Raw genomic sequence first — 57671 nt, 5'->3', positions numbered from 1 at the left:
CACATTGTCGCCGCCGCTCTATGTTCCACATGGAATTCCAGTAACTGGTTGAAATTGACTTTGGTTAATAGATCTCCATTCATTACGATAATTGGTGCATCCGGTCTACCAGGCAATAAACTTAATGCGCCTGCAGTTCCTAATCTTTTATTCTCATGAAGATAGTTTAATTCAACTCCCCATTGTGATCCGTTCCCAAAATACTCCTTGATCATTTCAGCTTTATAATTAACGGATAGAAAAAATTTATAAAAGTTCTGTTCAACGAAGTTTTCAATAATCGTCTCTAGTAAGGGTTTGCTTCCGACCTTCAAAAGCGGTTTGGGGCAGTCATCCGTTAAAGGTTGAAGACGGCTCCCTAATCCGCCAGCCATCAGAATAACCCAATTCTCTTTTTGCTCCCGGCGAAGAAGTTCATTTAAAACTTTGATCCCGATAATACGCCTATCCTTATCTATGATTGGAACCTGATTTAACCGTTTGGCCCTCATAAAAGCCAACATCTTCTCTGGACTTTCATCAGGGAAAACATATTTCGGTTGATCGTTCATGATGTGTTTAACCGATTCATTAAGGGGTATGCCCTTTAAGATTCCTCTACGGATATCTCCGTCAGTCACCGTCCCGAGCAATCTCTCATTTTCATCGACGACAAGCGCAATTTGAATAGCTCCAGCATCGATGATTTGGATCGCTTGTATGATCGGGGTATCTTGCTTAATTAAAACGTTCCTCCAGTTCATCGACTACACCTCCCTTGCCGGAACACCGTAAACGGTTACCTTCTCCGATACATTCCTTAGGACTAGGGCACCTGCGCCAATTACGCTTTCCCGTCCAATATCTATACCTTGGATAACAGTTGCGCCAGCTCCAACATGCACCTCATCGCCAATTTTCACCCCGCCACATAAAGTGCTGCCAGGCGACATGTGGACATGGGCACCAATGATACAATCATGGTCCACTGATCCCTTGGTATTAACAATCGAATTTTCTCCAATCATACTTCCGGTTTGAATAACTGCTCCCGCCATAATTTGCACACCTTCAGACAAGACGGCAGAAGGTGAGACTACAGCAGAAGGATGGACGACGTTCATAAAGGTGTATCCGCGTTTCTTGAATTCACTAAACAAATGTTTTCTTCGAGAAACTGTCCCTATTGAACCCAGTCCATTTACCAGCATGATTCCGTTTGTGCTATAACCGTTAATAATACTGTCCGGTCCAAGATAGCGAACCCCTAATATTTTTTCTTCGGAAGGCATCGTTAAATCTGTATAGCCAAGGATTTCTACGGATTGTTGAAGCAAAGTGTCAATTAACACCTTCGCGTGTCCGCCGCCGCCTAAAACAATAACTGGCATATTCTTCATTGGATCACTTCATCCGGAAGGTAGTCTCTATCTGCAATTTTCCCGATATAATCCCAATAATGAATAGGAGAAATTCCTGTTCCAGGCCGCTTGATGTCTATGTTCTGATCGGTAAAAAGCTCGCCTTTTTGGATCTTCCTCGATGCAACAATACTTTTCCTTGCGATCGGTTTATTTTTCAACTCTGAAATAGCAGGCATTTTACTCGGAACGCCTAATGCCTGTTCTACTTCTCTAATCCCCTTCACCATAGCTTTTAGTTCGTTTGGCTCTAAAGAAGCCTTATGATCAGGTCCAGGTAAATTTCGATCAAGGGTAAAATGCTTTTCAACGATGACAGCCCCACGCGCTACGGCGGCAATTGGAATTGATATGCCAACCGTGTGGTCAGAAAACCCAACAGGCAAACCAAAGGTGCTGCGGAGCGTATCCATTGCTCGCATGTTTACATCCGTAAACGGTGCAGGATACTCCGTGGTACAGTGAAGTAATGTGACGTTTGCTTGTAAGAGCTTTTGCCCTTCGGCAGAACAATAAGCCGCTTCAAAGGCATTACCAGAGGGTTGTTGACCTGTTTGCAAATAACCGAATGCAATAACACCCAATGCAAGTTCTATCTCACCAAGTGTACTCATACCAGTAGAAAGTATAATTGGTTTTCCAGTCGATGCCGCTTTTAGTAAAAGAGGAGCATTCGTGATTTCGCCGGATGGTACTTTTAGGCTCGGCAGATCAAAACATCTTGCCAATAAGTCAACACTGTCGGTATCAAAGGGAGTTGATAAAAATTGGATTCCTTTCTGAGTGCAATATTCAATCAACACCTGATGGGCCTCTTCATCCAGCTCCAGTTTTTTTATCATCTCGTATTGTGATTCCGAAGAATTCGTTGTTTTGGTCTGATATTCCGCTTTTGGTGCAGATTTGCTAACAAGCTTTTCTGCTTTAAATGTCTGAAATTTCACGGCATCAGCTCCGGCTTCAAATGCAACATCGACTAATTGTTTAGCCATCTTGAGCGAACCATTATGATTTACGCCAGCTTCAGCAATAATAAAGGTTCTCATCATTACCACATCTCCTTTAATAGCATAAAAGCTTCCGCAGCATGACTCCCCGCAGCTGCTCCTCTTAAATGAGCCAGTGCCGTAATAGCCTTTTTGCTTCGTGGAAACGGGTGTTCACTAATTTCACTTCTAAAAATTTCCATGATGTTTATTTTTTGATCTAAAAAATTGGTTATGTCGACGAATACGTTAGGACGAAATCCGTTGGTATCCGGATTAAGACCGAAATCCGTCTCCGAAAGAGTCTCATAGGCCAATACTCGTTTAATGAAGGGGTAACGAAACCACTTTGTACAGGAGACTACCGCATCGAAAACAAATTTATGATCGGTATGAACGTCGCCACGGTATGGTATATAAACTATCTCTGGCTGTTCGGTTTGGAAAACTCGACCTATTTCAGCAACAATCTCGTTTATTGGGATAGCATCCAAGTGTGTCGTAGGAAGCCCAAGATTGTGTACAGATGTAAATCCATATAGATTACTTACTTTTTCTATTTCATTAATACGAGATTGCATACGATCTTGGGAAAAACCTAGTTTCTCGGTTATGCTTGTAATGATAAGCCAGTGAATGTCATCGCCCAATTCTTTATGTTTTAGTAATGTCCCTCCACATCCCAAGGTCTCATCATCGGGATGCGGAGCAACCACCATAACTTTGCTCATAGGTAATCGCCTTCTCTAGGGATTTTTTTAAATTCATGTTCAACTATCTTTAAAACTCCGCTTCCGCATTTTACATAGAGTATTTCATTATCGATCTTCAATATTTTTCCAGGTTCAATATTAATCAAGTTATCATTTGATACTTCCAATACTTCGGTTCTCCATATTTTGATCTCTTCGCCCTGTAAGAGACAATGAGCTCCTACGTAAGGTTTCGTCAACGCTCGAACTAGATTATGAATTGCTTCCGCCGTCATTCTCCAATCTATTTCCCCATCGATTTTAGTCCTTTTTCGCCAGTGATTTGCTTTGGTTTCCTGCCTTGTTCTGGAATACGTTTTTTCGAGTAATTGATATGTGAATTCAGAAATTTGCCCGGTAGCTACATCGATCAATTTCGAATAAAGTGTCGATGCATCATCAGATGGTTGAATTGACACTAACTTCTGATTCAAGATATCGCCAGTATCGGCCTCTTTATCCATGAAAAAGAACGTCGATCCTGTTCGAGGAAGTCCCAAAGCCAATGCCCAAATAATAGGGTGACGCCCTCTGTTTTTGGGCAACTCTGACGGATGATATCCAATTACACCCATTTTAGGAATGCTTAAAATCTCATCTCGCAATAAATACGACCATCCAAAACAGTAAATGACTTCCGGTTGTAATTTTTGAAGCCACTCAGAAATTTCCGATTGATTGTTTTTTTGGGCGATAAAGCAAGGAATATTGTGATCCACAGCCAGTGGTTCTAAACTACGAAAATCGGAATTTATTTGTGATTCTTGTCGTGTAACAACCCCAACAATCTCTATTCTTGAATCCTTTTTACTCATGGATAATAAGTGTTCAAAGGTTACAAAACTAAACTCAACACATCCCATAAATGCAATTTTCATATCTAGTTCACCACATCAAAAAACTTCTTGTATAATATCCCTTCGAGCTTTGCATTTTTTAATTCATCCTTAATACGAATTGCGACATTCCCTTCTCCATATGGAGAATTAATAACTTTAACCAAATCCGTGAATTCCGATGACATCGCTTTACTTATTGCCTTTTTAATATCGTCAGTTGTCTCGTTACAATCCAGTACGGATAACGGTTTAAGACGCCCACGTTGGCGGTCCCCAATATTGACAGTTGGTTTTCTTAAATAGGGAACTTCTATAATTCCGCTAGAAGAGTTTCCAATTACAAGATCGACAAGCGAAATTGCACTTAGATACCTGACCGTACCCAATGATGTATAGGCCTTCATCCGTTCCTTGTTCCCAGCCACGTATTCATCTATCATCTTGCAAATGATACGACTGCTTGTATCTGAGTTAGGTTTGGTAAAAATCACATGTAAATCCTTAAATTCATCAAGTGCTTGGAAAAGATTGTACATGGCTACTTCGGGACTCTTTTTGCTTAGAGTTACTGGATGGTAAGTTATCAACGCATTTTTTTGACCCAATGTAAAGCCCGTAGTACACTCAAAATCTTCTTTACTTAGGAGTTTCAGGTTATTGATATTGTCTAATGCTAATGCACCATAATTAAATACCTTTTCAGGGTTCTCTCCCAATTGAATTACACGTTGACGGTATGGTTCTGCCGCAACAAAATGAAAATGAGCCATTTTTGAAACGGCATGTCGTATTGCCTCATCGATCAAACCTTCTGTTGATTCACCTCCGTGCAAATGAGCAATTGGAATTCTGGCAATTAAGGCTGCTTGAGCAGCTGCAAGAATTTCATATCTATCCCCTAAAAGAACAAGGATATCCGGTTTTAATCTATCCAGTGCATCTGCAAATCCAATCGTTGCCAAGCCTACTGACTTAGTAATTCCAACAGCGGTGTCGCTAGATAGTAGCATCTCCACCTTCTCATTTATACGGAAGCCATCCTGCTCGATATTTTTATACGTAAGACCAAACTCCGGCGAAAGATGCATTCCAGTCGCAATAATTTGGAGTTGAAGTTCCGGGTCCTCCTGAATCTCCTTCATTAACCAATAAAGCAAACCATACTCTGCACGGGTACCGGTAACAACGCATATTTTACGCTTCATTATTAATCACACCCAACACTACACTGCTTGGAATATTAATCGCGCGGCTTTCCAGGTTTTCTGCTACCGTTAGATCCATTTTTGGACATCTCGCGTGTATTGGCAGTTTATGAAGGACAGTCCAAAAAGGCCGTGTCATAATCCCCATCTCATTTGTCAACTCTAACAAATCATCCCGTCTATCTGCATACTGCTCATCCAGCAACAACACATTTAACCAATAGTTGCTCTTAGCGAATTCCGTCTCAGTAAAGAAGCTTACCCCTTCCATTTCAGAAAAAGCTTTATTGTATTGATCAGCCAAATTGCGCTTTTTTTCAACAAAATCAGGGAGTTGTTCCAACTGCGCACAGCCTAAAGCGGCATTCAAATTGGGCAAGCGATAATTGTAACCGACCCTATCGTGGTTAAATGCCCAACGATGCGGAACCTTGGCTGTTGTGGTAATGTGTTTTGCCAGTTTGGCTAACGAAGAATCGTTAGTTAAGATAGCACCACCGCCTCCGGTTGTTACTACCTTATTTCCATTAAAACTAAGAGCCGACAGCTTACCCCAATGCCCCGTGTGCCTTCCATTGTAGAATGAGCCCAGCGATTCCGCTGCATCCTCTATCAATTCCAGCTTAAACCTGTTACAAACTTCCATCAATGGATCAAGATCAACGGGATGACCAAATGTATGCATAGGAACAACAGCTTTTAATCGCTTCCCTGTAATTTTGTTGAAACAAGTACTATCCCGGATTTCGGTTATCTCTTCTAGGTAGTCCCCCAACTTATACGGATCAAGTCCAAGCGTTCTTGTTTCAATATCTACGAAGTGCGGAGTAGCCCCGCAATAGTGAATAGCGTTGGCAGTAGCTATAAAGGTCAAACTCGGGACTACCACCTCATCCCCTGCTTCAACTCCCGCAAGCTGAAGACACATATGCAATGCCGCTGTTCCATTTACTACAGCTACGGCGTAACGAACACCAGTGTATTCCTGCAGCATTTCTTCAAAGCGATTGACGTATTTTCCTACCGAGGACACCCAACCCGTATCCAGACATTCTTTCACATAGGCCCATTCATTGCCGGAAAAACGGGGTTCATGAAGGGCGATATACTCCTGGTCTTTGGGCAATACCGATTGCAAGGTCTCGACAATACGCTTTAAATCAATTGATTTGCTCATATATTGTACACATCGCTTTTGTATTTACGTAGATTTTCCGGGTTGCTAAACCACTCAACCGTTTCCTGCAAACCTCTTTTTAGACCCTCGCGTCCCGAAAAGACCGGCTCCCAATTAAGCAGGGTTTTCGCTTTGGTATTGTCAGCCCAAAGCCGTTCCACCTCGCTTTTTTCCGGGCGAAGCCGCTGGACATCCGTTTCGATTTCAATCTCTTTCCCCATCACATCTGCGATCAATTGAACGGTTTCACCAACCGATATCTCATAGTTGCTCCCGATGTTGATCACCTCACCTAGAGAAGCATCGGACTCTGCCACGGCAATGAACCCATTGACGGTGTCTTTGACATAATTAAAATCCCTCGTAGGGTGTAGTGCTCCCAACCTGATTTTACGTTGACCGCTGGCAATCTGGGTGATGACAGTAGGGATTATCGCCCTTGCCGACTGACGCGGTCCATACGTATTGAATGGGCGGATGATAGCAACCGGCGTATGAAACGACTGGTAAAACGACATGGCCATCTGATCTGCACCTATTTTACTTGCTGAATAAGGGGATTGTCCTTGTAAGGGGTGCTCCTCCGTAATCGGGACGTACTTGGCTGTTCCATACACTTCACTGGTTGAGGTGTGAATAACTTTCTCGATCCCTAATTCTCGGGCCGCCTGAACCACGTGCAGGGTACCCATTACATTGGTCTCCACATACGTAGCAGGGGAATGATACGAGTAAGGAATGGCAATTAATGCCGCCAAGTGAAAGATGACATCACAGTCCTTAGCTGCTTCCTTTATCCCAAACGGATCGCGAACATCCCCAGAAAAAATCTCGATGCCGCTTCGAATATCACTGGGGGATTCATCCAACCAGCCCCAACTATTATAGGAATTATAGTAAACAAAGGCTTTCACATTATGCCCTCGTCTGACAAGCTCTTCTGTCAAATGAGACCCTATAAAACCATCTGCTCCGGTGACAAGTATTTTCTTCCCTTTCAGGTTCATATAGCCTCTCTCCGTTAGAAATTTTATGTTGTTGCTTCAACTTCCTGAAGAATCTTTTGATGTACTTCTTGAAGCAATGGTGCGGCTAACTGCATGTTAACTATACAATTATCAACATAGGCTCCAAACTCACTGGCAATCCGTTTTCCCTTATGAAGAGTATCTCGTTCAAAACGTAGCTCTTCAATTTCCTTCGCAACCAACTCAAATTGGACTCGGTTCATTTGCCTAATCACACATTGATAGAATTGGTTATTCTGCATTTTTTTAAATACCCTGTCAAACTTGGTAAAAGAGTTTTCCAGTTGTTTGATATTATAGGTTTTAATCGATTGGTTTATTTCATTAATAATTTTCCGGAATTCGTCAAGTACCTTTGGAAATTCCTCAAGGTAAGTCATCATTTTAGCCGACTGCTGTCTTGTATAGGTAACACTGTAACTTTGAGTAGTTTCCTTACACCAGTCTGATGTATTGAATGACGAAGTTAGTTTCTCCTTTATGATTTGATCAAGAGGGATAAAAGAAGTACCGTTGATTTTGGCCCCGCCCCGTGTCGTATTAATAATCTCTTTGTCCTGATATTGGGCAATCAACGCTTCCATTTGTTTTCTCATACGATTAAATCCTTCGTTTGTGTAAACAACTTCACCGTCGACACTTTCCGTAGTTAACAGGTTCTTCTTTTCATGTTCCGTTAAAGTGGTTGGCCTATGTTCGTATTCAATTCCCTTTGAGTAAACTTGATTATTCTTAAAAGCCAAATTTTGTCCAACGAGAATGATAGGGTTACAGCCAAATTTATGTAACAGTTGCAGTGTGATAACCGCGATAGAAGGCGAATCATTTACGATTTCTATAGAATCTACATTATTGAAATAAACCGGAGAAATCGTATCTTGACTCGTAATCATGTGGAACATCTGTCCGGGATAACGCCGTACCGTCTCGAAACCGACACTTGTGCCGTATATCAAAGGAATTGTTTTTATTTCCTGCTCTACCACTTTCTCAAATACCATTTGATTTAGCACCGTTGGGTCATACGTACATGCTGCATCCGGCTCGATCCCATGGGATAGCAGTGCATTAATAGCTGATCCGACTGAGAAGATATAAGCGAGTCCGTTTTCCTTGATGTATCTCAGATTCTCCACTTCTTCTTCTAGAGAAGGACCTGCAGAGACAATGATTGCCGGCTTATCTTGAAAGTACTTCTTCTTTTCGCGAAGCACATTAGGGGTATTCAGGGTAGTTTCCAGGTTCATAATACTATTGATCGTCCACCGTTGTTCATACGCCACATTAACGTGCAAATGCGACCTTCTTTCGTGGATAGCTTCCCGAAAGCTTGTTAGAAACTCTTTATAATTTTGTTTAAACAACCTCTCGTAAGAAGGTAAGACGATAAATAAGACTTCTTCTCTCACTGAACTGACAAACTTGTTAATCAGTTGTTTCGATTGCAGCGAATTTTGTTCTACGAAAATATTTTTTAACATAGAGATCGAAAATATATCTAATGACCGTTTAGAGAGAAACGTATGTAATATTTCTAAACTTGGCTCATAGATGGAAAATGGGATGTCAGGATATTTTTGTGCAAAGGCTTCAATATGATAGCCTAAACCTATTCCGTAAAAAAAGACGTGTTTACTCGATTCTATTGATGCATACTGGGAAAGCAATCGCTCCGCTTCAAGATAAGGGTCGTATTTACTGTGTATATATATAGGTACATTATGATCCTGAAGCAGTAGCGTTGGTACCCCTTTTTTCGTATCCATGACTTCTACGCTTTTGTGATACGACTGCTCCTCATACTCCTTTAGTGCCGTCCAGACATCCGGATAGTGCTTTTTTAACAGATTAATGTTATCAATTGAGATCATGGCTGATTACCCCATTATGAATCTCTTGCTCTAGCTCTTTTTTCAGCATTTCCAGTCGAGTTAAAACCTCGTAACGCAGAATATCTCCGATTAAAACCATATCTTGTTGTTTTACTGCCTGCTCCAGATCAGCCAATTCCGTCGACCATCTGAAAGTTTCCTGCCATTGTTTACATGATGGCTTATTGTGGCTTACATATTGAATCGTCTGTTCCACCCATTGCAAGCCTTCTATAAGCTGTTCAAATTGTTCCCATGTTTCCTGTTTGGGGCCTTGATAAAATTCATCAGATAATAACGAAATAAGGGGGATAGACCGCTCAAGATATTCATTTGCGGTCATTAGCACCTCGTTTGTAAACACCTCTACAGACTGAGAAATTACCTCAATTTTTTTGATCTCCTCGATGCGATCAGATATATATTCGAAGAAATCGTCAAAAACGATCTGACCGTCAATATCCATTTGAACAATCACCGAATTTGATTCATGCATAAACTGGTTAACATCGTCCATGAGTTGCTCAAGTACTGATTCATTATTTTCATAAACGTAGATACGATCCAATATTTTTAGTTCCAAGACTGTTCCCCCATCCCGCATAACATAGTACCGAAAAAACAACGTACTTACCTTAGTGGTTAAAGTTTGGTTATTATTTGTATCGGCTTTTTCATAAATGCTTTTTACGGAAATGACTGGAATCCGGATTATAAATACGAAAGAGGAACCTTAGAAAAACTAAGGTTCCCCACTTGTTTATTTCAATTAACGGAGCAACTGCAGAACACCTTGCGGCAGTTGGTTCGCTTGAGCTAACATTGCTTGAGAAGCCTGAACGAGGATGTTGTTCTTGGTGAACTCCATTTGTTCCTTCGCCATATCTACATCACGGATACGGGACTCAGCGGCAGACAGGTTTTCGGAAGTGATGTTCAGGTTGTTGATGGTGTTTTCCAGACGATTTTGGTTAGCACCGAGGTAAGAACGGGCGGCACTCACTTGGTTGATAACACTTTCGATATCTTCCAAAACCTTGGTGGCCCCTGATTGAGTAGAGATATTCCAACCGCTTACGGACTGAGCTACAGACCCCAATCGAATCTTATTAAGGTCCAAAGTTAATTTTTGGTTTGCTTCTTGACCAATTTGAAGATCAACATCACTACCTTTTAAGGTGATAGTTTTTGTGTCACCACTTGTCCCAGCTGAACCGGATGCAAGTGTGATACCACTAATGGTTGCGCCATTCGCTGCTGTCAAACCATTAGTACCGGAACCAACATACCATGAAGTACCACTAAATTTAAGGGTAAGGGTTTTATCAACTGTACCGGTATAAGATCCGCTAAGAGAAACGCCTGTCCCAGCTACATTACCCTTGTATTCATTGCCTAAAAGTTTAATACCGTTAAATTTAGTGTTGTCTTTAATGTTGTTAATTTCTTTTGACAACTCAGTTACTTCTTCCTGCAGACGTTGACGGTCAGCATCACTGTCATAAGTACCGTTCGCAGACTGAGTTGCCAATTCCTTAATCCGAACCAGCATATCGTTCACCGTTTGTAACGCACCCTCAGCCGTTTGAATCATAGAGATACCATCTTGAGAGTTACGAGTTGCTTGGTTCATACCGCGGATTTGTGATCTCATACGCTCGGAGATGGAGAGGCCGGCAGCGTCGTCAGCAGCGCGGTTGATACGGTAGCCGGAAGAGAGTTTCTCTACATTTTTGCTCAGGTTTCCGGAGTTTACACCCATTTGACGGTGCGTGTTCATCGCGGAAATATTGTGGTTGATAATCATGATTTTTCCTCCTTGATTGTGACAGTCACGTCCCTGTGACTGTTTTGAATTTTGGGACTCACAATCCAATCGCGCGCTTGGATTTACGAATCCTTACATTCTATTTATCGGAGAGGCCATCTAAATCTTTTAGGACTATTTACACATTTGCCGATAAAAAAATCTGATGAAATTATTCTTCATCAGACGGTTTCATACCGATCCACTGCTTTAACGTCGACCAGTCTGCTTTTGTTTGCGAAGCGAGCAAGTTTTCCTCCTGAATCGACAAATAGATTTCTTTTCGATACACCTCTACTTCACGGGGCGCTTCAATGCCGATCCGCACTAAATCGCCTTCAATTCCAATCACTTTAATCTCGATATTGTCTCCGACCATGATCGACTCATTCTTTTTACGGGAAAGTACCAGCATCCACTCACCTACTTACTTGCGGCCTGCCGCACGGGAAGGAGCGGTTGGCGTACATCATATTTTTCCTCGTGAAGGATCACTTGCTTGGCCATCCGATTATTCTGGTTTACGATGATCGGCGCTTTGAGATTTACTGTTATTTGCTGATTGGGGCGCGGTGTCACGATATTTAACACGACAACAGGGGTCTCCTGTGAAATATGTAGCGATGCCTTGGCTTGCTCTTGAAGTTCAAATTCGTAATCAGCAAAAAAAGCGAACGGATCAACCACCCAAAAACCTACTTGCGGATCCTCAACTGATTCAAGAGCATAAAAAGGGCTGCCTTTTTCTTCTTGCAGCAGCCGAAAAAATTGCAAATGGGAAAAGCCGGGCAGGCCCTCCTCGAAAAACAGCTTGCCTACCTCTACGTACTGGGGATTCGCCACCTGCGACAACTCCTTTTTAAACCACAATTTATAAGGTTCGATTCACATGAAGCCCTACCACTTCAATATTCACCTTATTCCATTGGCGCACATAGCCTTCTACTTTACCAGGGGTATATTGTAAAATGGGCGGGCGAAGAACCGGATCCATCCTCATACCTCGCCGCTCGATATTAATCTCCACTTTTCCCGGTTGGTAGCTGATATCGACTCCCTCGTCGCTGCCGGAAACAGGGGTATCCGGAGGATTGGACTCCAATCCACGCTCGAATGCAATATCCGCGATTGCGTTACCCCCCTGTTCAATCGCAGCCAGGCGGTCGCCTTCAGAACTGGATTGAGAAATAGCCTCTAACCAGGATTGTACACCACGCTGGGCATTAGCGTCACTAAATTCCATTGACGTACGCAGCCCAATATTATAACGAGCGCGGCTCGAATCGATAGACAGAGTTCCTGGTGGCTGACGAATTTCCAAAACAGTCGGTTCCTGGCGCAAATTCAGCTCCGCTTTCGGCTGTTCCATTTCCTGAACAGGTTTTTGGATGTTCAACCCGATCAGCATGGGAGTCTGTTGAATCTGAATTCTTGGCAGCTGCATTGCACTTCCCCCTTTGCCTATTAACGGAGGAAATCAAGCAGCGTTGGCTGAATAATGCGGGCACCTGATCCCAAAGCAGCTCTGTGGATATTTTCCTGCGTCTTTAAATTCGTGATGACTGCAGCCATATCCGCATCTTCGTTGTCCGACATCGCCTTTGTTATGCTTAATCCAGAGCTTTCCAAACGGTCTGTGACCAGCTCCATACGGTTTACTCTGGCTCCGAGAGTAGCTCTTTGCCTTAACACATTATCCATCTGCTGCGACACTTCTTCGAGGTGTCCGTCTGTCGGTTTACCATTGTGCAGATCATCGATAATATTATCCATTAACTTGAAGATATTGTTCCCGTTTATCGATTTGTTAAAGATTTCTTGACCATTTACATTGATCGGGATATAGATGCCTTGCCCTACCTCGACAGTGAACTCTGAGAAATTGGTGCTTGTATAGTCGCCGGCGTTTTTGTCATACGGGGCTTTTGTAGTATCTGTTCCGGCAAAGATATATCTTCCGTTGACCGTTTGGTTAGCAATCTCCCCCAGCTGATTTTTCAGCTCGATTACTTCGCTTTCCATCGACTGACGATCTGCCGGCGACATCGTATCAGTAGCAGATTGGAGAAGCAGCTCATTGAGCCGATGGAGTACGTTGCCGACCTCGTTCATTGCCGTATCTGCTGTGTCAAGCCACGTTTGAGCTTGACTCGCATTGCGAAGATACTGCTCGTTTTTATTCAACTGAGTCCGGTAAGACATCCCCATGACCGCTACTACGGGGTCTTGGGAGGGAAGCGAAATTTTTTTCCCTGAAGACAACTGTTCATTATACCGGTCCAACTGCCCCATCGAATTATAGTAATTTCGCATCATCGTACTATTCATCATGTTTTGCGTTACGCGGATTGCCACGGTTTATCCCTCCTCCAACTGCGTTTAGAGTCCTACACGACCCATTCCATTAATCACTTTATCCAGTACCTCATCCATCGAGGTCATCACGCGAGCGGAAGCGCTGTATGCATGCTGATATTTGATTAACTCAGACATCTCTTCATCAATGGAAACACCCGAGACTGACTGGCGTTGATTGTCCACCATCGACACGATATCCTCGGAGTTTTTATATTTGCGCAGCCCTTCCTGCCGGTCAATTCCGAGCTGCCCTACCATGTAACGGTAAAAATCATCCAATGTCGAGGTTTCCTTAAAATCGTTTGCTCCCGTACCAGGGGTGATCAACTTCTGTTTGATGGCCGCCAAATCCAATGCGTTCTTGTTATTTCCCTCTACTACCTGGCCGTTTGCCTCCGGCTTCGCAGCCGCTATCGCATCCAAACTGGCCATAATCGCCGGATTAATCGTCAGACGTTTGGCACCTTTCGGATACTCTTTCGTATTCGGATTAGCAGTAAGCTCGTCCTTATCAACGAAAAATGGCAGATCGGAGGATTGTGTAGAGCCATTCTTAATGTCAGTGATGTTAATCCCCTGACGGTGTACCTCATTAATCTCTTTCGCTAAATTAATCGCCAATGTATCCAGTTTTCCCATCAGGTCCGGAATTGCCCCACCTAGGCTCACCGTGCCGTCCGGATTGGTTACCGCCCGCCCGCGCATGTCGATAATGGCAGCCAATCGTCCATTCGCCGGATCAAACGGAGCCCCGCCTAACGTTATATCCAAAAATCCCGTTTGTGGATTTCTTGAGGTAGCTAATTGAGCCGCATTTCGGCCGTTTACAAGCTCTTGCCCTTCCATCAAAACATTTACCATGCCGTTTTCGCCCTGGGTTACGCGGACATCAGTTAATTTCGACAACTTATCGATTAACAAGTCGCGCTGGTCATACAAGTCGTTCGGCTGATAACCATGCGGCACCACATCAGCTATCTGCTTGTTTAACGTCGCGATTTGAGAAGCGAGAGAATTGATGTTATTGACCGTGACGTTCACTTCATTGTCCAAATCGGTCTGCATGGTTTCCAGTTGCGAATAAACGGAGGCAAACGTATCGGCCACAGCGATGGCCCGCTCCCTTAAAACCGCACGAGCCGACGAACTCGTCGGGTCGTCAGCCAAGTCCTGGAACGCCTTCCACATCTCGTCCATGACGCTTTGGAGACCTCTATTAGACGGTTCCTTGAAAACCTCTTCGATCTTCCCTAGCACATCGCTTTGCTTTTCCCAATATCCGTAAAATTTGTTCTGATTGCGAAACTGGATGTCCAAAAAGTCCTCTCGCAATCGCTGCAAATCCGAAATCTGCACCCCCGTCCCAAGCAGTCCCGGAGCCCGATCAGCGTTCATTCCCGGCGCGGGAATTCCCTTGGTCGCCTCCATGTTGGGGCGCTGGCGGGTGTAGCCTTCCGTATTGGCGTTGGAGATGTTGTGCCCCGTGATATTCAATCCGTACTGTTGGGCGAAAATCCCGCGTTTGCTTACTTCTATTCCGTGAAAGGTTGAAGGCATGTTTGATGCACCTCTTTACGCTTTTGTATTGAGAAAAGAACGGCCGGCATACGGATGGTGAGTGTTAGCTGAGGGTTTCCTGTAGACGAAATCCTCTTCCGGAGAATCCGTCAGCAGCTCGAGATTGGCATTGACAAACGAGAGGGATTGCCCCAGCAACTGCTGATTTAGTTCATTTGCCTCCCGCAGTTCGGATACAATCCCAAGTAATTGCTCGCGAATGTTTTTAAGCCGTTTCTTTTCTTCTGCACTGGTAAGTGTCTTCAACAATCCAGCTATGGTACCCTCGGTACCAGGCAGCCCTTTTGCCTTCAAGAGTTCCTGGACAATCTCGATGCGGTTTTGTTCGGCCAGCGTTACCGCCTTGATCAGCTTTTGTTCCTGATGCGTAATCTCGACCAATGCATCGATCTCGCCTGCAAGCAGTACCCGCTTTTTATCGGCGGCCAGGGCAAGGAGAGATCTGTGAAGATTCAGCAGATTCTCCAACACTTCATTCAGCGCGTCCATCCTCATCAGTCAGGCCTCCCGCTTTTCTTCCAAAAGGCCAAAAACTTCTCGGCGATCTTATCGCTGGGCACACGGTATGTCCCTTGTTGCACCTGCTGCTTTAGTTCATCTATTTTTGCCTCGCGAACCGGGTCGGTCTCCTGCTCTTCGCCGTACTTAAGCAGTTCGATAGCCTCGTCGGATATCTTTACTTCATCTCTTCCCATAGGCTTTCTCGACATTTTTTCCGCCTGGCCGGGATTGGTTTTGTTGTAGGCTTGAATCATCCCTGCCGGATTTGTCTTGTCAATGCGCATACATACACCCTCTTTATCAAACACCGATGAATACTCTTATAGTAGTATCATCGGCAATTTCATAGGTTGGCATTAGCATTTTCATTCCCGTTTCCCCTGGGCTCTTCTCCAATAACTAATTGTTTTATCCTGTTTATGCTCTTCCAGACGCTTGTCCAATTCCAGCTGCTGCTCGAACTCCCTTTTCATGCTCTTCGCACACGTTTCACACAGATTTCCGATTTGGATCATCCCGCCGCAGCTTTCACACGGATAGCCCATATTTGGGTTATTCCTGACCGATATACGCCCTTCCTTGATGAACCGGGTGATCTGTTTGACACTGACACCCGTGGCCTCACTTAGCTGATAAATATCTACACCCCGGTTCTCCTTTTTCCGCAGGAATGTTGCACATGTTTCGTATTCTTTTTCAATTTCCTGATAGCATTTCTGGCAGACATCCCGAACTGTTTTGACAAACAACGCCCCGCAGCGTGGACAATTATCCAGATTCCCGATCGACACGTAAATCCCCTCCATTACGTGAAACAATGCATCTTTCTACCTATATTATCGGATGAAAAAAAGAAAAAACACACTAAAAATTAGTGTGTCACTCAATAATTCCCAGATATTGCAGTTCATCAAAATCAACATGCCCAGTTACTTTCAAACCAGCTTCTTTTTGTAATTTTTTAACTGCTACTTCTGTCCAATAATTGTATCTTCCGTTTACTTTCCCGGTATACAAGCCGGCAGCTTTCAGCCTATTCTGCACCATCTTTACCAAAGAACCGGTACTACCCGGTACAAGTATCCTGTATGTGATGCTTTCATGCCCCATAATGGGCCCATCGATTACGACCGTTGCACCTAAAGGCACTCGCTCGAACAGCTTCTCGACATCCCGGTTGCGCATGCGAATGCACCCGCCGCTGACATAGCCCCCGATGTATTCCGGCCTGTTGGTACCGTGGATACCGTAGATCCCCCAAGATACATTCAGCCCCAGCCAGCGCGTACCAAAACCGTCGCCCCAATCCTTTGACTTCTGTATCACACGGAAGGTTCCGATCGGGGTGGGGGTATCAATTTTCCCCGGGCCGATCCGGTATGTAGCAAGGACTCGATCCTGCTGATCCTTGAGGTACAGCTTTCGTTGCCAGAGATTGATGTGTATGTAGACCTTGTCCGCTTCTTTCTCCTTGGCAGAGGCGCAGTACCCTGTATCGCAAAAAAGCAGGCCGCAGATGAGCACAAGCATGATAAAGTGTATTATTCTCATACGGATGCCTCACGATGTTGTTATTTACAACCGTTAGTTTACATATCTTCCCCCTTATTCATGCGAAACAGTCATTTTTTTAAAATGGGTATGCTGTGTTTGAATCGGATCTTTGGAGCATACTACTGAAGTGCTCAGTGCCGAAAAGGGGTAAGTACCTTGAAAAAAACTGTCTTGTTATTCCTTCTCTTCCTGCTGCTTTGTTCTCCGGTACATGCGGCCATGGACGTACAGATTATTGTCACGACGTCTCCCGAATCGCCTTTCTACTCGCATCTGTCTATCCAAGACAAGTACGGGTTGGCCGCATCCATCACACAAAGCCCAGCCATTCCAACTAAACAACTGCCGGAGCTTCCTCGAGCCACCGTCCGGATCGGCGAAAAAACGTATGTGTATGATTCATTTTCACGTATGTACGATACCGGGCAGAATAAACAGGTTCTGTTGCCTGTCAAGGTGCAAACCGAGCTGGAAAAGCGGATATCTCAAGTGGAAAAGGCTCACTTTGGCGAGCCGCTCGATTGGGAAAGCGTCCGAAAGACTTTCAGACGAATGGGTTACGCGGATGTGATAGACATGGAAACAGGGGCGACTTTCCGGGTACAGCGTAGGGCAGGCAGCCGCCATGCAGATGTACAGCCGTTAACAAAACAGGATACTAAAATTATGAAGCAAGTCTATCAGGGAAACTGGAGCTGGAAACGTCGAGCCGTTCTGGTAGCCGTCGACGGAAAGAAATACGCGGCCTCCATGAACGGGATGCCGCACGGGGCTGGGGCCATTGCCGGGAACAACTTTCGGGGGCATTTTTGCATTCATTTCAAGGGCAGCACCCTGCACCGGCGCCGTTCGAACACTCCCGATCCGGGACACAGTCTGATGGTGCTAAAAGCTTCAGGGGCTTTGCGGCAGACGGTTATCCAGGCCGATCCCCAGCAGCTTGTTGACATCTTCTTAACATCACTTCAAGAACAAGACAAGTCTACACTGGACATGACAACGAATGGTTTTCCCCTGCCGTTTTCTGTTAAGGAAATTCATTCGGTAAAAAAGAACAGCCTTGCGAATCAGACAGCCGGCCTGTTTACGGCAGTTGTTCCGGTCAACATCTCCTATCAATCAGGAAAAGAGAAGAAAAACGGTGTTTGGGTGTTTTTTCTCAATCGGGCAACACCTTTTGACCGGTGGAAAATAACGAGCTTGAAGATTGACAGCCCTTCTCGCCCCTCTCGTCGGTGAGTTGGGCTTCTTCCTTTATGCTTCTTATTGCCTTTCTAACTTTTCTACCTTGCTTTCTACGTCCAACAGCCTTTTATTTATAAGTTCAATTTTGGTCTCGTGTGAGTCCGTTTTTTCTTTTACGTGGCGCAGCATACCCATAACGTCTTCTGTTTGCGCTTTTTCAATCCGCTGCAATGTCTTCTGCATATCGCCAAGACAGAGGTTTATGTTGTAAATGTTAAACTCCACTTTGTCGATTCGATCATGAACCTCAGAAAATCCCTCGCTCATCCGGTTTTCGAGATGATCGATCCGCACTTCCATACCAACGATCCGGCTATTCACGGCTTCAAAACCCGCTTCCATCCGAACTTCTATTCCGTCGATTCGGCGATGAACGGCTTCTATCTGAGTCTCTACTCCGTCAATGCGGTGGTTTACGGCTTCGAAACCCGCTTCCATCCGAGCCTCTACCCCGTCGATCCGGCGGTTTACCGCTTCTATTTGAGATTCTACCCCGTCGATCCGCAGGTTTACCGCTTCTCTTTGAGATTCGACCCCGTCGATCCGCAGGTTTACCGCTTCGATTTGAGAGTCTACCCTGTCGATCCGGCGGTTTACCGCTTCTATTTTAGATTCTACCCCCTCGATCCGCAGGTTTACCGCTTCGATTTGAGAGTCTACCCTGTCGATCCGGCGGTTTACCGCTTCTATTTTAGATTCTACCCCCTCGATCCGCAGGTTTACCGCTTCGATTTGAGAGTCTACCCTGTCGATCCGGCGGTTTACCGCTTCTATTTGAGATTCTACCCTGTCGATCCGGCGGTTTACCGCTTCGATCTGAGTCTCTACCCCGTCGATCCGCAGGTTTACCGCTTCTATTTGAGATTCTACCCTGTCGATCCGGCGGTTTACCGCTTCGATCTGAGTCTCTACCCCGTCGATCCGCAGGTTTACCGCTTCTATTTGAGATTCTACCCTGTCGATCCGGTGGTTTACGGCTTCGATCTGAGTCTCTACCCCGTCGATCCGCAGGTTTACGGTTTCGAAACCCGCTTCCATTCGAGTCTCTACTCCGTCAATCCGCAGGTTTACGGATTCAAAACCCGCTTCCATTCGAGTCTCCACTCCGTCGATCCGCAGGTTTACGGCTTCGAAACCTGCCTCCATCCGAGTCTCCATTGCGTCGAACCGATGATTTACGGTTTCGAAACCTTCACGGATTACTTCTAACAGGTTGTTGCTCATACGCCCCCTCCTTTGTCCACCTCACTGATAAGATTGTATCATGGCTGGAGAACCTTTTGCCTTGTAAAAACAGCAGGATACCCTCTTCACCGGCACAGCGTCAAACTGTAGACCTCCGCATCAGCGAAGCCCGGGATTGCCTTGATAGCTGTCGCACACGAACGGACGGTTGCCCCCGTCGTAAATATGTCATCCAAAAGCAGGATCTTCGCGCAGTCCGCTTTCCTGCCCCGCCAGCCAGATCTGCGCTGATGAAACAGTGAACTTACATCCTCCAGCGGGGCGAAGGCTTCCTGCATGCTGGCAAAGCGGGTATCTCGGCCCGATTGAATACTCAATTTTTCTGTGTACTTAATCCGGCGCAAAAGAGGCAAAACAGGCAGTCCAACCATTCGTCCCAGATCTTTTGCGATTAACTCCACCTGATTGAATCCCCGCTCGGCAAGCCGCTTATCATGCAGCGGAACGTACGTCATCAGCCGAAACGGGATACTGCTGTAGTACCGGTAATAGCAGCTTCCGGCAAGGACGGCGAACAGCTCTGCAAGCCGTTCATCGCCGCGGTACTTATAGGTTGCGACCACCGCTTTTACCTGTTCGTCATAGCGGAGTACACTGCGATTCGCTGTCAGAGGATCCACATCGGTCAGGGATGCTCGGCAGTCCGTACAAAAAATCACAGAATTATCTGATGAAGCCGCTGACATATCCCGTCCGCAGCGATGACAAATCGTCTCCCCCACAAAGGGAAGTCCCGCAAGGCAGCTCACGCAAAGCGGCAGACGGCTAAACAGAAAAAATACCTTAGGGTAATGCCGCGACGAAACATGCTGACCCACGTAACGCCTGATGCCTTCCATGCGTTGGTGAGCAGACAAGAATTGATGACATAGGAGACATTCCCGCATCAGCTTTCTCTCCCGGATTTTGGCTGATTTCTGTCTGCAGCCCACCGCTTGTCGGCCAGGCGATTCATCTGTTCAATCTGTCGTTTGGCCGCGTACAAAGCTTGTGTCCGATGACCGGCCAGAAACAGTACCGTGCCGTCTGGCGCATCTGCTGAACGCCCTACCCGGCCTGCGATTTGTACCAGGGAGGCTTCGTCAAATACCGGAGCATCCGCCCCCAGGATGATGACATCGCTGCGCGGAATAGTCACACCCCGCTCCAAAATCGTCGTGGTCACGATCAACATGTATTCCCGCCGGCGAAATCGCTGTACTTTTTCCTCCCTCCCCTGATCAGCAGCGTGGACGCCGGCCATTTTTTCGGCATAGGCCGGCAGCAGTCGTTGCAGGTAGTCGAGAACCTTATCGACGGATTCTACACGAGGCACGAAGACAAATACCTGCCTGTCCTGAGCCAACATATGATCTACAGCGGTGATCAACTCGGCGATCGGCCTTCTAGCGCTTACCTTTTCCATCACTCGGGGAACCAGTTTGATCTCCGGCACCGGCAGGGCATGTCCGTGATAACGCCGAGCCAACAGGACGTGGGTAGCCGAGTGGGGTGTAAGCACTGCAGCAGAGCCGGTCAATTTCTTGCGAAGTTTCATAGGAGGTGTTGCGCTTAGGTAAAGCAGCTTTCCATTTTTAGCCACCGCCCGGGCAACGGCATCATGCAGCTGCTGGTTATTGTGAAAGGGAAAAGCATCCACCTCGTCCACTACCACCAGTGGAAAACAGCGGTAAAAACGCATGACTTGATGGGTAGTAGCGATGATCAAATCTCCCTCCTCCCACTTTTCTTCACTAGAGCCGTGAACGGAGCGTACAGATACAGAGGGAAAGGCTGCCCGCAGGCGGGGAACCAATTCCAACACCACATCCTTGCGCGGAGTCGCCAGCAAAACCCGGCCTCCCTTCCTGAGCACCCCATCAATTGCCGGAAACAAGAGCTCTGTCTTCCCTGCGCCGCACACCGCCCATATGAGAAACGCCGCTTCCCCTCCAGTCCCTGTGGCAAATTGCTCGGCTCGCCCGGCTGCGTCAGCCTGTGCCGGCGTATATTCTCCCTTCCAGGCGAGCAAGGAGTCGGAGTGTCGAGACCCCTTACCCGAATCCTCAGCTTGTACACAGATAAAAGGCGTGCAGCATTTGCTCCGTCCCATCGACAAACAAGATGAACAGTACACACACGGCTGCCTGCAGCTGTGGCATTCTGTCCGCACCAGATGGCTCCTGCTGCTGCAGCGCCAGCAAATGTAACGCAGGCGGTGCCGCCACCAATGTCTTTGGATGTCCATGCCTACACCAGGACGCCACTCGCTCTTGTTCAGGAGAATTAACCATTGAAGCAGCCATATCATCGGAATCATGAAGCGGCCGCGTTTTTTCAACAGCCACTCCGCTTCTTCCTCGAGCAGGGAACGGCCGCCCAAGATGTTCGCCAACTGCGCTGCTTCTCCAGATACCCGCCGATAATCGGCCTCCAGGGGCAAGTCTTCTCCCCCGACGGGTTCAGCCCGGAATGTATAACGAAAGGCTGTCTGCCCCTCTCTTACATACAGCTTGTTTGCTTCGCGCACATAAGCGGCAGCCAGCCGCTGCATTTCCATCACCGATTTTGCGGTCAGGCGCCGTGTTTTGGCGAACTTGCCGATCTTTTCGCGCAAGGCGAAGACCAGTGCAAGCGAAGGGCTTCTGCCGATCACGTACAGCCGCTGCCCATTGCTCTCCTGCCAGAACAGCTTGTCTATTTGAAAGCAGGGAGTAACGTAGGCCCGCAGCGCATTTTCTTCTTCCTTCACATACAATAAGTACTCCCGCATCTCGTCTCCTCCCATATCCTGGTCTTGCCTTCAGTTTGGAAAAAGACAGAGGCGGGCACAAGAAAATTTTCAGACAAGTAGGATTTAGGCAAAATGCCTAGAAGATACATTTGGATAATATTAGGAGGCGATTTTCATGGAAGGGTTGTTCTCTTTCCTTTTTCTTTGTTTTATTGGCTTGCTTATCTTGTACTTGACGATCCAATGGGCCATTGACCATTCGCAAATGAAAGCAGAGATTAGCGAAATAAAGGAAATTCTTCTAAAGCTGCAGCCTCCACACCCCTCTGAAAATCATCCAGACAGCAGCCTTCTAAGCGATAAAAATACAGGGGAAAGCTGCCCCGGTTGCGGAAGCAAAGTGACCGGACAAGAGTCAGCGTGCCCTTCCTGCGGACTAAGATTAGCCGACGAACAATAAAAAAACCGAAGAAAGGAGAGCTACATGCTCTCCTGCTCGGTTGGTCTGCGAAGATCGATCAATATCGTATTGGTTTTATCCCGTTCACTTTCCTCAACGAGATATTCGTAATTCCGTTCAAAGGTTGTGGCTATTTTCATTGTATCGTCAGTGGAGCCAAAATCGACAAATGAAATCCTGATCGGCTGCCCGTATCGAATCGATGACCAAATCAGCCTGCGAATGACTCCTTCCAAGGAATGATCCGAGTTATACAGCAGAACCTTATAATGAGTAAAGGGCTCACTGGCGCGAACCAAAGACTCAAAGGATATACGCTCTAACAAGGCCACCAATAGAGAGGCGCAGCCATACGCCGCCAACAACCACACCAACATACTTGTGATCACGGTCATCCCCTCCTATTCTCAGGGTATGCCGCAATGCTTGGCCAAGGTACTTTAATCTTTCATTACACTTTTACCCAGCCGTTTTTGATGCAAATGACCACGGCTTGGGTGCGGTCCTGCACGCCCAATTTCTGCAAAATACTGCTCACGTGGTTTTTTACCGTCTTTTCACTGATGTATAAAAACTCCCCGATCGCGCGGTTGCTCTTTCCTTCTGCCATCAGCTGCAGCACTTCGCGCTCACGACGCGTCAGTGACTCTATGACGCGAGCATCCAAGACAGGCGTATTTTCCATCGTCAGCGGACGGCCGACTGCTTCCTCTTGTACGCTCAAACGCCGAAACTCGTCAATTAACTTGCCTGTTACTTTCGGGTGTATGTATGACCCGCCGCGGGCGACAACGCGGACTGCTTCGACCAGATCCTCCGCTTCCATCTCTTTTAACAAATACCCGGATGCACCGGTGCGCAGCGTTCTGAACACGTACCCTTCGTCGTCGTGGATAGACAAAATGATGATACGCGTTTGCGGGTTTGATTCGATGACGTTCTCGGCAGCCGATACGCCGTTTATATTGGGCATATTGATATCCAGCAAAACGACATCCGGTTTATGCTCTTCTACCAGGTATGTGGCCTCTTCGCCGTCGGATCCCTCTCCGACTACCTTAAAGCCGCCCTCCATTTCCAGAATGCGCTTAACCCCTTCTCGAAACAATTTATGGTCATCTACCAGTACAATACTTATCTCTTCTAATTGTTTCTGCATCCCTCTCCTGCCTCCTTTAGCTTTGCTGCATTTTGGCCTTCAGCGGAATTTGAAACATCACCTTTGTTCCTTTTAGCGGTGCCGAAGCAACCTCCATGGTACCATTCAAAAGCTGCACTCTTTCCTTCATTCCCATCAGTCCGAAAGACTGATTGCGGCGCTCGACTACATCAAATCCGACTCCGTCGTCTTTTACGACAAGCGATACGTTATCGTGCTGCAGTTCCAGTTTTACATGGACGACCTTTGCCTTTGCGTGTTTGGCCACGTTGTTGAGGCATTCCTGGACGAGGCGGAACAACGGCGTTTTAAAGGCATCGTCGATGTCCTGTTCCCGCCCGAATATCACGAGCTCGGCGGTGGTACCGGTCCGTTCCTCGAAGGTCTGTACGTACTTTTGCAATGTCGGAATCAATCCCAGATCGTCCAGCGCCATCGGGCGCAAGTCAAAAATGATCCGGCGGACATCTGCCAAGCTGAGTCGCACCATCTCTTTCAACTCTTGAAGTTCCCCTAAAGCCTGTTGGATTTGTTCATTTTTTAACATCTTCTCGGCTATGTCCATCCTCAAGGCTACGTTGGCCATCGATTGGGCCGGGCCATCGTGAATCTCGCGGGCCACCCGCTTTCGTTCTTCCTCCTGCGCCTGAATGATCTGAAGCCCCATTTGTTGATGCTGTTTTGCTGTTTCCAGCGCTTCCCCTACCTTGCTAAAATCGCCGGTTAGGTAACCCAAGACAACGCCAATCTGTGTCATTAACTGTTCAGCTTTGGCGATGGTCGCTTCGAGATTTTGCAGCCGCCGCTCCAATTCATCGCGGCGCTGGCGCAGAGTCGCTTCCCTCTCCCGACCAAGTGACAATTCGACCTGCAGATCATTGGTTTCTTTATAGACCTGGTGAATGTGCTCTTCGGTATAACTGTGAAAATTACGGCTCACCATCGCCAGCATGGCACGGGACTTGCGGTATTTCAGGTCAAGAGTATCGACCAGATCGACGACAGCGTACACTTGTTGGCGTACCTCTGCGATCTCGTTTTGAACGGCGCTCCTCTCTCGCCGGGCGCTTTCCGCAATCTCAAAGATCTGCTCTTGGCTTGACTCAACCGTTTGAATTGTTTTTTTAATGACTCCATCCAGGAGGCTGATGTCTATATCCATTGGTTACCTCATCTTACAATGCTTTCTATACCCAGTTTTCGGGGAAGTTTAAACTGCTCTGTGCACACCTGTCGATCAAAAATACTAGATCATTTTGCCTACGGTATTTTAGACGGTAAAACAGGGGAAAAAGGTTGCAAAAATTGTGCAGAAATTGTATAGTTTTTTGCTTTTCTCTGGTAACAAAAAATAACTCGTATAACTAATGGTAACATAAAATCGCAGAATCAAGGAAAATGGCATAGATGATTACCGTTACTTTTTCGACATAAACCTGAGAAACCCTTTAATACATTGGCATCCATCGCAGGATGGATTTTCCATATGCCAAGGGGATTTTCCCCATATAACAAAAATAACGCCCGGCTTTTGCCAGGCGTTTCCTCTTGTGGATACAGATTATTATATGGCCAGACCAGCAGCATCCTGTTTCAGTGCATCTGCTTTGTCTGTACGCTCCCACGGCACATTCAGGTCGTTGCGGCCAAAATGTCCGTATGCAGCTGTCTGCTTGTAGATAGGACGGCGTAGGTCCAACTGCTTAATGATACCGGCAGGACGTAGATCGAAATGCTTACGGATCAGCTTCACCAGTTCCTCTTCGGAGATTTTCCCTGTTCCAAAAGTATCAACACTGATGGATACGGGCTGTGCTACCCCGATCGCATAGGCGACCTGCACTTCGCATTTTTCCGCGAGACCGGCAGCTACGATGTTTTTCGCGACATAACGAGCTGCGTAGGCGCCAGAACGGTCCACCTTGGTCGGATCCTTCCCGGAAAAAGCGCCGCCGCCGTGACGGGCATACCCGCCGTAGGTATCGACGATGATCTTGCGGCCAGTCAAGCCGGCATCGCCTTGTGGGCCGCCGATGACAAAACGGCCGGTTGGATTGATGAAGTACTTCGTCTCCTGATCGAGCAGGTCAGCAGGCACTACCGGCTTGATTACCTGTTCGGTCAGATCCTTCTTGATTTGCTCCAAGCTTACATCTGGTGCATGCTGAGTAGAGATGACGATCGTGTCGATACGAACCGGTTTATCCCCATCGTACTCAACCGTCACTTGTGTCTTCCCGTCCGGTCGCAGATAAGACAGCGTGCCATTTTTGCGAACCTCTGTCAGACGACGAGCCAGTTGGTGAGCCATGCTGATCGGAAGCGGCATCAATTCCGGTGTTTCGTTGCAGGCAAAACCAAACATCAAGCCCTGGTCACCTGCGCCAATCGCTTCGATCTCCTCATCAGTCATGCTGCCTTCGCGCGCTTCCAGTGCCTGATCGACACCGAGGGCAATATCGGCAGACTGTTCGCCGATCGCCGTAATCACGCCGCACGTATCCGCGTCAAAGCCAAATTTTGCACGATCGTAGCCGATCTCCCGGATTGTATCGCGAACAAGCCTTTGGATATCCACATACGTATTTGTAGTAATCTCCCCAGCTACTAATACAAGACCTGTTGTAACAGAAGTTTCACACGCTACGCGTGCGTTCGGATCCTTTGCCAGAATCGCGTCCAATACAGAGTCGGAAATCTGGTCACAAATCTTGTCCGGATGTCCTTCTGTAACGGATTCCGACGTAAACAGGCGACGACCTTTTTGCAATGCCATGAGCCTTCCTCCTTTTGTCTCCATACAGATATAGTTTTGGTAGCCGAGTCGGGTTTCTATCACGACAAAAAATAAACCTTTTCCCGTATATGGAGGAAAAGGTGCTCTTTGTTTGCGTTCCCTAACCTCTTATCGGCCAGAATGGGTAACCACTCTGCTGGTTAGCACCGCGCATGACGGTTGCCGGGTTTCATCGGGCCAGTCCCTCCACCTACTCTGGATAAGAGTATCCCTTTCGCCTAATAGAATAAACATTTTTCTCATACGTGTCAATCCATAAGTGCCTGGCTGTTATTTTAATTCGTATTTGCCGCGGACGATCACGTAGGTTTTCACTTTAGATCCCGGGACAATCTGCAGCCCTCGCGAATCGGAACGGGCGATCAAAAGCAAGTGATTGCGCTCGACCGGATCCCCCGCCCGCAAATCGGCACCCGCGGTAATATCTGTAAGTCCGTCTCCGTTTACCCCTGCTACCGAAAGAACATCTCCGGTTCGAACGATGAATTCCGTTCCTTCAAAGCCGTACAGGATCTTGCCAGGCGGCAGTTCCACTACTTGTAAACCTGTGGCTGCCGTTCCCCCGCTGTTGGTCTCCCCACCACCGACAGGTGCAGCTCCGCCGAGCGCTTCGCGGATTTTCTGATCGACATAGCTCTTCGTCACGACAGGATCGTCTGCCGAGCCAGGGGCCCCGGCTACATCCGCCCAGGCCTGGCTGGCAAAAATCATCCCGCCGATGAGAATTCCCGCTGTTAAACTGGTACGTACGTTTTTCATTGCTGATCTCCTCCCTAAAGGTGTTTCCGTTTCGAACGCCCCTTCCAAACGGCGTCCCGCTTATCTGTATTTCAAACCTCTTCCTGTCAGAAAAAGCACTGCCTGAAGCATGACCGGGTCATTTGCCTATCGGCTCGCGGTCGACTGTCAATCGGTAGGTATCGTATTTAAATGGATTGGTGCTGGTCAGAAGGATATAGTAAGTACCCTTGGCCAATTTGAGCTGGGTGATATGCCCCCCCTTGGCGGCCTGTTCCGCCACATCCGGGACCGATATGATCGTCTTCAGCTTCTCATCGTACAGCACCATGTGCAGTCCCCAGGTTACCGGGACCTGCGGCGCGTCAATCGTCACCAGTGAATCTTTGGCCACTTCAAATTGGAACCAATCCTGATCGTTTTTCGACGGAAGCGTCCCGGTCATCAAGGTGCCGCTGCCCAGTTTGGTCGCCAACTGCGGCGTGTCGTTCGGTTCGTTGTAATCCCGCCGTTCCGGCAAGTAGGAGAGGTCGAATATGTATTCGCCGTTCACAGCATTGTTCCAATAGTCACTCACGCGAAAATAGTATTTGCCAGGTGAAACCTCCATACTGATCCGCTCCGTCGGGTCGGCGGCGGTACCATTGTCAAACTTTTGATCGGGCCTTCCTTGCTTGACTACGTAGACGACGGGATCGATTCGTTTGGTATCGACAGAAACCGTGATATTTAGCTTCCCTTGTTCGCGTACGTAATAGGAAAACCAATCATAATCCCCCGGTTTGTCAAAATTCCCCACGATTGTGATGTGGTTGCCGGGCGGCAGCGGCCGTGCCGTTTGTTGATCGTCGTTTGGCTCATACTTGTCCGGATTGATCATGAATTTGCTTTCGAATACGTATGAGTAAGTTCCGGCCCCGCTCCCCCGTTCCAATTTAAAGTAGAGCTTGCCGGACTTCACCGGCACGGTCAGGGTCTTGCCTCCGCCTACATAGTAAGTAACGGGTGAATCGCCATTGCGATAAAAAGTTGCTGCAATAGCCGATCCGGAGCTTGGCGTTACTTTTGTCGTAAAAACCAATTTGCCATCATAGGGGATGTCCGTGTAAAACCATCTAATCGGATTATTGGAACTGAGCTCCCCTCGCACCTGGGATTCGATGGGAAACGCAGTCGCGGTGGCCTGGGTGTTGTTCGGCCCGTTAATGTCAGCGGGCAATTTTGTCTTCACGGCACGCCCGACATTTAACAGGCCATACCCGTACTGCTTGTCCCAGCCCTTTGGACCGAGATCGGTGGCAGTGTAATAGAGCAGTTGCCTTACCTCGAGCGGCGTCATCTTCGGGTTCCTGGCAAGCACCAAAGCGGCGGCGGCGGCCACCTGCGGAGCTGCCGCCGAGGTGCCGCTGATCGAACCGTATTTACCGCCGACCCTCGTCGTGTAGATATTGGATCCGGGCGCTACAATATTGATCTCCGGACCGATATTGGACTGCGGCAAAAGGTTGTTTTTTCGGTCCACTGCCCCTACTGCGATCACTGTCGGATAAGCAGCCGGATATCCAACGCGGCTGCCTTCATTGCCAGCGGCGGCTACCAATACCACCCCTTTTGCTTCCGCGTTTTTGACCGCTTGCTCGAGCAATGGAGAATGATACAGGTTGCTCACCGACATCAAGACGACCTTTGCCCCCATCGCAACGGCCTGATCGATCCCTTTGGCCAACAGCTTCACATCAGACCTTCCATTTTTATCCAGAACCTTTATCGGAATCACATGGGCATCCCACATTACGCCAGTGACACCGATCTTGTTGTTTCCCTTGGCCGCCAAGATGCCTATCACCTGTGTGCCGTGGCCGTAATCGTCCTGCATCTGACGCTCCGGTTTCTCCAGATTCACTCCCGGCAACAGGTTGGGAGCCAGATCGGGATGGTTCGTATCTACGCCAGAATCCAGTACGGCTATCTTGATGTCGGTATTTCCCTTGACCGTGCTCCAGGCGTTATTGGCGCCGATCTGGGTCAGATAAGATTGATTACTGTAATACGGATCATTCGGCTCAACAGCGGCCCATGCGACGGTCTGTCCCGAGGCAAGTATGCAGATGCCAATCAACAAAGCTGCCATCCGTTGTTGTACAGCCAAATACTTATTCATAAGTTAACGCGTCCTTCCTTCCCTTTGCCGGGAAAAGAGGTATTCATCGGATGAAATCCACCTCCGGCGGCTCTTGTGTCGAGCGGCCGTCTATGATCAAGGTGCTCCCATCCGCAAAACGAACATAACGCGGCTGCAGACTGTCCAGACGTACCGGGTAAAGCGCCTGACCCAGACCCCCTGCGTCGAGAATCTCGATGAAATTAGCCATCAGACCAGCCTGGACAAAGTAGACCTCCGATAAATCGCGTTCATTGATCATCGCCAAAACCTGGTCCAGGTGATCAATACAATCGTCGGCGGTTATGTATACCGGGTCCTCGCCGCCCAGGTAAAACCCGTCTTCTGCCGCAGCCGCTCCTGCATTCCCTGCCAAGCCGGCCAATATCAGCATGACAGCAAAACATGCAGTCAGCAATCGAATTCGAGGCACCATAACATCCTTCCTTTTCCATATAGCCTCCATCAAGTCTATCATAAATCTATCGCCTATTAATAGGCAAATGGATCTGTTAGAATGAATCTGCCATACTTTCTACTACATATTAGGAGGGACAACCCTTATGCCCCGATCCCATATCCGCAGACTGACAGCCATTGTCATACTCTTTTTGCTCGCATCGCTATTCTGTCAGTCAGCATTTGGCCAAACCCTTGACTCTTCCCGGTCAGTCGCGTCAGCCCTTGATCCTGACCGGGAATTGATCGTCGTCTGGAAAGAACCGCAGAAGGCAAAACGCTCTTCCGCTGCCATCGTTTCAGCCAAGGAAACGGCAATCGCGCCGCACATTAGCCTGCTGCGAACAGGGTCTACCCAGGAAGCGGAGCAAATGATGCAGCAACTGACTGCTCATCCCGATGTTGACTTCGTCGAGCCCAATAAAAAGATCTACATCTCCGAGTCGAATCGCATCGCTATTCCCAACGACCCTTACTACCCCAAGCAGTGGTCGCTGGCTGCGATGCACGTTCCGGAAGCATGGAGTCTGCTGCAGCCTACCCGCAAGAGTGTCGTCGTGGCCGTCATTGACACCGGCATAGATCCATCCCATCCAGATCTGGCCGGCCGGATACTGGAGGGAAAAGACTATGTCAGCCAAAGTAAACTTCCGCTCGACGAAAACGGACATGGCACGCACGTCGCCGGCATCATCGCAGCCCGGACGGACAACGGCATCGGGATTGCCGGACTGGCCGGGAAAACAGACGTCATGATCCTCCCATTAAAAGTGCTGGACAAGGATGGAGTCGGCACAGTGGCCAACGAAATTCAAGCCATTTACGACGCCGTTGAGATGGGAGCGGATGTGATTAATCTCAGCCTGGGGGACGACCAGCCTTCCCGCGCGGAGAGAGAAGCGATTCGCTACGCCAAAGACCATGATGTCATCGTTGTGGCAGCCGCAGGCAACCAAGCCGCAGCCGTCGAGTACCCCGCTGCTTACCCCGAGACGCTTGCCGTGGGGGCGAGCGATGCCAATGACCAGCCGGCCGGCTTTTCCAATTACGGAAACATGCTGGACGTTGTCGCACCCGGTATGCAGATCCTCAGCACCGTTCCCGATCAGGTGACTCCCGGCGGCTACGAGACGATGAGCGGCACCTCGATGGCGACAGCGGCTGTCTCCGCATTGGCGGCCCTGCTAAAGTCACAGGCGCCCGAGCGGTCAAGCGGTGAAATAGAAGAGATCATCAAACAGTCCGCCGTCGACATCGGTCCCCCTGGCCGGGATATCTACAGCGGATACGGACGGATTGACTTTGCCCTTGCCCTGCAAAACCTGCGGGGTGACCATACGCCGACACCTGAACCAAGCGCTTATACGATGACCAGGCTAAAAAGCGACCCCGCCCTCTTCCACCAACTGCTTACGGCCTACAGCAGCCAAGAAATCCTGGTCCGCAGCGCCGATGGCCGCTTGTACACATGGGCAGAGCTCTTGTCCAAGCCTCAGGTGATGGCCGGGCTGCTCACAGACAGCAGCACCGTTATCGAAATCAGCCAATAGGAAAAGCTTTCATTGAAGCCTTTTCGAAGAAGTTGTCGAGTCCGTCTTTAGCAGAAGCTTTTCATAACAAAAACTCCTCTGTCAGCCATTTTCGTTGACAGAGGAGTTTTTATTGCTGCTGATGAACGGTGCGAAACGGCAGAACCGTCGGGGTGCCCAAACCGACTCCCTGCTCTGAACGAACACCGCCAGACACCTTGAGAAAATACATCCGGCCCGACGAGAAATCAGCAACCGGAGCAATGCTTGCTGCCTGCTTGTCGGCGGAAAGCGACACCTTCACATCCACTCTGCCGCCGCGGTCATCTTCGATCCAGATGGTATCCGGCGAGACGCTCTCAGGAAGCATTGGCTGGGTAAAGCCGATCTCAAACGTTTTGTTTAGCGGAACATCTCGCATCGAATCGTACTTTTGCGCATATCCCGCAAGTGACACCTGCGGACGGGACGCTGTCGTAAACTGCGTCAGCGGCACCACATCCATGTACATCAGCCGATACGTTTGCCCTGACACGAGCGGCACATCGGCATCTACATAGAAGCTCGTCCCGCTCCCCCGGGTGATCCGTACACCGCTTACCGGTTTCCCGGCAGGATCCAGGAGCGAGACGTAATCGCGCAGCACGTCTTCCGGGACCGCGGTATCCAGGGCCACCTCTATGGAGACGTACGGACTGATGTCCGCCGCCCCCCAGTCAGGTGTCACGCTGCGGATAAAACCGCTGCCGGCGGCGGCGCTGACGAGAGGTCCCTGGATACCGCCGAAGAGTACAGCGAGCAGCATCAGCAAGAAAATCCGCCCGGCCGCCTTCTTCATGCTACTGGACCAACCCCGCAGGTCCGCCCCCAAAATTACGCGGGTTATCAGGCTTTGCATCAGGGATGAACGCTGTGCATTCCTCCGGGTTTACATCCGTTTTGGTCAGGGAATCAGCCGGCACGTTAAAGCCCCATACCCGGCTGTCATTGGCCGCCACATGGAGGTTTTTCAGTCCGAAGTGGGCACGAGCCACTTCTTCCCCCGACTTGTCGCGGATAATGATCGGCACCTCTGTAAATTCAAGCATTTTGTCCAAACCGTTGCGGAACAAAACGACTACCTTTAAGCCGCCTTCATCCGTAGGCTTGATGCCCAATACTTTCAACTCCACCTCGCCGCTGGCAACCGCAGGCTGCTCCTTCGCGATTTTTTCATAGTGGGTCATCTCTTCGCTGGTCAAGCCCTCCTGCTGCGTCTCCTTGCCGCTTGCCTTACCTACAGGCGGTGCGTCGAATACCAAGGCAAGCTCCACTTGCTCAGGAACCTTCGTGAATTCGTCCCAACGGAACACGAATTCACAGGGGCGGCTGGAGTAATCGCCGATGCTGCCGAACGAAAGCATATCAAAAGTCTTTTGCGCCACGACTTCCCCGTCAGGCGTTACCAGCGAAAGCGGTAGTTGATTCAACAGGATGTCTTCGTCGCTGGCGTTGCGGATAAAGCTGAGCACCAGATAGCCATGAGGCAGCACACTGGTGAAGAACGGGATGATCCCGACCTCGTCGCGGACGATCGGCGGAAGCTCATCGTGGATAAACTGCAGCAGCTCCTCCTCGATGTCCTGCAGTCTGTCTTCCCACGGACCGTGCAGGGATAAAAACAGCTCAGACGGTTCCACCCGGTTGGAAGAGAGCTCCGGGTTCTCGATTCCCGACACGCCCAAGTACGTTTCCTTATGGGCGTGGCCGCGGATGTCGTCCCGCACTTGATCCAGGCTGTCTTTCGAACCAAACCAATTTTCCAATAACCAACTCATACACAAACCTCCTCGTTTGCACAAACAACTTACTTGCTATCCGGATCTGTTACACGCAGCAGCCAGTTTCGATGCAGCTCGGCCCCAGGTTTTTTCACCGTTTCGGCCGGGAAGACGACCATCCACGGACGGCTCGTTCCAGGGCGGACTTCGATGTTATGGGTCAAGATTTTCCCTTGGGCGATCACATTATTTTGGCGGTCAGTGATTTTCACTTCCAGCGTTTTGGGACGGTATGGACGGCGAAGCGCATTGCGGATGAGAACCCCGACGACGAGGCGGCCATCTTTCGTCCACCCGATGTCAAATCCGTCAAACTCTATATGGTCAGGACGCATAGCCGGCAGCCGGTTGACGATATCCAGCAGCTTCATCTTTTGAACTTCTGTCATGCGCTCTTCCATCTGCGGGTCCAAATCCAGGTGCTTCGGCCAGACCGAAATCTGCTGTCCAAGATTCAACTGCACCTTCCAACGCTCAAATGACACCTGATCCATCAGGAATGTCTCTTTCGGGAAAAAGACCTCCCACGGACGGCTTGTTTGCGGCGGGATGGTGCCCACTTCTTTCAGATTGAACCAATGGCGGGCGAATACCTCATCTCCGACCCGGATGGTCAGGCCGATATTGTTAAACTCCAGGGGACGCGTCATCCCGTTGCGGAAGAACAGCGCCACCGTAACGCCTTCTTCGCCCGGAATCAAGCTGAAACCAGCTACCCCCATCGTTCCTTCGACCATCTCCGGCAGCTCAGACTGCAAAAAGCGGAGCGTGTATTTTTTATCTGCATCCAGCTGCTGTTCCCAACTCGGATGCAGCGACAGCTCCGTCCGCACCGTAGGGTTCCCGCTCGGAGATGGCGCCACCTCCGTACCGTCAGGAGTCATAGGCGGAGTGGAGACGTCGTAATCCTCCTGGACATCGCGTTTTATTTCTTCAAGGGATTTCATTTCCTCTTGATCTTTATTCAACCATTTCTTTACAAAGGTAAACATGGTATCCTCCTTTTATTTAGCTGCTCTGCCGTTTATCTATCTGTTCATTATATCATATGGTTTGGTTCATCAAGCCAGCAAAAACATGAAACCTTGGGCTCAGGCTCCAGCACTTTGCGGCGCTGTGACCTTCCAGCGAGACAGATCCGCGTCCTCTTTGACCACGCTCTCCGGCGGGAAGATAAACATCCACGGTTTGCTGGTTTCCGAATGAACCGTAAGTCCGGCCAGTTCAAACAATCCTTCCGCTACTACCTCGCCTGTGGCATCATGCAGACGAAGCGGCAGCTTTTCAAAGGACAGGGACTGTCTGGAGCCATTGCGAATCAACAGCATGGCCCGAAGCGACCCGTCCGGCGATTTGGACAGCTGGACGCTTTGAATATTCACCTCTCCCGGCTTTAGCGGGGGAAGCCGCTTGGCCAGCTCGACCAGCGAATTTTTTTGATCGTCATTGAGCGCTTTAATCCACGATTCTTCCAATTCCAGCTTTTGCGGTAAAACCATTTTCTTCTCGGCCAGCTCGAAGGCAACCTTCCAGTTGGTCAACAGCACGCCCTTTTGCAAAAAGTGATCGCGGTGGAAGACAAAGCTCCACGGTCTGGCGTGAAAAGCGGGAATCTCCCCGAGCTCGGACAGATCAAACTCCTGCCGGGTAAAGAGTTCGTTTTCTCCAAACAGCACCACCAGATTCATCTTGCCCAATTGAATCGGCTGGGGCAGTCCGTTGCGAATAAATGCGGTCACTTCGGCTCCGTCGTCATGGGGTGTCAGGTGAATTCCAACCAACCCGACTTGACCGACTTCGATCGGGGGCAGCTCATTTGCCATAAAAGAAAGGGCGTATCTTTGCTTATCTTCCAAAGCCGTTTGCCAGGATTCGTGAAGCGAGAGGGCAGTAGTCGCCTTCTCCTTGGAATCAGCCTCGAACGGCTGCTGCTGTTCGCTCGCAATCGGCGCTTCCGCGGCAGGCAATACAGACTCTTCTCTCGTCTGGGCATTCTCTTCATTCGCTGCGGAATCTTTGTTTAGCCAGTTTTTCACAAAAGATAACATTCGGTACTCTCCCTGTTCATCCGACATCTCTTCTTCTCTACTTGCATTAAGCATAGCATAACATAACGCGAATGCAAAAAAAGGCTTTTACTCTTTCTTGCATACTTTGGCAAAGGAAAAACACCCTCTATCTTATACGCATAGAAGCCGAGGGTGTTTCACTCATTTTGCCCTGAAATATTTAGCAGCTCCGGCACCGTGACGAACGTGTACCCCTGCTCTTTCAACATCGCGATGATCAGCGGCAGGGCAGCCAGTGTATTGCTGAGATCATTCTGCCTTCCGCCCGCGCAGTGCTGCAGAATGATCGCCCCGGGCTTGACCTGCTGCTTGACCTTTTCCAGAATTTCACTCGTCGGCGTACCTGCCCAGTCTCGGGTGTCCACCGACCAGTTTACGACCTTGTACTGCATGGCCGCCGCTTCTTCCACCACCTCGGCCGTAGTAGAGCCAAACGGCGGACGGAGCAGCGCCGGATGGTAGCCAAGCAGCGAGTACAAGATCTCATCTGTTTTGGCAATCTCCGTCTGCACGTCTTGTCCCGTCATCTTCGCCAGATTGTGATGGCCCCAGGTGTGATTGCCCAAGACATGCCCGCCGCTGGCGATTTCCTTGACAACCTCCGGGTGTTTCTTGGCCTGCCTTCCGACAATGAAAAAAGTGGCGTGAATCCCGTTCTCCCGCAAGATATCGAGAATTTTCCGCGTGTAAAACCCATCCGGTCCGTCGTCAAAGGTCAGGGCTACTTTCTTTTCGGTTCGAGGACCGTTAAAAAACAGCAAGTCGGGAAAATCGGCTTGAAGTCCGGCTGCCTGCGCTCCCCCAGCTCCGGATACCGACATCATCCAGACCAGCATTGCCGCCAGTGCCAGTCGCGTCCAGTTCATCGCCAAGCTCCTTTCAGCAGTATCCCATTCCATCTCTACTATATTAATGTACCCAAAACTCTCCCTTCTCAGCATACCCCCATAACCAAACCAGTCCCACACGCATATGTTGAACCAAGATCGGAGAGAGGAGGTGTTACAATGCCAGTGCAGACGTTTTCGAAGGTCTTTGGAGCGTTATTCTTACTGGTAGGGATTTTAGGCTTCTTCGTCTCAAATGTATCCGGGGTTCTCCAGTTTGATCCGATTCTTGACATCATTTACATCATAACTGGACTATGGGGGTTATACGCTGGCAGGGAGTCCGCTTCTGCGGGGCTGTTTGCAAAAGTAATCGGCGTATTTTACCTCTTGATCGGCATCCTCGGCTTCATCGTCCCAGGCATGTTTGGACTGTTTCACGTTTTGGCTCTGAACAATGTGATCCACCTGATCATCGGCGCCTGGGCAGCTTATCTGGGATACAAAAAATAAGGGAGAGGTTCGCCTCTCCCTTAGCTTTTTCTCTTTTTCACGACACGGTGATCTCCCGCTGCTGAAACACTTCCTTTACCACATTCAAGGCCCCGCAGGCTTTGGGAAAGCCGGCATAGCCGCCGCAGTGCAGCACGATCTCCAGAATCTCCTCCGGCGTCATCCCGACGTTCAGCGCAGCGTGGACGTGAAAAGGCAGCTGCTCTGTGGCTCCTTGCGTGATCAGCGAGGTCAGCGTGATCATCTCCCTCTGCTTCAAGTCGAGGACCGGCCGGGAATACAGATCGCCAAATCCGAAAGCGACGAGCGTGTGGCCAAAGTCGGGAAAAAACGAGCGGATATCCGCAATCGTCTTCGCCCCCTCTTCCCCGACCATTTTGATCAGCGTGTCTATCCCCTGCTGGTAACGCTCCGCATTTGTCATTTTGTCATGACTCATCTTCCATTCACCTCTGCGAAAAATTTATCCCCGCTTCATCGTCGGCGGAATTTCATACGGATCGACCATGACCTCGATCACGGCCACCTGTTCAAGCTGCAGCGCCTCTGCTATCGCTGCCCGCAGCTCCTCTTCCCTCGTACAGCGGAAGGAGGCGGCTCCCATGGATTCCGCGAACTTCGCAGCATGGAGCGGCGTCTGGTACGTCGTTCCGATACCGCGCCCCAAGTGTGCTGCCATGCCTTTATCCACCATGTCCAAGCTAGCGTTGTTCAGGACGACGAATATCACCGGAGCGTTGTGGTTGACAGCCGTCGATACCTCCGTCCCGGTCATGAACATGCAGCCATCCCCGGTAAGACACACGAATCTCTTGTCCGGCGCCCCCAATTTCGCCCCTATCGTATATCCGATCGCTCTTCCCATCGAAGCGAACACTTCTTCAAAGAAAAACGTTCCCGGCTCTTCGATATCGAAGTATTTGATCGCGTAAAAGGAGTGGCTGCCGGCATCGCCAAATACGACTGTGTCTCCCGGCAGTTCTGAGCGGAGCACCTCCATCACCTGCCTGCCGGTCAGATACTCGCCAGCGTCAACGGGTTCCTCCGGCTCCTCCGGTTTGGAAAAATCTATCTTTGCTTCCAAATGACTGGTTTTATTTAGAATCGCCCGCAAATTCTCCCGAATATTCCCCAACACCGGCAAAGTCGGCACCGGAATCGCTTTGCCGATAAAATCCGGATTGTGGTCAAAATGAATGATCTGCTGCGGATACATCGCCGGGGTAAAACCGGCCAATTCCAGATCGCACAGCTGGCTCCCCACGACGACCATCACGTCTACCCCTTGAAGCAGGTAGTCTTCCGTAGCCTGATTGCCGCCCAGACCGAACGGCCCGAGTGAAAGAGGATGTCGGGAAACAAAGCTTCCTTTGCCGCTCGGGGTCGTAATGACAGGAATGTTCCAGCGGCTGGCGAACGCCTCCAGCTCCTGATACGCCGCAAAGCCGTGCACTCCTCCTCCTACGAACAGCGCAGGGCGTTTGGCTGTGCCGAGCAGTTCGATCACCTGGTCGAGATGGGCAGAGATCATAGCGGGGTAGTCGATTGGCAGCGGCAGGTCAAACGGACGGATTTCTTCCATCAAGACATCGAGCGGCACAGACAGGTGCACCGGCCCGCGCACACCGGTGAAAGCCTGTTCGATCGCGTGGTGCAGATACGTTTCCAACAGGTCGCCGCGATCGATGCGGGCACTGAATTTGGTTACCTCTTCAAACATCTTCACCAGGTCGTTGCCAAACTGGGTACTGTCCTGGCCAAGCACTTTGCCGATCTCTTTGATCGGCGGCTGCCCGGTGAGAAACAGTACCGGCAAATAAGTAGCCATCGCTTGTCCCGCCGCCGTAAGCAAATTGATTCCGCCCGGGCCTGCCGTTCCCAGCGCCACCCCCAACGTTTTGCTGCTTTGTGCGTACCCGGCCGCTTCAAATCCCGCACCGCCTTCATGTTTGCTGAGCACGTAGGTGATGCCCTGCCGATCCATTTCCAGGATGAGCGGAGTGACGGGCTTTCCGGGAATCCCGAACACGTGGGTAACCCCCCACTTGACGAGATGATGGACGAATACATTTGCGACTGTTTGCATAAATGCCCCCCCATAGCATTAATATTTATCTTTAATGAGACGCTGCAACTGTTCAAAATTGCCTTCGATGTCTTCTGCAGTTATCGGTTCGCTAAAATAGTACCCCTGTACTTCATTGCACTTGTGAATCTGCAGGAAGCGCAGCTGATCCTTTCGTTCGACCCCCTCAGCGATCACTTCCAAGCCCATATTGTGGGCCATCGCGATGATCGTCTCGACAATGTCGGAGTCGTTGGAGTCGGTCGTAATGTCGCGGACAAAGGATTGGTCGATCTTGAGACGGTCGATGGAGAATTTTTTCAAATAATTCAACGAGCTGTACCCTGTACCGAAGTCATCGATGCTGATCTGCACGCCGAGATCATGCAGCCCTTTTAATGTAGGAATGGTGTGCTCCACATCCATCGTCATCGTCTCGGTAATCTCCAATTCCAGGTAGCGCGGATGAAGTCCGACCTCTTCCAAGACCTCTTTGACCGTATCGACGAGATGCTCCCGGGAAAACTGCTGTGATGACAGATTGACACTCATGCGCATGGGAGGCAGTCCCTTCTCCTGCCACAGTTTATTCTGCTGGCAAGCCGTGCGCAGCACCCATTGATCCAGCTGGATGATTAAACCGGTCTCTTCCGCCAGCGGGATAAATTTATGCGGCGGAACCAGCCCCATCACCGGATGCTGCCAACGGATCAAAGCTTCTACCCCTTTTATCCCACCGGTTTTAATATCCACCTGCGGCTGGTAATAGAGCTTCAGTTCGCCATTCTCCAAGGCTTTTCGCAAGGAGGTTTCCATGACGATTTTCTCGTGCGACTTGGTCCGCATATTGGACGAGTAGACGATATACTGGTTTTTGCCCAGGTGCTTGGCTCTATACATGGCGGTATCGGCATGGACCATCAATGTCTCAATATCCCAGCCGTCATTGGGATAGATGGCGATACCGATACTAGCGGTGATGTGAAATTCGTATCCGTTCATGTTGAAAGGCGTACTGAAAAGATCCAGGATTTTTTCCACCCGCTGCTTGATATGCTGCTCGTCCATGATGTCGGGGAGGAGAAACATAAATTCGTCCCCGCCCATCCGGGCTACGATCTCATCTGACTCCAGGCACCCTTTTAACCTGTCTGCTACCTGCTTCAACAGCAAGTCTCCATTGGAATGGCCCAATGTGTCGTTGACCAGCTTAAAGCGGTCCAAATCCAGGTACATAATCGCCACTTTTCCTCTATGAATTCCCTGTCTCGTCTGCTCCAGGATGGTCGTTACCTGTTTTTTATAGTATCTGCGGTTGGGCAGCTTGGTCAGATCGTCATGGTTGGCCAAGTAGTTGTACCTTTCTTCCGCTTCAAAACGTTCTGTTATATTTCGAAATTGCCCAAATGCTCCAATGAGATGTTTGGATTCGTCATAAATGGGGAAAGCATCAAATAGACAGACGATACGAGTATCCTTGTCTTTTTGCTCAAAACTGATCTGGATGTCTTCATATTTTTTTCCGTGCAAAATGACATCGTTTATGTAGTGGTCCATGGGAGACAAGCACAGAACCGACCTTCCCAACGCCAGTTCTTTCGACAGACCGGTAAAAGATTGAGCCGTCCGGTTAAACCCGGTGATCCTTCCCTCCTTATCGGTGATGATAATCCCATTGGTGGCGTTTTCCATCATGATCTGATTCATAATGTTCAATTGCCGGTTTTGCTTGCGAAGCAGCAGTTCTCTTTCAATCGAGTCGACTGTGATGGACAGCATGGTAACCATCAGGGGATTTTGGTATTCGACAGCGGTCATGATAATGATGCTGCCTAAAAGATCGCCGATGTCCGTATAATGAAACGCCACGGCATAGCAGGCAATCTGATGCAGGCATTCGTGGTAGTGATCGGCGCCGATCACCTGTATTGGCAAGCCGCTGTGTTTGAGCGAAAGACTGACGACATTGGTACCCATCGACTGTTCGGTAAATTGCACGCCCGGCTTGATGCCCAACTGATTGATGGTGTTTTTGATGGTCTCGTCGCCCATCATGTGGAGGATAAACCCTTTTTCATCCGATACGGACAGCAGGAGCGGCGTGCCTTTCAAGGAATCCAGCACCTTCTGGCTGAAAAACTGCACCACAGAAAGAATCTCTTCATACTCCCCCCTTTTGTCTTCCAGCTCCTTTGGGGTCATCTTCATTTTTGGATAAGGAATCTCCTTGGGATCCATCCCCGCCTTTCTACAATATAATTTCGATTCCGCAATGTAGTCCGGTTCTCGCTGAACTGACAGCATGACACCACCCCTCTTTCGTCCTTCATCATAGGGGAAATTAGTTCCAATTAACCTATTATACCTTTTATTGTCATACTTTTTCCACATATTTGGCAACTTGATAGAGCAAGGATGCGGAGAAAACCTCCATTTTGGACTGCTTCTTCAGAATCATGCCGATATCTTTTTCCCCCGGGACAAAAAAGGCCCTTGGCTGCATGCAGTCAAGGGCAAAATCATGAAACGAACGACTATTATTAGTATCGGTTGTATAGGTCTTTGTACTTAGGAGAAAAGTCGTTTTTTCGAGATAAATGCTTTATGTGTGCAACGCTTGCCAGTCTACAGAAACTCTACTCTCTACCCCTCGCCTTTTTTGACTTGATCATTTCGATTCAAGTATATCCCGTTGTGCTGACACCTAATGAAAAACAAATGAAATCCATTCCTTTGGAATACTCGCTTCTACCTTGTAATTTTTTCCATTTATTAGGATAAAATATCATCCATATTCCTTTTTTCTACCAATGGTGATGCAACACTGTCAGGTAAATGCCTTGGAAAAACAAGCAGTTTGCAATCGTCGGACGATTTGTAATTCTAGTAAAGGTTTGTGCTATTACCCTTACAAGCGTAGAGGTAACTCTGGATGCTGCTGTTAAAGATGTGAAAGCTGCTGATTTCCAAGTTGCCCTCGGCGATGAGGCTGTAGCGGTAAAGAGTGTGACACTGAAGGAAGGCACACAATCTACCTATGTGCTGAATATTGATTCCCTTGATGGAAAACTTGGTACTTTAAAAGTGAACGGTGTTGAGTCCGCTCAATTTGACTTCTCCGCAGCAGCTCTTGATGCGGCTATTGCTGCTGTAAAAGCTGCAAATGCTGCTTCTATTATTGATGCTCTTCAAAGACCGGTATTGGGTCTGACTGGTATTGATTCGGAGCTGGCTGGCGACTATGTTACGGAGATTGCTAAAAGCTTTGTTGATACACGCTCCCTGCTCCAAGCAGCGGTTGACCGCGTAAATACTGCAGCAACTGCAGATCTGCAAGCAAAAATTGATGCAGTGAAGAACGCAAAAGGTCAAACCGAACTGCTGGATGCTCTCACTGCATTGGGCATTGACCGTCAGATCAACTCTCTTGCTTATCAATATTTCGTTGCAATTTCCAAGAATCCTTCCAGTACAAAAGCTGGCATTCAAGGCACTATTGACACTGTGAACCTGAATGAAGTAAACAAACTGGTTGTTGACGCTGAAACAAAAGTAACCGACGCGGCAGTTGCAACCGCAAATGCGTTGTTGGGTAATTTTACTGGCGCTGAACTGAACGATGAAGGCGAAGATGTAGCGAAAGATGCCTTTACCGCACGACTGGCAGTTGTATCTGCTATTGTAGATGTAAATGATACCGTTAGCGCAACTACTGATGAAGACGACCTTCTTGGAGCATTGGGTGCTGCGGATCTGGGCCTGGAAGATAGCGTTATCGCTGCAAACAAGGGTGCCTACAAAGCTGCCGTTGAAGCCAAGGTTGCTGATGATGCCGGATTCCGCTTTACAACGGTTGCCCAAATCCAAGCATTTGTCAATGACATCAACGCGAAAGCTGCTGCTGACCAGATCACAGCCGTTAACGACGCAGCAACCGAGGAAGATTTCCTGGACGCCCTGCAAAAGGTGAATGGCTTGACTGGTGTAAACGCAGCTAACTCTGCTGTCTATTTTGAAGTGGGCAAAGACGTAACCTTCAAAAATGTAGACGATCTTCAAAAGTTTGTTACTGACGCAAATGCGAAAGCAGCTGAAAAAGCGTTGGTCGACGGCATTAACAATGCTACAAAAGAAACCATCAACGCTGCAATCAACGCATTTGTAGCAGTTTATGAAAACGAAGCTTACATCAATGTGGGTAAAAACAATCGCCCTGAAGTAGTTTCTACGTTCTGGGTTAACCACGGAGAGGGCAGAAGCGAAGCCTTCAAGACTCACGAAGAAGTATCCGCTGCTTTGACCGCTGCTGTAAATGAATACCAAGGGTACTTGAATGCAATTAATGCTTCTACTTCTGTTTCTCAGCTTCGTGCAGCATTCAATGTGATGATCGATGATCTGGAAGCTGCATATGGTGATGAGATTACATCAAAAGTTGTGGAATTGAGCTCTACAGAAATTTATAACAACGGCTCTCTCACAATTGCGGCAGCGACAGAAATCTACGAAGCATTGGCAGCTCTTCGCTCCGACAATGATCCGAAGAACGACAATTTTGCTACCATTGCTGAAGCTTTTGCACCTGCGGCAAGCCTGGTTGAAGGTCCTTAATCAAACCTCGAACCAAAGGAAAGACCCTAATTTGTCTTGGACCTATTGGGTCTTTCCTGCTTATAAAAACTTCTAAGTACAAACTTCAACAAAGATATGTATTTCGACATCTTTGACGACAAACATCAAGCTACATTTTGTTTGTCGTCTTTTTTATTTGGGTTTCACTTCTTGTAAGGATTAGAGGTACTGGCATTCTTCAAGTCAGTGTGGTATAGAATCATGCATGATGGTTAGGCTGATTAGAAAGGGAAAAGCTTACCAGTACTTGTTTATTTACGTAGAAGGTGGAAGATTTGTATGCTGCTGATTACTGCGGTTCAAAGCTTTATCGACTATTTGTCCTCCATCGATCGAAGTGAGGAAACGATTACCGGTTACCGAAAAGACCTACAACTTTTTATCCGTTTTCTTGAAAATAAATATAATTGTCAACCTTACCTTGACGAAATTACAACAAGTGATATAGAAGAGTATCTTACCTACCTGAAGGAAACACGGCGTTACGCTCCAGCAAGCAGAGTCCGCAGTCTTCATACGTTCCGTTCCTTTTTCGCCTATGCTTTAAAAAAGGAGCTGGTTGTACGGAACGTAGCGTTGAATGTCGAAAGAATCAAGATTCAACAGAAAGAACGAATCTATCTTTCTGAGGAAGAAGTAGAGTTATTGGTATCTGCTATCGAGCATGAACTGATTTGTTTGGTTGTATGGGTGTTATACTTGACTGGCTTGAGAATATCGGAGTGCCTGAACCTTACCGTGGATGATGTCAATATTCAACAAAAAGTGATTCATGTGGTTGCAGGAAAAGGGAATAAGGATCGACTCATCCCGATATCGAACAAATTGCTTCCACTGTTGCGGGGCTATCTTGAGCACAAACGTCCCCACACAGATTCTAAGCTGTTTTTTTGTACGAAGAAAACAGGAAAACTGTCGCCGGTATATGTCAATAGAGGCATTGCAGATGCCGTAAAAAAACTCGGGTGGAAAAAAAGAATCACCGCCCATGTCCTCCGGCACAGCTTCGCCAGCCAGCTCGTCAAGAATGATGTCAACTTGGTGCAAATTCAGAAATTGCTTGGACACTCCTCTCTTAATGTTACCAGTATTTATACCCACACCAATCTGGAACAACTGAGTGAGGCAATCAATACCCTATGATTCACTTTTTCTATAGTAAACCATTAGCTTATACCGAAGTTCGTTGGGAGTTGTTGCATGATGAAACTGATTGCCGATAAAAAGCCAATCTACGATGACCGGGTAAACGACATACTCCGCGGGCTGGTAGATGGACTTACTAGAGAAGAATTGGCAGAGAGAATGGGATACAAAAACTACAAAACTCTGGACATCTACATGCGGCGAAAAAACTTTAAATGGGATCGGGAAAAGCTAACCTATGTGCCGGCATATGGCCGATTCGAAAAACAGGAGTTTGACACCGCTCCACTCGGCTCATCCAAAGTCGCGACGGTAATCTCGTTATTTCAAAAGGAAGGATCCGATGCCAAGACCATTGCAAAGCGGATGGGATTTGCAGACCATCGTGAATTGGCCGCTTATATGAAAACAAAAGGGTACAGGTGGTCGTCCGAATTAGGGAATTATCAGAAGGTGTATGGTGAACTTCCAGGCGAGAATATGGATACTTACGTTGGGGGCCAAGAAGAAGGAAATGAGTCAACGGCGCCAACTCCCGTTTCAAGTACCCGAGCAGGGCCTGCATCCGGATCTGAGGACCTGGAACGGTTCTTGCCTCTGTTGGAAATGCTGGAACGAAACCGAGACCGATTGGTCGATCTGATTGTACCGGGCTCTACAAGCGGAAGAGTGCCGCGATACGCTGTCCCCGGTGTCTTTATTACCAAATCTGTACATATGGCCAACACGCTCGATCAGTTAGTCCGGGAATACAGTAAAGAAAAAAATATTAGTCAACGAGATATTTTTACTGTTGCTCTGATTGAGTTCTTTTGCAGATACGGTTATGAGCGAGAAGTTGAATTGTTATTAGGAAGGATGTAGCCACATCGAATTAAACACGTCCTGGAGTGCAAAAATCCACAAGGGTATTCCTCCCTACGACACGCTTATTTTTGCACGCTATAACGGCGCTGTGTCCAATCTGGGACACAGGGCTGTTTGTTTTTGCGAATGTCTTCTCGATCATCTACCCTCGGAATCATATACTTTTCACATATTCCGAGTGGGTCAAGTACCTATTCTTATTTTCCTTTCCGTTTAATACCGGTAATTATAAGGCCCCAATTTTGAATTAACGCCTGGTGAATACTAGGATGGGGTTCGATGGCAAAGTTACTATTCTTCCCTTGTAAAATCAATCCCGTTAAGCTTGGCAATTCTGTAATATGAGCTGGAAACTCTGTAAATGGATTATTTGATGAATACAACCCCGTTAATGCTGGAAGATAACTAACGTCTAGTTCCGATAATTGTTTTCCTCAACATGAAGGGATTTCAGATTTTCTGAACCTTTTACTTCAAGGGATATAAATTGATTGTTGGTTAAGATAATCGACTCTAGCGCTGGCTGATCCGAGAGATCAAGTTCAGACTGTTGATTATTCTTTGCTTCGAATATGACAAAGTTGGACAAGCCTTGCATACTAATTTGGCTCAATCGATTATTATTTCCTTTAAAGATCCCCAAATCGGACATAGGGGTTAATTCAATTGTGTATAATCATTGTCCGAAATGCTTAAAAGGTCAACTTAGTTAACTTTGTCGTGTCAAGTGAAGAGAATTCATTGTCATCAATATACAACTCAAGCGGATTCTCCGTACCCGTAAAATCCAAGTCTATCAAGCGATTACCACGCAAATCGAGATATTGCAAGTAGTCCAGTTTCTGTACGTTAACGGTTTCCAACTGGTTTTGATCCAGAAATAAGTTCACCAACCATTTTAATCTCAATTGACTCGTATCAAAGGTGGTCAGATCATTCCCCCTAAGTGAAATTGTATAGACATCCGAACCATTCAAGATTTGAATACCGTCTCAGGTCTCTGATTCCAAGGTTATCTAAATCAAGGTATGCATTTTCCCAACTGGTATCGGATTTTGAATAATCAATCACGATTTGATTATATAATCGTCTGTATCCTTTCCGAGCCATCTTGCAATCCCTTGAGCCAAAGCTGGGTCTAGAAACTGTTCACTAATTTTTACGCTATTCTCGACTTAAACCCTACATTCCGAAGAGCAAACGATGTAGTATTGTTCGCTTGTATGAATTGCAATTTTCCACACCACGAACTGTAGGCTTTTTCAGTGAGCTTATGTAGAGTTTTACAGTGAGTTCAGGGGGAGTGGTTACCAAAGTGGAACTTACGTTCCATTTACAAAAAAGAAAAAAAGACCAAGAGGATTACCAATACCGAAGTATCAGCAATCCTCATTGGTCTTTTGAGAAACTACAACGCCCATTGTAAGTCCTCGTATCCTCTTATCCGCTGACTGGGTTCCTTCGTTCCGGCCAGTTTTCCCCTCCCCGCCTGTGTTGCCACTACGGGTACGAACGGCAAGCCATCCTCACTACTACGAACCCGCCGCCATCTTACCAGCCTCTCTGGTGCTAACCCACCTCTTCCGATAAGACTTCAAACGTTCCACCTTGTCTATCCCTTGTTTTGCTGACCTTAGGTCTCCACTATACAATACGAGAAAAACAGGTTTAACAGCCTGAAATGTTCCCGTTTCGTCTGTACGATCTCGCGTACACCGGCTGTTGCCAAACCCCTAGCGCTTCTTACCTGACAACAGCTACCTCGTATTGGGTCAACATGGATTCGTCGCCTGACCATAGTTAGCTTTTAAGGAGCCCCGCCTTGCTATTACGCAAGTACGACTTCACCTGACTTCACGCCGTTGGTTGATTAGGACCGCTGGCGCGCAGGAGGATTAGGCACGCGATTGCTTGGCTGTTATCACGGATTGGGTTTGCACCAATCGATTTGACAAGACAGTTAGAGAAAAGCCCCCCTGGACGTAGCAGGGTATGCTTGCCTGGGGGCTTTCTCCACTTCTTTCACTCAGGTGAGTTTATGAAGTAGACGTTTCGTGATTTATTAAGGAGTTTCGTTAACATACTTCACTTGCAGTTTTTCTACACTAATAATGTTTCCTTCCTCATCAAACCAAGCGACTTTCAGATCATTTGTATTCCCATCTTCTTGTGCCGGGAAGAAGTAGAAGAAACCATCTTGATATCCCGCCTCAGATTCAAAGGATACATTATTGAAAGTTTTTGAATTTGTTCCTTTTACTTCAAGATCAGCGCTTGTGGCTCCGGATGGGCCTTCAATATATGCTCCTACCCACTTGGCTGCATAAGGAGCTCCGCCTTTCTCCTCTGTTAATTTAGAGAAGTCATGAGAAATAGTTAATACTCCGTCTACATAATCTCCTGTTACTGGACCATCTTCAGCATCTACTGTATGGACTTCTGCATTTGTTACGTTACCAGAAGCTGATAAGTCAGCAAGTTTTGCAGAAACATTAACCTGACTGTCTAATTCGATGGTATATTCTTTACTATCGAGATCCACTGTAATTTCACTAAATACTAGGGTGGTATTTCCAAGTGCAACAACTTTCACTTCGGATGTTCCATCAGGAGCACTTGCTACAACTGCACCGTTGTCAGAGTTAAAAGTGAAATCTACAATTTTAGCATCTCCCCGTACTTTTCCACCGAAAGTGATCTCGAATGTATCGGACAGTTGTTTTGTAATATCTAAGTCTGTAGCAACAATGCTACTTGCTTTTTGATTTACTACTGGTAATTCAGAAGTATCTTTTACAGAGAAAGCATTTTCGAATACTACTAGCGACCCCACTTTAACAGTTACAGTATAGGTTTCGCCTGCTTTAAATTTTGCAGCTTCAATTTTTGTAGAGATAGGAAGTAAATTATCTTGGCCATCTGCGATTTCTGATCCATTTGCATTTAAATATTTACCATCTTTATCTTTAATAGTGAACTTAGCAGTTGAATCAGCATCACCAGTTTTTACTCCGTTGGCATCTACAGGGAACACAGAAAGGGTCATCTCTTTGTTTTTGTTAGTATCCGCTTCGTTTTTATCAAGTTCAGCTTTGAAGCCTTCTAAAACAAAATTGTCAATGTCTCCAGCTGCTGTTACATTCACTGTCAATGTTGTTTTAACAGTGTCGCTCACAGAAATCTCGATAACTGCCGTACCGGATTTTGCACTATCTGCAGGAGAAACCGTTAGTATACCTTCCCCATCCTTTAAAGTCAAAGTATCACCAATAGCTTTTACTAAATCTTTTCCAGACACAACTTTAACTGTTGCTTGTTTTGCAGATGTCAGAACGTTACCGTACTGATCTTTAACAGAAACCTTAACGGCTTTACCTGCTGCTACTTTGTTAGAAATTGAGATTTCTGCATTATCTAGCTCGATAGATGCTGCTTTTGCATTTGCTACTACTTTTAGTTCAATTGTTTTTGTTAATCCACTTGTATAAGTAATTTTTACAGGCACTAAGCCTTCTTTAATCGGAGTGATTTTACCAGTAACTCTATCAACTAATGCTACTGTTTTGTCTAACGACTCAAATGACGGTTTTTCTGTAGAAACTTCATCAAATTGGTCTTTAGCTTCAACTACTACATAGCCAGTTCCTTCTTTGGTTATTGTAAGATTTTGCTTGTAATCTTCATCTTTAAAGTGGTTCTTACCGTCAGTATTGACTGTGTAATTCGTTACTTCTTTTGCCTTAGGAGCTTCACCTTTTATGGTGATGCGATCCGACTTAACGAATGTGCCATCTTCTTTCTTAACTTTTATATAGACAAAAGCAGATACGCCGTTATCTAAAGTAACCGTGCCATTAATTACTTCTGCAGTACTCTCAAATTCAATATCTGATGGTTTCACGTTAGAAGTGATATCAAGGTCGTTTGCATCTAATACTTTGAATTTGATTGCTGTTGGATTACCTGCTTTGACAATTTGAGTTGTGTCAGCAACAACTTTTGCCACATCACCAATTACAAAATCAAAATCAATATTTCCAGCGTCTTTGACTGCTACATTGTAAGTAGTTTTCGATGTCAAAGCATCATAGAAAGTAACTGTCGCTGACTTTTTGTCCTCTGCCAACACTACTTCTTTCACGTATTGTTTCTCAGAAGATTTTTTGTTCAGTACTGTTACATCAGCTTTGTCAAGTTTTTCAACTGCTTTATTAAATGCAACTTTGATTGAAGTATTGTTAATAGCACTTACACTTTCAACCTTCAAATCACCAGGCACTGGCTCAAGATCTTTTCCTGGATCCACCTTGTTACCGGAAACTGCGTCAGTGTATTGTCCGTTGAAGTCCTTCTTTTCAACAGTGCGAAGTGCATTGTTAAGGCCATTCTTATCCAGAATTTCATCCAAGCTTGCGGCCAACTTGCCTTCATCATCAACAAAAACGGCGTTATTGTCAGCATCGTTTAAGTCCTTAATTGCATCCGCTGTTTTGTCAATGAGGCCATCGTTGCTGTAATATTTCATTACATTTCCGCCAACGTAAAGACCGCCGGCAGGAGCTGCAAAAGCAGAAGCTGCCATGCTGCTAATCATAGCAGTAGACAGAAGAGAAACTACTAGCTTCTTGTTTTTCACGTACTATCCCTCCAAAAGTGTGATAGGATTCTGTTTATTTATGGAGTAGGGATACATCTGGGTGTCTGGGCATGGTGTATGTATTCCTAACAACATCAGGTAATTCATTGCATTGTAGGATTTAGCTCAATCATTATGTAAGGTAACCAGAGGGCTTTGCCCTCTGATTACCGCTTAAGCAAATCCTAGTTCAATTCAACTAGAGGGTTATTACTTTTCTGCAGGGAAGTTGCCTTCGTAGGTTTCGGTTTTGCCGTCCTTCGTAACAGTTACAGTGAAGGTATCAAAGTTGCCTTCTACAGTTTTGGTTACTTTAAAGGCTCCATCCGTTACTTCTGCATCGTACTTCTTGCCGCCAAATTCTACTGTTACAGTAGCATCTTCATAACCTTTTTGCAGGTTACCTTTTACACGGTAGGTAGGTGCTCCTGCAATTACAGTAGCTTTAGCTGGAGTTACAGACTTGGCGTCGAGCATTTTGTATTCGCCGGTATCATTTTTCTTGATGTTGTAATCTTTGTTCAATACTTCTTTACCATCTTTGGTAACAATCAGAGTGTACTTGTCATAGTCACCATCGATCGTTTTGCTGAATTCAAAGCTGCCATCGCTGTTTACATCGGCTTCATAGGTTTTGCCGCCGATTTTCACTTCAACAGTAGCCTTTTTGTAATCGCTGGACAGTTGACCTGTGACTGTATACTTGTTGCCATCAACTACACCTTTCGGATCTGCCTTGAGTACATCACCCAGATCAAGGTCTTCCCAGTTCAGGAACTTATTCATGTTGTAGTCGCCTTTGTAGTCGAAGTCGTCTACTTTATCGCCTTTAGCAACGATGACTACATAGTCGATGTAACGGCCGTCAACGTCTGCACTGTCGATAAGAGCTACATAGTCGCCTTCTTCTACGCCGGTATCTGCTTCCAGAGTGTCCATGTTGTAGTAGACAGTGTTGGCAGTGGTGTAGTAGGTTTCCTTCTTGCTGTCTTCAATGGACTTGCTGTTTTTCTCGTACGGATTGTACTCAGGGTAATAGGTGATCTTTCTGCCGTCTACTTCATCGACACGTGCAACGTAGATTTTTTCAACACCTACGCGTGCCCAGTCTTGATCCTTGATACGTGCACTGCCTGGTTTGTAGCCGGTGCTTCCGCCGTCAACAATTACTTTAGCAGTATCGATCTCGTCGTTGCCGTTCAGATCGTAGTAGATAAAGTCGCGGCGTTTGAAGTTGACGGATCCATCCAGGACATAAGTTTTCAGTTTGCCTTCTTTGTCCAGGATTTCTACAGCGTCATCTCCGTCCAGACGGGAGAAGTTGACAACAAATCCGTACAGACCGTCGGATGCGATAGACTTGTCGCCATCGACAACCAGGAAGTAGTCTGCTTCGTTGTTGTTGTTGATGTGCACATATACTTCAAAGTCATCTTTTGCAATTTTGCTGTATTTACCGGTACCAGTGTTTTTCAGCTCAAAACGGTCACCAGTTTTTTCAACAGCACCCTTCATGTCAAAGACAACGTTATCGTCTGGCACTTCATAGTCATGGCCATTGATTCTGATGAGGTTGTCATCTTTGTCAGCAGCCTTGCGCCATTCGTCTTTTTTGATGTGGATCAGATCGCCGTCTGCCACACGAACTTCTCTTACATCACCTTTGGAGTTCAACTCATAAGTGAAGAACAGCGGGTTCTTTTCGTCTGAGCTGATTTTGCCGTCTCCGTTTTTGTCTTTAGCGACTTTGAAGGTATCCAGAATCGCTTGGTGAGACATTTCGTCGCCGTTTTTGTCCAAGATATTCTTCTTGTCTTTTACGGGCAAGGTAACTTTTGTACCTTTTTCGTTCATGACGATGAAGTCGTACTGGTCTTTACCTGCATCGTAGTATACGTCTTTCGTCAGAATAGCACCTTGACGGCGTTCTTTAACAGAAGACGAAGTTTCGATGTGGCGAACACGGCCCGATGGATCCAGGTACAGTTTTACATCGATACCGGACAGAGCCTTGATCTTGTTGATCGGTGTATCTTCGATCGTCTTGTTGTTGTTCTCGGAGTAGGTAGCGTTACGCAGGCGGTAGCGCTTGTCACCGATTTTGATGAAGTAATCGTTTTTCTTATCGCTGTCGCGGTAGTCAACAGAAGATACTTTACCTTCTACGACTGTGCTGTTAGCGATGATGATGCGGCGATCTTTGTTGTGATCGGAGTAGTAGACGCTGTATACATCCATCGGTTTGAGGTCGGACAGTTTCGCCGGCTCGCCGTTGCGGATAACCATGAAGTCGCGGCCTTCTTCGTCCTTTTTCAGGTCGAGAGTGTTGCCTTTCAATGGCTCGATTTTTTGTTTGGAAGCATCTACGGTCTTGATTACTTCAGAACCAAATTTGAATTTGGTGTTTTGCTTAGCAGACAGATCGTCTACTACAGACAGGTAGCTGATCTCACCGTCGTCGTTCAATACGACTTTTGCGCTGTAAGAATCGATATCGTCATCAGACAGTTTCATATCTTTCAACGCATCGATTGCATTGCCGTACACCTTGAAGTTGTAAGCAACTTTTGCATCGCTGGCAAGGCGGTATTTCTTGCCGTTACCCAGCTCGATATCGAAAGAACGCAGTACGGAATCAGTGCTTCCGCTCCAGTCGATGTCTTTGTCAGTTGCCGGGATTTTACCCTTTTGATACAACTGCTCGATCGTAGTGGTGATTACGTCTTGGTCAGTAGAATCTTCCATCCATACGATGGTGTTCTTGCCGCGTTCGTTCTTCATCCAAACTTGTACGCGTTGACCAGCGAAGTCGTTCGGGTTGATTTGGTTAACAACCGTGTACTTGCCGCGGAGCGGAGTGCCGCTTCTGCCGCTGAAGCTGATTTCGTTCGGCTTCAGGTTGCCGAGGTCAGTAACCGGTACGTTGGATACAGTCGGGAGATCCTCGGATTTACGGTTGTCGCTGGAAGCCCATTCCATGTTGTATACATCGATGTTCATGTATTCGTTCAACAGGTTGGTGCCTTTTACCGGTTGGTAACGGATTTCGGAACCGTAAGTAGTTTGCTTCATCAGGTTGATGTCGAGTGCGTTGTCGAGCAGCAAGAAGACATCACCGCGAGTAGCCGGTTTGTTCGGGTCGATGGATACGCCTTTGGATACACCCAGCTCAGCGGATTTCGAGATGAAGTTGTTTGGCCATACGCCGCCTTCTTGAAGAACTGCAGGCTCATAACCAAGAGCGCGGACGATCATGGTTACTGCTTCTGCATAAGTAACGTTGTTTTCCGGTTTGAAAGTTTTGTCCGGATAACCTTTGATCAGTTCACGTCCGGAAGCCACGTTGATCCAGCCAGCATACCAGTCAGAAACTTTGATGTCTTTGAAGTTCGGTTGGAATTTAGCGAGCGGCACACCGTCAGCCAAACCGCGAACGCGTACTACGAGAGTAGCGAACTCAGCGCGAGTGATAGGATTGCCTTCGTTGATTTGACCTTTGTCGTCACCTTTGACGATCTCCAGAGCTTGAAGACGTTTGACGGTCTTGGTCAACTCAGGATTTGTGTCGTTTGCAGCGTCGCTGGTAGCTCCGCCTTCAGCGCCTACAACCATAGGTGCTACAGTAAGTGCGAGTGCACTTGCTAACAAGCTGTTAACAACCTTTTTCATAACCTTAGATTCTCCTCCTCTAGTATAAACTGAGTGTTCTTGGGGAATATTTGTAGCTGTATATTTCTTTTTAAAGCCCGAATCCTGCAAGCGCGTTTCACCTCCCTTCGCAGGATCGCGTAATTCCTAGGTATTAAGGACTAGCAATATGTAGCTATTGATAAAAAAGTACAACAATCAATAGTGTAGCACATATGCTAGAATTCGTGAATTATTTTTTTACACAATTTCCCCGTAATGTGTGTGACATTCTATTAAACGCTTCAACTCGCCAAAAGTTGCGGTGCCTGTGAAAAAAAGTTTTAAAAAATGATGAGAGGCGCTAATCGTTATTATAGGGGAGGGTTTCCCCACTGTCACCTGCGAACTTTTCCCAGCATTCCCTTTTGTTAGCTGCTTAATTGCCTATCGCATTCTGCAGTGTTACAGTCGCCAGATTGAAGTTATGTACCGCTTGCTGGTACTGGTTTTCCCGGTTGGAGAGCTCCTCTTCGGCGCCGATCACCTCAAGGGTAGTCGAAAGCCCGTTTTCAAAACGAAGGTTGGTCAGGCGGTAGTTTTCCGCCGCAGCGTCCCTCGCCTTCTTCAGGGCCTCTATCGACGTTTTCGCCGAGTTCAGGTTGTAGTAGGCCTGCGCTACCTCGATCGAAATGCTGCGCTTGGTCTGCTCGAGATCAATTTTTGCCTTCTCAACGTCGTTCTCAGCCATTTGCCCCTGGTACGTAGCGATAGAGGAGTACTTGCGGATAATGTCTACATTCAACTCAGACAGTTTGATTTGCTCTGTAGCCTGTGTGATCTCCGGCCGTTGTTCCAAAGCCTTGGCAACCGCGTCATTGAGTTCAGGCATTTTTACGTTTGCCTGGGCATCTGTTTTTACCAGCTTCCATTGCTTGTTCAATTCCACTCCGAGAAATTGGTTTAGATTCAGCCGCGCGACTTCGAGGTTGCTTTCGGCAGCACTCGTCGCCGCCTGTGCAGCCGCCAGTGCTGCCTCTGCCTGCAGCACGTCTGTTTTGGCTTTGGTTCCCACGTCAAAAGCCGATTTCGCTACCTTCAGCTGGAGTTCTGCGCGTTCCTGGCTTTGTTTCTTCAATGTGAGGTCTTCCTGCGCATTCAATAAGTCGTAATACGCCTTCTCGGCCCCCAGCTTCACCTTGTTTTCCGCCGATTTGAACATCATCTCGTTGACTTTCTTTTTGGTTTCAGCGGTAGCTGTATTGACGTATTTTGCCTGTGCAGCATCGAGCGTCGTGACAAAATCGGCTCGGAGGTCTCTTCCTTTTGCACTTGCCAGACGCGCGTTGATATCTGCCGTATCGATGTCAATGTGCAGCGTTACGAGATCGTTGTTTGTTTTGAGCGCCTGTTCTACTGCTTTCTGGAGGGTTAACTCCTCAGATTGATCTGATTGCTTGGCTGGTGCAACTGACAGCGCTGCCGTCGAATCGGCGGCCCATACGGATGAGCCGGTCGCCATAACTACAGCTGCCAATGTTAGTGCCATCCACTTTTGTTTGGAATATGGAAGTCCCATTTGTGTCACTCCTTTACGGTGCCAAATCCTTGGTTTCGTTGCCTGATGGCAAGCTTCTGGCCTCCCTTCAAAAAGGAAGGTTGTACCATATTACTATAGCATAGATTCAAAATCATTTCACTGCTCGAAATTTATTCGCCACAAACTTTACATACTCATTACCTGCTCATCTCTATACCTATACCCCCTTTTGCGTTTTCATTACAAACTTTCCCGTATACCATTACGATTTGATGTATCTTTTGATTTCACCCGGGATCACAAAGATTGCATCTGCCAAAAAAACTGGCTATGCTTCTACTTGAGGTGATACACGGATGCTAGCGCATTACAAGACCGTGGCAGGATACGGCGAGGACGAGATCGTGATCGAGCGGTCCCGTTTTATCGGCTACGCACAGCGGGCGACTACAGAGGAAGAAGCGGCGGCCTTTATCGCCGGCATAAAAAAGAAGCACTGGGACGCGACCCACAACTGCTCTGCCTTCGTCATCGGCGAAAACGACCAGATCCAGCGTTCCAGCGACGACGGAGAGCCCAGTGGAACGGCTGGCAAGCCGATTTTGGAGTGCATCAAGAAGAACGGTCTCAAAGATACCGTAGTAGTCGTCACACGTTATTTTGGCGGAATCAAATTGGGAGCAGGTGGGCTAGTACGCGCCTATACGGCGGGTACCGTGGCAGGATTGAAGGCAGCGGGCATCGTCGCCCACATCCTGCACCAGTCGATCGCGGTGACGGTGGACTACCACTGGTGGGGCAAGGTTGAAAACGAGCTTCGTATCGGCCAGCATCGCGTCGTCGATACGGCCTATACGGACCTCGTTACGGTTAGGGTGTTGATTCCGGATGGAGAAGAGGGAGCATTCGAAGAGCGGATCACTGATCTGACGAATGGTCAGGCCCGGATCGAGTTGGGTGAGAAGGAATATGTGGAAGTGCCGTTTGAGGCGGTAGGTGAGGATAAGGAAAATGAATAAAGAGCAATCCCTTCCCGGACAGCGGGAAGGGATTTTTTTGCGCCAGCTTATTGTTTTGGCAGCTTCTTCAGTTGAATCATCATCCGTACCGTGATCGTCGCCATTTCCGCGCGAGTCAGGGGGATCGACGGCTTAAAGCGGTATTGCGGCTTTTTCGCCGTCGGATCGATCGGCTCGCCATTCATGATCTTGGCCTTGCTGACTGCCAATACGGAGTGAAGTGCGTAGTAGTCGATATCCTTGGCGTCCGTATACATCTTGGCAAGCGACTGTTTTGCTGCGTCCGGAGTACCTGTCGTTTTCAGGTTCATCGCGCGGGTGATCATAATCGCCGCCTCTTGCCGGGAAAGCGATTGTTCCGGGCGGAAATAACCGGGTTGCACGCCGCGAACGATGCCGGCACGGGCTGCCGTCTCGATGTACTCGTATTGGTAGTCCCAGGTGTCCTTGTTCGGACGCACGTCCGTGAAAGTAGGTTCCAACGGGTATCGTTTGTTGCTGTCTTCGTATGGACCCGCACTGATCGGCAGGTCGAGCGCCTTTACGAGCATCGTAGCAAACTCGCCGCGGGTGATATTGAGATTGGCGCCAAAAGAGTTGCCTGTTGCATTCGGCATGATTCCTTTGGCAAAGAGCGTCTCCATGTCATTCCGGGCATACGGATGGCGGATAACGTCATCGAAGGTCTCCCTCGTCTTCATCACCATGTAATAACCAAAGCCCTGGAACGGAACAGTGATTGTCTTTTTGCTCGTACTTACTGTTCCCCCGACGTTCTTCCAGCCTCCACCATCGTTGTAGAAGATGGTAAGAATGGTGTTCGCCGCATTGACGATCGACGAATCGTACTTGATCGTCAGCGTTCCCTCTTTGCTTGGTACCAGGTTGTCCTTGTAGCGGCTGGGGAAACGGTCCATATTTACTTCGCGGCCGTTGATGATGCCCTTGTCGTGGAAGTACGGATCTCTTCCTACCGGAGCGTCTACGTCACCAGCGTCAACGTAGTAGAGCGGGCTTGCGTAGTTAAACTCCGTATCCAGGGTCAAGCTCGACTCCATGCGGTTGCCGGAGAGGCTTACCTGTCCCGTCGTCCGGTCAGCGATACCGAAAAACAGCGGCACATCTGTAAAGATGTCCTTGTTCGGATTGCGGACTTCACTGCCTGCACGGTTATCGGAAGGAGACAACAGGACGGTGCCCGATGGGAATTTCAGTTCAAACGCTTTTTCAAATACGCTGAAGCTGGTCTTTTTGCCAAGCACGTCGCGATAGATCGCTCCGTCTACTGCGGCGTTGGCGTTGTAGATCAACACCTGGTCGTTGTACTTGTTATTGCCTACCTGCACGG

Annotated in this window: 50 protein-coding genes and 1 riboswitch (2 of these 51 running past the window's edge); of the genes, 8 read left to right on the top strand and 42 right to left on the bottom strand. The window is 47.7% G+C overall.

Annotated features, from left to right (window positions below):
* The 20 genes from ACI7RC_RS04170 to ACI7RC_RS04075 all read right to left on the bottom strand — a co-directional run.
* Positions 1-743 carry the 5' portion of a nucleotidyltransferase family protein gene (locus ACI7RC_RS04170; RefSeq protein ID WP_408106968.1) on the bottom strand. The gene continues 304 nt to the left of window position 1, outside the view, so 743 of the gene's 1047 nt are visible here — the first part of the coding sequence; its start codon is at positions 741-743; the stop codon falls past the left edge of the window.
* A gap of 3 nt (positions 744-746) precedes the next feature.
* A complete protein-coding gene (locus tag ACI7RC_RS04165; protein WP_408106967.1) occupies positions 747-1379 on the bottom strand; it encodes an acetyltransferase in 633 nt (210 codons plus the stop codon).
* A complete protein-coding gene (gene neuB / locus ACI7RC_RS04160; protein ID WP_408106966.1) occupies positions 1376-2449 on the bottom strand; it encodes an N-acetylneuraminate synthase in 1074 nt (357 codons plus the stop codon). The genes ACI7RC_RS04165 and neuB overlap by 4 nt, the downstream gene beginning before the upstream one ends.
* Positions 2449-3117: a PIG-L deacetylase family protein gene (locus ACI7RC_RS04155; RefSeq protein ID WP_408106965.1), complete on the bottom strand. Its 669-nt coding sequence runs from the start codon at positions 3115-3117 to the stop codon at positions 2449-2451. The genes neuB and ACI7RC_RS04155 overlap by 1 nt, the downstream gene beginning before the upstream one ends.
* Complete coding sequence (locus ACI7RC_RS04150) at positions 3114-4016, bottom strand: methionyl-tRNA formyltransferase (protein WP_408106964.1); 903 nt, start codon at positions 4014-4016, stop codon at positions 3114-3116. The genes ACI7RC_RS04155 and ACI7RC_RS04150 overlap by 4 nt, the downstream gene beginning before the upstream one ends.
* Positions 4017-4018: 2 nt before the next feature.
* Entirely contained in the window at positions 4019-5182 is a 1164-nt protein-coding gene (neuC, locus tag ACI7RC_RS04145; protein WP_408106963.1) for a UDP-N-acetylglucosamine 2-epimerase, read from the bottom strand.
* Entirely contained in the window at positions 5172-6359 is a 1188-nt protein-coding gene (locus ACI7RC_RS04140) for a LegC family aminotransferase (RefSeq protein ID WP_408106962.1), read from the bottom strand. Before ACI7RC_RS04140 ends, neuC begins: the two co-directional genes overlap by 11 nt.
* Positions 6356-7366, bottom strand: a complete 1011-nt coding sequence (locus ACI7RC_RS04135; protein ID WP_408106961.1) for an NAD-dependent 4,6-dehydratase LegB — start codon at positions 7364-7366, stop codon at positions 6356-6358. The genes ACI7RC_RS04140 and ACI7RC_RS04135 overlap by 4 nt, the downstream gene beginning before the upstream one ends.
* Before the next feature lie 23 nt (positions 7367-7389).
* On the bottom strand, positions 7390-9258 hold the full coding sequence (locus ACI7RC_RS04130) for a motility associated factor glycosyltransferase family protein (protein WP_408106960.1): 1869 nt from the start codon (positions 9256-9258) through the stop codon (positions 7390-7392).
* Entirely contained in the window at positions 9245-9841 is a 597-nt protein-coding gene (locus ACI7RC_RS04125) for a DUF8042 domain-containing protein (protein WP_408106959.1), read from the bottom strand. The genes ACI7RC_RS04130 and ACI7RC_RS04125 overlap by 14 nt, the downstream gene beginning before the upstream one ends.
* 186 nt (positions 9842-10027) lie before the next feature.
* Positions 10028-11065: a flagellin N-terminal helical domain-containing protein gene (locus tag ACI7RC_RS04120; protein ID WP_408106958.1), complete on the bottom strand. Its 1038-nt coding sequence runs from the start codon at positions 11063-11065 to the stop codon at positions 10028-10030.
* A gap of 172 nt (positions 11066-11237) precedes the next feature.
* Positions 11238-11480 (bottom strand): carbon storage regulator CsrA, encoded by a 243-nt coding sequence (gene csrA / locus ACI7RC_RS04115; RefSeq protein ID WP_408106957.1) that lies wholly within the window; start codon positions 11478-11480, stop codon positions 11238-11240.
* A gap of 8 nt (positions 11481-11488) precedes the next feature.
* Complete coding sequence (gene fliW, locus ACI7RC_RS04110) at positions 11489-11908, bottom strand: flagellar assembly protein FliW (RefSeq protein WP_408106956.1); 420 nt, start codon at positions 11906-11908, stop codon at positions 11489-11491.
* Positions 11909-11936: 28 nt separating this feature from the next.
* Positions 11937-12488 (bottom strand): DUF6470 family protein, encoded by a 552-nt coding sequence (locus ACI7RC_RS04105; protein ID WP_408107044.1) that lies wholly within the window; start codon positions 12486-12488, stop codon positions 11937-11939.
* Positions 12489-12529: 41 nt separating this feature from the next.
* Entirely contained in the window at positions 12530-13420 is an 891-nt protein-coding gene (gene flgL / locus ACI7RC_RS04100) for a flagellar hook-associated protein FlgL (RefSeq protein WP_408106955.1), read from the bottom strand.
* Positions 13421-13444: 24 nt separating this feature from the next.
* A complete protein-coding gene (gene flgK / locus ACI7RC_RS04095) occupies positions 13445-14980 on the bottom strand; it encodes a flagellar hook-associated protein FlgK (protein WP_408106954.1) in 1536 nt (511 codons plus the stop codon).
* Between the two features lie 15 nt (positions 14981-14995).
* Entirely contained in the window at positions 14996-15496 is a 501-nt protein-coding gene (locus tag ACI7RC_RS04090; RefSeq protein WP_408106953.1) for a flagellar protein FlgN, read from the bottom strand.
* The gene (flgM, locus tag ACI7RC_RS04085) at positions 15496-15786 is read right to left on the bottom strand and encodes a flagellar biosynthesis anti-sigma factor FlgM (protein ID WP_408106952.1); all 291 of its coding nucleotides are present in this window, start codon (positions 15784-15786) and stop codon (positions 15496-15498) included. The genes ACI7RC_RS04090 and flgM overlap by 1 nt, the downstream gene beginning before the upstream one ends.
* 81 nt (positions 15787-15867) lie before the next feature.
* Positions 15868-16293: a TIGR03826 family flagellar region protein gene (locus tag ACI7RC_RS04080; protein WP_408106951.1), complete on the bottom strand. Its 426-nt coding sequence runs from the start codon at positions 16291-16293 to the stop codon at positions 15868-15870.
* An 88-nt stretch (positions 16294-16381) separates the two neighbouring features.
* The gene (locus tag ACI7RC_RS04075; protein ID WP_408106950.1) at positions 16382-17053 is read right to left on the bottom strand and encodes a L,D-transpeptidase family protein; all 672 of its coding nucleotides are present in this window, start codon (positions 17051-17053) and stop codon (positions 16382-16384) included.
* A gap of 159 nt (positions 17054-17212) precedes the next feature.
* On the opposite strand from ACI7RC_RS04075, the gene ACI7RC_RS04070 reads away from it, so the two are divergent.
* The gene (locus ACI7RC_RS04070; RefSeq protein ID WP_408106949.1) at positions 17213-18295 is read left to right on the top strand and encodes a hypothetical protein; all 1083 of its coding nucleotides are present in this window, start codon (positions 17213-17215) and stop codon (positions 18293-18295) included.
* Positions 18296-18319: 24 nt separating this feature from the next.
* Here the strand turns inward: ACI7RC_RS04070 and ACI7RC_RS04065 are convergent, their stop codons facing one another.
* From ACI7RC_RS04065 to ACI7RC_RS04055, 3 genes are all read right to left on the bottom strand, one after another.
* A complete protein-coding gene (locus ACI7RC_RS04065; protein WP_408106948.1) occupies positions 18320-19525 on the bottom strand; it encodes a coiled-coil domain-containing protein in 1206 nt (401 codons plus the stop codon).
* An 86-nt stretch (positions 19526-19611) separates the two neighbouring features.
* On the bottom strand, positions 19612-20205 hold the full coding sequence (locus ACI7RC_RS04060) for a ComF family protein (RefSeq protein WP_408106947.1): 594 nt from the start codon (positions 20203-20205) through the stop codon (positions 19612-19614).
* Positions 20206-20432: 227 nt separating this feature from the next.
* Entirely contained in the window at positions 20433-22298 is a 1866-nt protein-coding gene (locus ACI7RC_RS04055; protein ID WP_408106946.1) for an ATP-dependent helicase ComFA, read from the bottom strand.
* A 136-nt stretch (positions 22299-22434) separates the two neighbouring features.
* On the opposite strand from ACI7RC_RS04055, the gene ACI7RC_RS04050 reads away from it, so the two are divergent.
* Positions 22435-22719: a zinc ribbon domain-containing protein gene (locus ACI7RC_RS04050; protein ID WP_408106945.1), complete on the top strand. Its 285-nt coding sequence runs from the start codon at positions 22435-22437 to the stop codon at positions 22717-22719.
* 20 nt (positions 22720-22739) lie between these two features.
* On the opposite strand, the gene ACI7RC_RS04045 is transcribed toward ACI7RC_RS04050, so the two are convergent.
* From ACI7RC_RS04045 to ACI7RC_RS04015, 7 genes are all read right to left on the bottom strand, one after another.
* Complete coding sequence (locus ACI7RC_RS04045) at positions 22740-23108, bottom strand: glycosyltransferase family 2 protein (RefSeq protein ID WP_408106944.1); 369 nt, start codon at positions 23106-23108, stop codon at positions 22740-22742.
* 62 nt (positions 23109-23170) lie between these two features.
* Positions 23171-23878, bottom strand: coding sequence for a response regulator (locus ACI7RC_RS04040; protein WP_408106943.1), 708 nt, complete (start codon positions 23876-23878; stop codon positions 23171-23173).
* A 16-nt stretch (positions 23879-23894) separates the two neighbouring features.
* Positions 23895-25040 (bottom strand): sensor histidine kinase, encoded by a 1146-nt coding sequence (locus tag ACI7RC_RS04035; RefSeq protein WP_408106942.1) that lies wholly within the window; start codon positions 25038-25040, stop codon positions 23895-23897.
* A 402-nt stretch (positions 25041-25442) separates the two neighbouring features.
* Complete coding sequence (gene metK, locus ACI7RC_RS04030; RefSeq protein ID WP_408106941.1) at positions 25443-26654, bottom strand: methionine adenosyltransferase; 1212 nt, start codon at positions 26652-26654, stop codon at positions 25443-25445.
* Positions 26655-26780: 126 nt separating this feature from the next.
* A riboswitch (SAM riboswitch) is annotated at positions 26781-26881 on the bottom strand.
* 64 nt (positions 26882-26945) lie between these two features.
* Positions 26946-27434: a hypothetical protein gene (locus tag ACI7RC_RS04025; RefSeq protein ID WP_408106940.1), complete on the bottom strand. Its 489-nt coding sequence runs from the start codon at positions 27432-27434 to the stop codon at positions 26946-26948.
* Positions 27435-27552: 118 nt separating this feature from the next.
* The gene (locus ACI7RC_RS04020; protein WP_408106939.1) at positions 27553-29574 is read right to left on the bottom strand and encodes a S8 family peptidase; all 2022 of its coding nucleotides are present in this window, start codon (positions 29572-29574) and stop codon (positions 27553-27555) included.
* A gap of 43 nt (positions 29575-29617) precedes the next feature.
* On the bottom strand, positions 29618-30007 hold the full coding sequence (locus tag ACI7RC_RS04015) for a hypothetical protein (RefSeq protein WP_408106938.1): 390 nt from the start codon (positions 30005-30007) through the stop codon (positions 29618-29620).
* Positions 30008-30137: 130 nt separating this feature from the next.
* On the opposite strand from ACI7RC_RS04015, the gene ACI7RC_RS04010 reads away from it, so the two are divergent.
* Entirely contained in the window at positions 30138-31583 is a 1446-nt protein-coding gene (locus ACI7RC_RS04010; RefSeq protein ID WP_408106937.1) for a S8 family serine peptidase, read from the top strand.
* A 109-nt stretch (positions 31584-31692) separates the two neighbouring features.
* Here ACI7RC_RS04010 and ACI7RC_RS04005 read toward each other — a convergent pair whose 3' ends face one another.
* The 5 genes from ACI7RC_RS04005 to ACI7RC_RS03985 form a co-directional block, all read right to left on the bottom strand.
* Complete coding sequence (locus tag ACI7RC_RS04005; RefSeq protein ID WP_408106936.1) at positions 31693-32400, bottom strand: Ig-like domain-containing domain; 708 nt, start codon at positions 32398-32400, stop codon at positions 31693-31695.
* A gap of 1 nt (position 32401) precedes the next feature.
* Positions 32402-33379 carry an SLAP domain-containing protein gene (locus ACI7RC_RS04000; RefSeq protein WP_408106935.1) on the bottom strand — a complete coding sequence of 326 codons (978 nt, stop codon included), beginning with the start codon at positions 33377-33379 and terminating at the stop codon, positions 32402-32404.
* A gap of 29 nt (positions 33380-33408) precedes the next feature.
* Positions 33409-34374 carry an SLAP domain-containing protein gene (locus tag ACI7RC_RS03995; RefSeq protein WP_408106934.1) on the bottom strand — a complete coding sequence of 322 codons (966 nt, stop codon included), beginning with the start codon at positions 34372-34374 and terminating at the stop codon, positions 33409-33411.
* A gap of 99 nt (positions 34375-34473) precedes the next feature.
* The gene (locus ACI7RC_RS03990) at positions 34474-35430 is read right to left on the bottom strand and encodes an accessory Sec system S-layer assembly protein (protein WP_408106933.1); all 957 of its coding nucleotides are present in this window, start codon (positions 35428-35430) and stop codon (positions 34474-34476) included.
* 158 nt (positions 35431-35588) lie between these two features.
* A complete protein-coding gene (locus ACI7RC_RS03985; RefSeq protein WP_408106932.1) occupies positions 35589-36317 on the bottom strand; it encodes a polysaccharide deacetylase family protein in 729 nt (242 codons plus the stop codon).
* Positions 36318-36458: 141 nt separating this feature from the next.
* On the opposite strand from ACI7RC_RS03985, the gene ACI7RC_RS03980 reads away from it, so the two are divergent.
* On the top strand, positions 36459-36791 hold the full coding sequence (locus ACI7RC_RS03980; RefSeq protein WP_408106931.1) for a DUF4383 domain-containing protein: 333 nt from the start codon (positions 36459-36461) through the stop codon (positions 36789-36791).
* A gap of 37 nt (positions 36792-36828) precedes the next feature.
* On the opposite strand, the gene ACI7RC_RS03975 is transcribed toward ACI7RC_RS03980, so the two are convergent.
* The 3 genes from ACI7RC_RS03975 to ACI7RC_RS03965 are packed head-to-tail and all read right to left on the bottom strand — an operon-like array spanning position 36829 to position 41160.
* Positions 36829-37230: a carboxymuconolactone decarboxylase family protein gene (locus tag ACI7RC_RS03975; RefSeq protein ID WP_408106930.1), complete on the bottom strand. Its 402-nt coding sequence runs from the start codon at positions 37228-37230 to the stop codon at positions 36829-36831.
* Between the two features lie 24 nt (positions 37231-37254).
* Complete coding sequence (locus ACI7RC_RS03970; protein ID WP_408106929.1) at positions 37255-38877, bottom strand: thiamine pyrophosphate-binding protein; 1623 nt, start codon at positions 38875-38877, stop codon at positions 37255-37257.
* Positions 38878-38895: 18 nt separating this feature from the next.
* Positions 38896-41160, bottom strand: a complete 2265-nt coding sequence (locus tag ACI7RC_RS03965) for an EAL domain-containing protein (protein ID WP_408106928.1) — start codon at positions 41158-41160, stop codon at positions 38896-38898.
* A 531-nt stretch (positions 41161-41691) separates the two neighbouring features.
* Here ACI7RC_RS03965 and ACI7RC_RS03960 point away from each other — a divergent pair.
* The 3 genes from ACI7RC_RS03960 to ACI7RC_RS03950 all read left to right on the top strand — a co-directional run bounded on the left by ACI7RC_RS03960 (position 41692) and on the right by ACI7RC_RS03950 (position 45498).
* Entirely contained in the window at positions 41692-43467 is a 1776-nt protein-coding gene (locus ACI7RC_RS03960) for a hypothetical protein (RefSeq protein ID WP_408106927.1), read from the top strand.
* A gap of 300 nt (positions 43468-43767) precedes the next feature.
* Positions 43768-44631, top strand: coding sequence for a tyrosine-type recombinase/integrase (locus ACI7RC_RS03955; RefSeq protein ID WP_408106926.1), 864 nt, complete (start codon positions 43768-43770; stop codon positions 44629-44631).
* A gap of 60 nt (positions 44632-44691) precedes the next feature.
* Positions 44692-45498 (top strand): hypothetical protein, encoded by an 807-nt coding sequence (locus ACI7RC_RS03950; RefSeq protein WP_408107043.1) that lies wholly within the window; start codon positions 44692-44694, stop codon positions 45496-45498.
* A 2065-nt stretch (positions 45499-47563) separates the two neighbouring features.
* Here ACI7RC_RS03950 and ACI7RC_RS03945 read toward each other — a convergent pair.
* The 3 genes from ACI7RC_RS03945 to ACI7RC_RS03935 form a co-directional block, all read right to left on the bottom strand.
* A complete protein-coding gene (locus tag ACI7RC_RS03945) occupies positions 47564-50137 on the bottom strand; it encodes an Ig-like domain-containing domain (RefSeq protein ID WP_408106925.1) in 2574 nt (857 codons plus the stop codon).
* Between the two features lie 210 nt (positions 50138-50347).
* Entirely contained in the window at positions 50348-53806 is a 3459-nt protein-coding gene (locus ACI7RC_RS03940) for an S-layer homology domain-containing protein (RefSeq protein WP_408106924.1), read from the bottom strand.
* Positions 53807-54203: 397 nt separating this feature from the next.
* Positions 54204-55343, bottom strand: a complete 1140-nt coding sequence (locus ACI7RC_RS03935) for a TolC family protein (protein ID WP_408106923.1) — start codon at positions 55341-55343, stop codon at positions 54204-54206.
* Positions 55344-55660: 317 nt separating this feature from the next.
* Here ACI7RC_RS03935 and ACI7RC_RS03930 point away from each other — a divergent pair, with 317 nt between their 5' ends.
* Positions 55661-56323, top strand: coding sequence for a YigZ family protein (locus tag ACI7RC_RS03930; RefSeq protein WP_408106922.1), 663 nt, complete (start codon positions 55661-55663; stop codon positions 56321-56323).
* 47 nt (positions 56324-56370) lie between these two features.
* Here ACI7RC_RS03930 and ACI7RC_RS03925 read toward each other — a convergent pair whose 3' ends face one another.
* Positions 56371-57671: the end of an S-layer homology domain-containing protein gene (locus tag ACI7RC_RS03925; protein WP_408106921.1), read on the bottom strand. It continues 3310 nt past the right edge of the window; 1301 of the gene's 4611 nt are visible here — the last part of the coding sequence; its start codon lies beyond the right edge, outside the window — the gene reads right to left on this strand; it ends in the stop codon at positions 56371-56373.

Origin of the sequence: Brevibacillus sp. B_LB10_24 (assembly GCF_046036945.1) — a bacterium.
Classification (GTDB): domain Bacteria; phylum Bacillota; class Bacilli; order Brevibacillales; family Brevibacillaceae; genus Brevibacillus_C.
This window is presented reverse-complemented; position numbering and strand designations above follow the sequence as displayed.

Coding starts and splice junctions, on each gene's coding strand:
- ACI7RC_RS04165 (WP_408106967.1), bottom strand. CDS start 1,379: ATGAAGAATATGCCAGTTATTGTTTTAGGCGGCGGCGGACACGCGAAG.
- neuB (WP_408106966.1), bottom strand. CDS start 2,449: ATGATGAGAACCTTTATTATTGCTGAAGCTGGCGTAAATCATAATGGT.
- ACI7RC_RS04155 (WP_408106965.1), bottom strand. CDS start 3,117: ATGAGCAAAGTTATGGTGGTTGCTCCGCATCCCGATGATGAGACCTTG.
- ACI7RC_RS04150 (WP_408106964.1), bottom strand. CDS start 4,016: ATGAAAATTGCATTTATGGGATGTGTTGAGTTTAGTTTTGTAACCTTT.
- neuC (WP_408106963.1), bottom strand. CDS start 5,182: ATGAAGCGTAAAATATGCGTTGTTACCGGTACCCGTGCAGAGTATGGT.
- ACI7RC_RS04140 (WP_408106962.1), bottom strand. CDS start 6,359: ATGAGCAAATCAATTGATTTAAAGCGTATTGTCGAGACCTTGCAATCG.
- ACI7RC_RS04135 (WP_408106961.1), bottom strand. CDS start 7,366: ATGAACCTGAAAGGGAAGAAAATACTTGTCACCGGAGCAGATGGTTTT.
- ACI7RC_RS04130 (WP_408106960.1), bottom strand. CDS start 9,258: ATGATCTCAATTGATAACATTAATCTGTTAAAAAAGCACTATCCGGAT.
- ACI7RC_RS04120 (WP_408106958.1), bottom strand. CDS start 11,065: ATGATTATCAACCACAATATTTCCGCGATGAACACGCACCGTCAAATG.
- csrA (WP_408106957.1), bottom strand. CDS start 11,480: ATGCTGGTACTTTCCCGTAAAAAGAATGAGTCGATCATGGTCGGAGAC.
- flgK (WP_408106954.1), bottom strand. CDS start 14,980: ATGCCTTCAACCTTTCACGGAATAGAAGTAAGCAAACGCGGGATTTTC.
- ACI7RC_RS04090 (WP_408106953.1), bottom strand. CDS start 15,496: ATGAGGATGGACGCGCTGAATGAAGTGTTGGAGAATCTGCTGAATCTT.
- flgM (WP_408106952.1), bottom strand. CDS start 15,786: ATGCGCATTGACAAGACAAATCCGGCAGGGATGATTCAAGCCTACAAC.
- ACI7RC_RS04075 (WP_408106950.1), bottom strand. CDS start 17,053: ATGAGAATAATACACTTTATCATGCTTGTGCTCATCTGCGGCCTGCTT.
- ACI7RC_RS04065 (WP_408106948.1), bottom strand. CDS start 19,525: ATGAGCAACAACCTGTTAGAAGTAATCCGTGAAGGTTTCGAAACCGTA.
- ACI7RC_RS04055 (WP_408106946.1), bottom strand. CDS start 22,298: ATGCGGGAGTACTTATTGTATGTGAAGGAAGAAGAAAATGCGCTGCGG.
- ACI7RC_RS04050 (WP_408106945.1), top strand. CDS start 22,435: ATGGAAGGGTTGTTCTCTTTCCTTTTTCTTTGTTTTATTGGCTTGCTT.
- ACI7RC_RS04040 (WP_408106943.1), bottom strand. CDS start 23,878: ATGCAGAAACAATTAGAAGAGATAAGTATTGTACTGGTAGATGACCAT.
- ACI7RC_RS04035 (WP_408106942.1), bottom strand. CDS start 25,040: ATGGATATAGACATCAGCCTCCTGGATGGAGTCATTAAAAAAACAATT.
- metK (WP_408106941.1), bottom strand. CDS start 26,654: ATGGCATTGCAAAAAGGTCGTCGCCTGTTTACGTCGGAATCCGTTACA.
- ACI7RC_RS04025 (WP_408106940.1), bottom strand. CDS start 27,434: ATGAAAAACGTACGTACCAGTTTAACAGCGGGAATTCTCATCGGCGGG.
- ACI7RC_RS04020 (WP_408106939.1), bottom strand. CDS start 29,574: ATGAATAAGTATTTGGCTGTACAACAACGGATGGCAGCTTTGTTGATT.
- ACI7RC_RS04010 (WP_408106937.1), top strand. CDS start 30,138: ATGCCCCGATCCCATATCCGCAGACTGACAGCCATTGTCATACTCTTT.
- ACI7RC_RS04005 (WP_408106936.1), bottom strand. CDS start 32,400: ATGAAGAAGGCGGCCGGGCGGATTTTCTTGCTGATGCTGCTCGCTGTA.
- ACI7RC_RS04000 (WP_408106935.1), bottom strand. CDS start 33,379: ATGAGTTGGTTATTGGAAAATTGGTTTGGTTCGAAAGACAGCCTGGAT.
- ACI7RC_RS03995 (WP_408106934.1), bottom strand. CDS start 34,374: ATGTTTACCTTTGTAAAGAAATGGTTGAATAAAGATCAAGAGGAAATG.
- ACI7RC_RS03990 (WP_408106933.1), bottom strand. CDS start 35,430: ATGTTATCTTTTGTGAAAAACTGGCTAAACAAAGATTCCGCAGCGAAT.
- ACI7RC_RS03985 (WP_408106932.1), bottom strand. CDS start 36,317: ATGAACTGGACGCGACTGGCACTGGCGGCAATGCTGGTCTGGATGATG.
- ACI7RC_RS03980 (WP_408106931.1), top strand. CDS start 36,459: ATGCCAGTGCAGACGTTTTCGAAGGTCTTTGGAGCGTTATTCTTACTG.
- ACI7RC_RS03975 (WP_408106930.1), bottom strand. CDS start 37,230: ATGAGTCATGACAAAATGACAAATGCGGAGCGTTACCAGCAGGGGATA.
- ACI7RC_RS03970 (WP_408106929.1), bottom strand. CDS start 38,877: ATGCAAACAGTCGCAAATGTATTCGTCCATCATCTCGTCAAGTGGGGG.
- ACI7RC_RS03965 (WP_408106928.1), bottom strand. CDS start 41,160: ATGCTGTCAGTTCAGCGAGAACCGGACTACATTGCGGAATCGAAATTA.
- ACI7RC_RS03960 (WP_408106927.1), top strand. CDS start 41,692: ATGCCTTGGAAAAACAAGCAGTTTGCAATCGTCGGACGATTTGTAATT.
- ACI7RC_RS03955 (WP_408106926.1), top strand. CDS start 43,768: ATGCTGCTGATTACTGCGGTTCAAAGCTTTATCGACTATTTGTCCTCC.
- ACI7RC_RS03950 (WP_408107043.1), top strand. CDS start 44,692: ATGAAACTGATTGCCGATAAAAAGCCAATCTACGATGACCGGGTAAAC.
- ACI7RC_RS03940 (WP_408106924.1), bottom strand. CDS start 53,806: ATGAAAAAGGTTGTTAACAGCTTGTTAGCAAGTGCACTCGCACTTACT.
- ACI7RC_RS03935 (WP_408106923.1), bottom strand. CDS start 55,343: ATGGGACTTCCATATTCCAAACAAAAGTGGATGGCACTAACATTGGCA.
- ACI7RC_RS03930 (WP_408106922.1), top strand. CDS start 55,661: ATGCTAGCGCATTACAAGACCGTGGCAGGATACGGCGAGGACGAGATC.